Raw genomic sequence first — 55,902 nt, forward strand, 5'->3', positions numbered from 1 at the left:
TGCTCGAGACCGATAACTCCCGCGTGTATCCGGGCAGACCGCACCTCTACTCCTGAGAAACATCACGCAGCCCGCGGCCGGCGGCGCTGCAGCCAGTCGCACGGCGGCGCAGGCGCGTGTCGAGCGCGGGGCGGGGCTACGGTGGGCAGGCTTACCGGTGGTTCGAGGTGGCGGCCCCGGCTCGGCCGTGCGGCTGAGGCGGGGGATGCGCGAATCACTCCACAGGCTGAGGCGCGCCTCGCCACGCACCCCTAGCGTTGAGGCCATGACCGAGTCGACACTCGCCGCCCCCACTCCCCGCCTGAAGCGGGCCGCCGCTCCCGACGTCTCCCGCGGGCTCGTGCTCATCGGCATCGCGTTGGCGAATGTGCCGTTCTTCCTGTTCGGCACTGAGCTCGGCATTGCCCTGAAGCCGGTGTCGGATGACGCGACCGACCAGTGGACGAACGTCTTCGTCGCGATGCTGTTCGACAACCGCAGCTACCCGCTGTTCGCTCTGCTGTTCGGCTACGGCATGACGCAGCTGATGACCCGCGAGTACACACGTGGGGCGAGCTGGGAGGACACGCGTCGTCTGCTGATTCGCCGCAACCTGTGGTTGATCGCGTTCGGCGCCGCACACGGCGTGCTGCTGTTTTTCGGCGACTTTCTCGGCCCCTACGGTCTGCTCGGCCTCGCCCTGGTGCTGCTCATCCGGGCCTCGGGCAAGGTGCTCGCGATCGTCGGCTGGATCTGCTTCGGGATGCTCGTGCTGATTGGCGCGTTTGAGGGCCTGAGCGGGCTGTTCGGCACAGTCGACGGCGGCATGACGACCGGGGCCCCGTTCGGCTCGGCTGCGGCCGACTCGTTTGGAGTCGCTGTGCTGCTTCGCGCCGGCGAGTGGTTCGTGCAGATGATTGGCATGCCGTTCGGCGGTATCGGCCTGCTCGCGCCGATGATCCTCGGCATGTGGCTCGCCCGCCGCCGGGTGCTCGAAGACCCGACCCCGCACGTGCGTCGACTCGGGCTTGCCGCCAGCGTCGGCATCAGCGTCTCCCTGCTCGGCGCCGTGCCGCTCGCGCTCGCCCTACTCGGCGTCGTTGAGTACGGCATCTTCGTCGAACCTCTCGTGACCATGCTGCACGCGGGTACCGGAGCCGTGGGAGCGGTCGGCTACGTCGCCCTCATCGCGATCCTCGCCGGGCGCCGCGAAACCCCCGGCCCGATCAGCCGCATCTTCGCGACCCTCGGCCAGCGCTCGCTGAGCGGTTACCTCACCCAGTCGCTCGTGTTCCTCATCGTGTTCGCGCCGTACGCGCTCGGGCTCGGCGACCAGCTCGGTATCGCCGAGGCCAGCCAGATTGCTGTCATTACCTGGCTCGGCACGCTGATCGCGGCGAACGTGCTTGCGGCCGTCGACAAGCCCGGCCCGGCCGAGTGGGCGCTGCGGAAGCTCGTCTACCGTCCCCGGCGCCGAGCTACACCCAGCTCGGAAGCCAATAGCGCCAGCTGAGCTGGTCGAGCGGTAGCGGCAGGCCCATCCACACGGGCAGGAAGAACACGCTCACGACGACGACGAGCGCGCCGATGACGAGCAGCGCTACCCGCCCGCCTCGGCGCAGGATGCCGTCGGCCACCATGGCCAGTCCGATCACGAGAAACGGCACGAGCACGATCGTGTAGAAGAAGAACGTGGTGCGCTCGGGGTAGAGCAGCCACGGCAGCCAGCCGGCCGCGACCCCGGTGAGCACGACGGTGGCGGGGAGCGCGCCGCCCGAGAAAATGCGCAGACGCGACCACGCGCATCCCGCCGCAATGATCAGAAGCGCAGCCCACGCGAGCCACCAGATCAGCGGGTTCGGCAGTCCCGTGATGCCGACCGCGACGCCCTCCGTGACCTCGTCGTAGTGCATATAGGTGGGGCGCACGAGCAACGGCCAGAGGGCGGCGGGCGCCTCGTAGGCGTGCGGCGTCGACTCGCCGACGTGGTAGCCGTACACCTCCTGCTGGTAGCGCCACAGCGCGGCGAGAGCGTTCGTGCCGTGGTCGCGGCCCCAGCCGCCCGAGGTGGCGAACCAGCCGGTCCAGGTCGCGACGTAGGCGAGCAGAGCGGCCGGCACGGTGAGGAGGAACGACGCGGGCCCCTGCAGCAGTATCCCGCCCGAGAACCAGAACGGCACGCCCGCGCGTCGCCGATCGACCGCGTCGAGCACGACGCTCATGAGTGCGAACGCCGCGAACAGGTACAGGGCGCTCCACTTGATGGAGGCGGCGAGCCCGAACGTCGCCCCGAACGCGATGAGCCACGGGCGGCGCCACAGCACCGGCCCCCAATCGTCGCGGACGCGACGCGACGGGGGATGCTCGTCGCCCGGATGCGCATACGCCGCGATGCGGGGTGCGAGCCGCCGCCCGTACTGCCCGCGGTCGAGCGTCCAGAAGATGACGGCGCCCACGACGGTGAGTGCGAGGAAGCCGTCGAGCAGCGCGACGCGACTCATGACGATCGCGGAGCCGTCAATGGCGATCAGCCCACCCGCGATCATGCTGAGGGTGACGTTCTTCGTGAGCAGGTGGGCGAGCAGCATCACCAGCCCGACGAGCGCGATGCCGGCGATGGCGGCCGACAGGCGCCAGCCGACCGGGTTGCCGGTGCCGAACGCGGCGAGGCCGAGGGCGATCAGCCACTTGCCGAGCGGGGGATGCGCGACAAACGCGCCCTCCACGGCAGGGCGGGTGAGCTCGCCCGACTCGAAGCGCGGGTTCGGGTCGTCGGGCCAGCGACCCTCGTAGCCGTACGCGAGCAGCGACGCGGCATCTTTCACGTAATACGTCTCGTCGAAGACGAGGGTCTCGGGGGTGTCGAGTCCGATGAGCCGGGCGGCCGCGGCCACGCCGATGATCGCGGCGGGGACGCCGATGCGCACGGCCCGCGGCAGTCTCGTCGCCGACCGGGGGCCTGAAACGGTCGGCGTCTGCACGGTCACGCGCTCATGCTAGCCGCGGGTTTCGCGCTCCCCGCCGCACGTCGCGGCAGGCCCGCGTGCCAGAGTGGAGCCGTGATCGTGCTCGCCGCCACTCCCATCGGCAACCTCGGCGACGCCAGCCGCCGCCTCATCGAGGTGCTCGAGGCGGCGCCCGTGGTTGCCGCCGAAGACACACGCACCGCCGCGCACCTCCTGCGCGCCCTCGGGGTCGAGAACCGCCCGAAGCTCGTCGCGCTGCACGAGCATAACGAGCGCGCGGCATCCGCCGACCTCGTTGAGGCGGCGCGTGACGCCGACCTCGTGGTGCTGACCGACGCCGGGATGCCCGGCATCAGTGACCCCGGATACGTCCTCGTCGAGGCGGCCATCGCCGCGGGTGTCGACGTGACCGCGATCCCCGGACCGAGCGCGGTGCTCACCGCCCTCGTGCTGAGTGGGCTGCCCACCGACCGCTTCGCCTTCGACGGGTTCGTTCCCCGCAAGGGCCGGGTCGCGTGGGCGCGGGGGTTGGCGACCGAGCAGCGCACCATCGTGGTGTTCGAGGCGCCGCACCGCATCGGCGCCTCGCTCGCCGACCTCGCTCTGGGTTTCGGGTCGGAGCGCCGCGCCGCCGTCTGCCGCGAGCTGACGAAGAAGTTCGAGGAGGTCGCGCGCGGCACTCTCGGCGAGTTGGCCGAACGTTTTGCCGACGGCGCCCGGGGCGAGCTCGTCGTCGTCATCGAGGGAGCGCCCGCGCTCGCCGCCGACCTGCCGAGCGCGGTCGCCGAGGTGCTGGCCCGAGCCTCGGCGGGGGAGCGCCTGAAGGCTGCGGCCGCCGATGTCGGAGCCGCAACGGGCCTCGGCACCCGCGAGCTCTACGAGGCGGCGCTCGCCGCCCGGCGCGGGTAGGCCGCTACTCACAGCTGTCGGTGAGGCGCAGACGCACCGGCGCGCTGAGCACCTGTGTGTCGGTCGTGATGTCGACCACTTCGAGCAGGGCGTCTCCCCGGCCATCGCGCCGCACCGCGAGCGCGATGTAGCCCGCATCGCCCGGTTCGAGCACGGTGCCGCCAAGGTCGGAAACCGTCGCGCCCTCGGCCGCGCGGTCGGCGCGGCTGCCACCGAAGATGACCGGCTCGGGGTCGCCCTCGCCGTCGAACGGCTCGAACCAGCTGTCGACGACGGTGCCGCCCGAGAGTTCCTGGGCCGTCATTGACTCGATGACGACCGGGTCGTTGCTGTTGTTGACCAGCCCGAACGACGCGCTGCCGACCTGCCCCTCGGTGACGGGGCGGCACCCCTCGAGCCCGTCGGCGAGCACCGAGCCGGGGGCGCAGCTCGCGACGAGCGCGACGCTGGCGACGATCGAGAGGAGTGCGCGCATCCGCATGCTTTGAACCTACCGAACGGGGCTGTAACTTGCGGCTACGCACCCCAGCCGTGATCGGCGAGAAACGCCGCGCACTCGGACGTCCAGCGCTCGGCGTCGCCCGAGCCGGATGCGAGCCCCAACCCGTGCACGCCGGACGGGTAGACGTGCAGCGTGTGCGGCACCCCGTGCCGGGCGAGCGCCGCACCCAACAGGTAGGCGTGCTCAACCGGCACGAGCGCATCGTCGGCGGTGTGCCACACGAACGTCGGTGGCATCGCGGGCGTGACGAGGTGCTCGATCGACGTCGCGCGGCGGGCGCGCCGCCCCGGGCGCGGCCCGAGCAGGTTCTCGCGCGATCCCGCGTGGGTCGGGGTGAGCATCGACACCACGGGATAGCAGAGCACCGCGAGCTCGGCGAGGCCCGTCGCGGCCGCGTGACCCGCGAGGTGGCCGCCCGCGGAGAAGCCGAGCACGCCGACCCGCTGAGCCCCCGACGACCGCACCTGCGCGATGTGGGTGCGTACAGCATCCAGGGGGCCGGGGTGGCGGGTGGCGACCGGGTAGCGCAGCACGCTCGCGGCGACGCCGAGCGTGCGCAGCCAGTCGGCGACCGGCTCGGCCTCGTGGTCGGCGTGGCGGGCGTAGCCACCGCCCGGCAAGACGACGATGTGGTCGCGGGCGTTCGTGTCGGTCACTCGGGCAGTATGCCCCGCGCGCGCGTGCCCCGCGCGCGCCGGGCGCGCAGCCGCCGCCCGCCTAGAATGGGGCAATCATGGCCACAGCCCCCACCTTCTCGGTCACCACCCCGATCTTCTACGTCAACGACGCGCCGCACATCGGCCACGCGTACACGGAGGTCGCGGTCGACGTGCTCGCCCGCTGGAACCGGCAGTGCGGCGTCGAGACCTGGTCGCTGACGGGCACCGACGAGCACGGCCAGAAGATCTTGCGCACGGCGGTCGCGAACGACGTCACCCCGAAGGAGTGGGCCGACAAGCTCGTCGCCGACGCGTGGATTCCGCTGCTTGAGACGATCGACATCGCCAACGACGACTTCATTCGCACCACGGAGGAGCGGCACGAGAGCGTCGTGCAGGCGTTCCTGCAGAAGCTGTACGACGACGACTTCATCTACTTCGGCGAGTACGAGGGCTACTACTGCGTCGGCTGCGAAGAGTACAAGCAGCCCGACGACCTCGCGCAGGGCACGGGCGAATTCGAGGGTCAGTACGTCTGCCCGATTCACGGTCGCCCCGTCGAGGTGCTGAAGGAGGCCAACTACTTCTTCCGCATGAGCGCGTTCGGCGACCGCCTGCTCGAGCTGTATGAGACGCAGCCCGACTTCATCCAGCCCGACAGCCTGCGCAACGAGATCGTCTCGTTCGTGCGCCGCGGCCTCGACGACCTGTCGATCTCGCGCCAGAGCTTCGACTGGGGCGTGCGCGTTCCGTGGGATGAGAAGCACGTCTTCTACGTCTGGTTCGACGCGCTCATTAATTACATCTCTGCCCTCGGCTGGCGCGCCGATCAGCCCGGCGAACTGTTCCAGAAGTTCTGGCCCTCGAACCACATCGTCGGTAAAGACATCGCCCGCTTCCACGCCGTCATCTGGCCGGCCATGCTCATGGCCGCAGGCCTGCCGACCCCGCGCCGCGTGTTCGGGCACGGCTGGCTGCTCGTCGGCGGCGAGAAGATGTCGAAGTCGAAGCTCACCGGCATTGCTCCGGCGCAGATCACCGACGTGTTCGGCTCCGACGCGTTCCGCTACTACTTCCTGCGCGCCATCTCGTTCGGCCAAGACGGTTCCTTCTCGTGGGAGGACCTCGCCGCCCGCTACCAGGCCGAACTCGCCAACGGCTTCGGCAACCTCGCCTCCCGCGTCGTCGCGATGATCGGCCGCTACTGCGACGGGCGCGTACCCGCCGCGGGCGACCTCGATGAGGCGGATGCGCGCATCCGTTCGGTCGTTGAGTCGGCCGTCGAGCGCGCGAGCGCCGCGATGGACCGCTTCGCGATCCACGAGGCGATCACTGCGATCTGGACGATCGTCGACGAGCTGAACGGCTACCTGACCGAGCAGGAGCCGTGGAAGGTCGCGAAGGACGAGTCGAAGGTCGAGCGCCTGCACACGATCCTCGCGACCGCGGCGGAGGGGCTGCGCGCGCTGAGCGTGCTGCTCGCCCCCGTCATGCCGAAGTCGACCGCCCAGCTGTGGACGGCGCTCGGCGCCGAGGCCGCCATCGGTCCGCTCGCAGAGCAGCGTGTCGACGGTGTCGCCGCGTGGGGCCAGCTGCCCGCCGGTGCCGAGGTGTCGCCGCTGCCGCCGCTGTTCCCCCGCATCGAGGCCGACCAGCTCGGGTAGTCGGCGCTCCCGCGTCTGTCACGCGTGGCGGAGGCCGTCACACGCCCGGCCCAGCCTGTCGGCGCGGCGTGACTTTTCTCAGGAGTGCAGCGTGGCCGGGGCCGAAAACTGGCGGGGTCGATGAGCCGTACCTGCCTGAACTCCTGAGAACCGTCACGCCCGACCCGGCGGAGCGTCAACCCCCAGCGACCCCCGCGTGCCGGTCAGTAGACTCGCCTGCGCGGTCGGGGTGCCCGGCCCAGGAGGCGAGAACTGCATGACCGAGGCGATCGACCCGCACATCCGCAAGCGCGCGGCCATGGAGGACACCACCCGCGACCTCGCCTATCCGCCCGCTCCGGAGGCGCTCGTCGTGCCCGTGTACGACAACCACACGCACCTCGAGATTGCCGACGGTGAGAACCCGCTGCACTACCGCGACCACCTCGACAAGGCGAGTGCGGTCGGCGTGCGCGGGGTCGTGCAGGTCGGCACCGACGTAATCACGAGCCAGTGGTCGGCGGCGGTCGCCGAGCGCGAGCCGCGCGTGTTGGCCGCGGTCGCGATTCACCCGAACGAGGCCCCGAAACTGGATGCTGAGGGCACCCTCGACGACGCGCTGGCCGTCATCGACGGCCTCGCCCAGCAACCGCGTGTTGTCGCCATCGGCGAGACGGGGCTCGACTACTTCCGCACCGACGAGGGGGGACGCGAGGCGCAGTTGCGCGCGTTCGAGGCCCACATCGAGTTGGCGAAGCGGCACAACCTGGCCCTGCAGATCCACGACCGCGACGCGCACGACGACGTCGTGGCGACCCTGTTGCGGGTGGGCGCCCCCGACCGCGTGGTGTTCCACTGTTTCTCGGGCGACGTCGAGCTGGCGTCGATCTGCGCCGAGCGCGGCTGGTTCGCTTCGTTCGCCGGCACGGTGACGTTCAAGAACGCCCGCAACCTGCGCGACGCCCTCGAGGTGCTGCCGCGCGCCCTGCTGCTCGTCGAGTCGGACGCACCGTTCCTCACCCCGCACCCGCACCGCGGGCGACCGAACGGGCCCTACCTGCTGCCGTGGACGGTGCGCGCCATGGCCGACGCGATCGGCACCGACGCCTCGATGCTGGCGGCACAGCTGAGCTCGAACACCGAGAACGTCTACGGCCACTGGGACGACAACCCGGTGGTGGCCCCAGGCGACCCGTGGGCCGACCGGCCCGCCGATGATGCGGCCGACGCCACGCAGCACGACATTCCGGGCGACCCGCACGATTTCACCCCGTCGGCCCCGCATTCGGGCGACGCCGCGGGCGACGACTGACGTGGGAGCACTGCTCGGCCCGGCCGAGGTGCGCGACCTCGCCGAACTGCTGGGTGTCGCGCCGACGAAGAAGCTGGGCCAGAACTTCGTGCACGACGGCAACACGGTGCGCCGCATCGTGCAGGCCTCGAAGCTTCAGCCGGGTGAGACTGTGCTTGAGGTCGGCCCGGGCCTTGGCTCGCTGACCCTCGGCCTCCTCGACGCGGGCCACCCGGTCGTCGCGGTCGAGATCGACCCACGCCTCGCCGCCCAGTTGCCGACGACGGTGGCCGAGCTGCAACCGCACGCCGAACTCACGGTGGTGACGGCCGACGCGATGACGGTCGACGCGGCCGCGCTGTCTGCGCCGGGCGGTGCCCCGCGCATCCCGACCGCGCTGGTCGCGAACCTGCCGTACAACGTGAGCGTTCCGGTGCTGCTGCACTTGCTGGCCGCCCTGCCGTCGCTTGAGCGCGTGCTGGTCATGGTGCAGGCCGAGGTCGGGCACCGCATCGCCGCGGCGCCCGGGTCGAAGATCTATGGCAGCCCCAGCGTGAAGGCCGCCTGGTACGGCGACTGGCGCGTCGCGGGCACGATCAGCCGCCAGGTGTTTTGGCCGGTTCCGAACGTCGACAGCGTCATCGTCGGGATGCACGGACGTCGCGTCCCCGGCGACGACCTCCTGCGCCAGCGCACCTTCCAGCTGGTCGATGCCGCGTTCGGGCAACGGCGCAAAATGCTCAGGCAGGCGCTCGCCGAGGTGTTCGGGTCGTCCGCAGCGGCGACCGCGGCGCTCGAGGCGGCCGGGGTGGACCCGACGGCGCGCGGTGAGCAGCTCGACCTCGAGGCGTTTCTTTCTCTCGCGCGGCTCGAGTCGGCGTGAGCGCGCTCGCGCCGCAGGGCCCGGCTGCCGGGCGGTCCGGCGGCGCGCCCGGCAGCGGGCCGGGCGGCGGTGTGGGCGCGCCCGCGCGAGGCGCGCTTGGGTGGCTGGAGGCGCATCCCGCACCCCCGATCGTCGCGGCGATCGCGGCGGGCTTCTCGGTCGGAGCACTCGCGCCCGAGGTCGGCGCCGCGCCGGACGCGCTGCCGTTCGGGCTGATCGCGCTGGCGATCACGGTGACGCTCGCCGGGGTGCCGCTCGCGGCGGTCGGCCGCACCGTGCTCGAGAAGCGCTTCCTGTCGGCGCTCCTCCTGCTCTCGGTGGTCGTCGGCCCGCTGCTGACTCTCGTGCTCAGTCGCATCGTGTTCCGCGACCCCGACCTGCAGCTCGGCTTGCTGCTCATGCTGCTCGCGCCGGGGGTCGGCCTCATCGTCGGCCTGGTGCGCCGCGCGGGGGGCGACGCTGAGGCGCTGTTCGCCGCGGCCCCGATCATGCTGCTCGTGCAGGCCGTGACGGTTCCCGGCCTGCTGATTCTGTTTACGCTGTCTGACGGCTTTCTCACCCTCGACGTCTCGGGCCTGCCGCCCGTGATCCTCGCGTGCATCATCGGCCCCGCGCTCGCGATCACGGCCCTGCAATTCATCGGCGAGCGCGCCGCGCCGGTGCAGACGGGGCTGCGCGCGATCAACCGCTGGACGGTGCCCGCGACGGCCGTCGCCGCCGGCACCGTCGCCGCCGTGTTCGCGCCGCGCGCGGTCGAGCGCATCGACCTGCTCGTCGCCGTCGCGCCGCTGTTCGGGGTCTACCTGATCGTGATGACACCGCTCGGCATACTGATCGGCACCGCCTTCGGCCTGTCGATCGGCGGGGTGCGCTCGCTCACCTTCGCCGGCGCCGCCCGCAACGGCCTGCTCGTGCTGCCCATCGCGGCCGCCTTCGAGGAGGGTTTCGAGCTCGTACCGCTCGTCGTGGTGCTCGGCATGGCGATCGAGGTGATCGGCCTTGGCATCTACCGGCTGCTCGTGCCGAGCCTCACCTCGCAGAGCCGGGGCGCGTACTCGCGCGACTGAGCGGCGAGGCGACGCGCCTCAGGTGCGCTGCGCCTCAGTCGCGCTGGGTCTCAGCCGCGCTGGGCCTCAGGCGCGCTGGGCCTCAGGCCCGGCGCAGCAGCGTCAGCACCTCGACGTGCATCGTCTGCGGGAACATGTCGACCACCCGCGCCCGCTCGACCCGATAGTCAGGCATGGCGGCGAGGTCGCGGGCGAGCGTGTCGGGGTTGCAGCTCGAATAGATCACCGTCTCGGGCCCGCGCTCGGCGAGCAGCGTGGCGAGCGGCTGACCGAGCCCTCGCCGCGGCGGGTTGACGATCACGAGCTCGGGCAACGCCTGTTCGCGTCGGGCCCACTCGAGCGCGTCATCGGCCACAAAATGGATGCGCGCCCGGTCGCCGTCACGCCCGTACCGCGCGTCGCGCGCCAGTTCCGCACTCGCCACCGCGTCGCGCGACACTTCCACCCCGACCACATGACGTTCGGCACCCGCAGCACCCGCCGCGTGCAGCGCGAACCCGCCCACCCCGCAGTACAGGTCGGCGACGGACGCGGGCGCCACCTCGTCGACCCACGCCGCGGCCTGCCGGTAGAGCGCGCCCGCGACGTCCGTGTTCGTCTGCACGAATGACTGCGGCAGGGCCCGCAGCTCGACGTCACCCACGAGCAGGGGTAGCGCCTTCGCCTCGGTGAGCACGTGCTCCTCGACGCCCTCGAGCACGGCCTTGTGCTCGGGCAACAGGTTCACGGTCACGACGCGGGCGGCGGGCACGGCGGCCAGCAGGCTGGGCAGGTGGCGGCGCACCCGGGCGAGGCCGCCGGCGGTGCGCGTGATGAACCGCAGCATGAGCGAATCCTCGGCGCCGAGGGTGATGATCACGTTCTTCAGCTCACCGCGGCGGGCCGGCACGTCGTACGGGGTGAGCTGCGCGGTCGTGACGAATGTCGCGATGGCGGGCAGTGCATCCAGAATCGGGGGTGCGATCACGCCGCAGTGACGCAGGTCGACTCCGCGGCGTTGCTCGTCGAGAATTCCGAGCGTGGGGGAGCCGACCGTGCCGCCGACAACCATCTTCGCCTTCGCGCGAAAGCCACTCTCGACGCTCGCCACCGGCGGGCCCCACACCGATGCGGTCGGCCCGGCGAGGTGGGGCGCGAGCAGCGACTCGACGCGGGCCTGCTTCTCGGCCACCTGCGCGGCGTACGGCACACCCATGAGCGTGCACGAGCGGCAGACCCCCGCGTCGAAGTAGTCGCACTGCACGGCCTCGAGGCTACCGGCGCGCGGCCGACTGTGTTTCGATGCTCGTATGGGCGACGAGACACCGGTCAGGGCCGCCGCGGGTGGCGCGAGCGACGAGGCGGCGAGGAAGGCCACCGGGCGGCTGCCCGCCGACTGGTTCGGGATGCTCGATGCGGCCGGCGCGCGCGACTGGCCGCACAAGAAGATCGCCGATCACCTGGTCGCCGACCACGGGGTGGATGCCTGGTGGGCACAGTCGATCACGGTGGGCTTTGAGCAGGCGACGGGCCGGCGTCGCCCCGGCCAGCAGCAAGACGGAACATTCACTGCCTCCGTGAGCAGGCGCATCCCGGGCGACGGTCCGAGCGTGTACTCGCGCCTCATGCCCCACCTCGAAGCGGCGCTGGGCGAGCCGATGAGTGCGCGCCCCGACGCCGCCAACCCCGGCGCGACCTGGGTGCCCGACCCGGTGACGGAAGGCGCGCGCGAGCGGCTGCTGCTGAGCGTGCGGCCGGTCGCGGGGAAGCCCGCCACCGTCAGCCTCACGTGGTCGGGAATGGCCGACGACGACGCCCTGTCTACCGTCAAGGGACGGCTCGCAAAGTTGCTCGACACCCTGCCCTAGGGTGGAGGCATGAGCGTTGCCGCAGGCCCCCGCGTCGTGCACGCGAAGGCGCCCGGCAAGATCAACGTCTTCATGCGCGTAGGTGCTCTGCACGACGACGGCTACCACGATGTCGCCACCGCGTACCAGGCCGTGTCGCTCTACGAAGAGGTGTGGGCGACCGACGCTGACGACTTCTCGGTGCGCTTCACCGGCCCCATCGACACGAGCGCCTTGCCGACCGACGGATCGAACCTCGCAATTCGCGCCGCGCGGCTGCTGGCCCGCACCACCGACTACCGCGGGGGAGTGCACCTCGAGATCGCGAAGCACGTGCCCATCGCCGGAGGCATGGGCGGCGGCTCGGCCGACGCGGCCGCCACGCTCGTCGCCTGCGACCACCTCTGGGGTACGGGGCTCGGCCGCGACGAGCTCGGCGAGTTGGCCGCCGAACTGGGCGCGGATGTGCCCTTCGCCCTGATGGGCGGCACCGCGGTGGGCACTGGCCGCGGCGACCGACTGTCGCCCGCACTCGCGCAGGGCACGTTCCACTGGGTGCTCGTGCTCGCCGACGGCGGGCTATCGACCCCCGAGGTGTACGCCGAGCTCGACCGGCACCGCGAACGGCACGTCACCGACATCGCCCCCGCGCCCGAGCAGCCGACCGTCGACATCGAGGTGCTCCAGGCCTTGCGGGCAGGCGACGCGCACCAGCTGGCCGAGTACCTCTACAACGACCTGCAGGCTCCCGCGCTGCACCTGCAGCCCGAACTCGCGGCGACGCTCGAGGCGGGCGAGGTCGAGGGGGCGCTCGCCGCCCTCGTGTCGGGCTCAGGCCCGACGGTGGCGTTTCTTGTCGCCGACGCCGATGCGGCCCTCGAACTGCAGGTGAGCCTCAGCGCTGGGGGTCACCGGGTGCTGCGGGCGACGGGTCCGGTGCACGGCGCTCGGGTCGTCGCGGGCTGACGCCGATCAGGCTCAAGAGGATCATCCCGCCGGCTCCGACCACGAGTGCGATGTCGGCGATGTTGCCGACAAAGAAGCCGAAATAGTCGATGAAGTCGACGATTTCGCCGCGACCGAACGACGGGGGTCGGAACAGCCGGTCACCGAGGTGGCTGATCGCCCCACCAAACATGGCGCCGACGGCAACAGCCCAGCGTGCGCTCGAAATACGGGCGACAAAGATGGCGAGGCCGATGACCGCGAGCGCGGCGACGATCGCAAGGATCCACGTGTACTCGCGCCCGATGCCGAAGGCTGCACCCGGGTTGTACACGAGGCGCCACTGAATCCACTCGCCGATGACGGGCACGCCCTCGCGCAGCGTGAGCGTTGTCTCGGCCCAGAACTTCGTGGCCTGGTCGAGCAGGATGATGCCGGCCGCCCACACGAGCGTCCACGGCAAGACGCGGCGGATTCGCGCGGTCTCGCCCGGCGTCAGCGGGCCGGTGAGTTCTGTGGGGGCAGTGGCGTTCTCGGTGGCGTCGGGCGCTGCGCCCTCGGGGGCGGCGGGCGCGTGCTCGGCGTCAGACATGCCTCCCATTCTGCCGTGACGCGGCGATCGCCCGCTGCACGCTCACCCCTCGGGGTAGCGACTCTTCAGCACCTTCATCGAAAACCGTGACGACATGCGCGTGAGACCGGGAAGGGTGCGCAGCTTCTCGGTCGCGAAGCGCTCGTAGCCCTCGATGTCGGCGACGCGGATCGTCGCCACCACGTCGGGGCTGCCGAACATGCGATGCGCTTCGATGACCTCGGGGAATTCGATGAGCGCCGACTCGAATCGCTCGATCGTCTCCTGACGCTGATTGTCGAGCTCGAACTGCGCGAACACCTCGAAGCCCTGACCGATTGCCTTCGGGGCGATGCGCGCGTGGTAACCGAGAATCACGCCGTCCTGTTCGAGGCGGCGCACCCGCCGCAGGCACGGCGACGGCGACAAGCCCACTCGCTCGGCCAATTCCGTGTTCGAGATCTGCGCGTTGCGCGTCAGTTGGCTGACTATTGCGCGATCGATCGCATCCATGGTCATAGTGTGCTCTAGATCACCCGCCGGCGGCGCATATTGGCAATCGAAAACTCCTCCCTCCGCACTAGCGTTGCCTCGAACACGTGCCGAGAGGAGGGGCGGGCAGTCGATGGATCTTGCACTGTATGCGGCGTTTGCCGCCGCGATCTCGCTGCTGTGGTTCCTGCCGGGGCCCGACTGGGCGTTCGTCATCGGGCAGGCCTCCGCGAAGCACCCCTGGCAGGCGGGTGTGCTCGGAATCGCCCTCGGCTACGTCGTCATGTCGGGCGTCGTCGCGGGCGGACTCGGCATCCTCATCGCCGCCTCCCCGCTTGCGCTGTCGGTCATCACGATCGTCGGAGCCTCGTACCTGATCGCGCTCGGCACGCTTGCGGTGCGACGCATGGTCGTCGACCGGCGCCTCGCCGCGCAGCCGGTCACGAGCCCTCTCGAGGTCGTCACCGGTGCTCACCCGGTGACCGGCCCCATCGCCGTGGTCGGGCAGCCGCGTAGCGCGCGAGCGTCTCTCGTGGCCGGCTTCGCCGTCAGCGCGCTCAACCCGAAGGCGCTCATCTTCTTCGTCGCCCTGTTCCCGCAGTTCGTCTCACCCGGGGCCGTGTGGCCGCCCGCCGTGCAGTTGGCGGTGCTGGGCCTGACATGGGTCGCCGTCAGCTCGATGCTCTACATCGCCCTGTCGCTCGCCACCCGTCGCGTGTTCGAGCGTGCGCCGGGAGCGGCCGGGTGGGTCGCCACGGTCGCGGCGACCTCGATGGTGGTCATGGGTGTCGTCCTCATCGTCGAGCAGGTCATTCACGCGGTGACTGCCTGAGCGCGGGGCGCGGGCTGTCCTCGCCGACGGTCAGCGAGCATCCGGTGCCCGCCGTAGGCTCGACGTAATGGCCCACCTGCTGGGAGCCGAGCAGCTCCGCGTCGAATACCCCACCCGCGTCGTCCTCGACGGGGTGACCGTCGGCATCGGCGACGGCGACCGCATCGGCGTCGTCGGCCGCAACGGCGACGGCAAGTCGACCCTCCTGCGCATCCTCGCCGGCAAGCAAGAGCCCGACGCCGGCCGCGTCACCCGCCGTCGCGGCGTGACCCTCGGCATGCTCGACCAGGCCGACGCGCTCGCCACCGGCCAGAGCGTGCTCACCACGATCGTCGGCGACCGCGCCGAACACGAATGGGCGGGGGATGCTCGGGTGCGCGACGTTCTCGCCGGTCTCGTCCCCGACATCCCCGGCGACACCCTCGTCGACGATCTGTCGGGCGGGCAGCGGCGGCGCGTGGCGCTCGCCGCGCTGCTGAGTCGCGACTGGGACATCGTCATTCTCGATGAGCCCACCAACCACCTCGACATCGGCGGGGTCGCCTGGCTCGCCGAGCACCTGAAGCGTCGCTGGCCGCGCGGCCAGGGCGCCCTCGTCGTCGTCACCCACGACCGGTGGTTCCTCGACGAGGTCAGCGAGAACACGTGGGAGGTGCACGACCGCATCGTCGAGCCCTTCGAGGGTGGGTATGCGGCCTACGTGCTGCAGCGCATGGAGCGCGACCGGCAGGCCGCGACCATCGAGGCGAAGCGCCAGAACCTCATGAAGAAAGAGTTGGCGTGGCTGCGCCGCGGAGCTCCCGCCCGCACGGCGAAGCCGAAGTTCCGAATCGAGGCGGCCAACGCGCTCATCGCCGACGTGCCCGAAATGCGCAACCCGGTCGAGCTGACGCAGCTGGCGACGACGCGCCTCGGCAAAGACGTGATCGACCTGCTCGACGTGAGTGTCGCGTACGGCGAGACCACGATCATCCGCGATGTCGAGTGGCGCATCGCGCCGGGGGAGCGCACCGGCGTCCTCGGCGTCAACGGGGCCGGCAAGTCGACGCTGCTGAAACTCATCGACGGGTCGCTCGCGCCGACCACCGGGCGCGTCAAGCGCGGCAAGACGGTCGTCGTGGCAACCCTCGACCAGCAGCTCGCCGACCTGAGCGCCGTCGCCGACGAGCGGGTGTCGGCTGTCATCGCGTCGAAGCGCACGACCTACGTCGCCGGCGGCAAAGAGCTCACGCCCGGCCAGCTGCTCGAGCGGCTCGGCTTCACCTCGGCGCAGCTGTCGACGCCGGTGCGCGACCTGTCGGGCGGGCAGAAGCGGCGCCTGCAGCTGCTGCTGATCCTGCTCGACGAGCCGAACGTGCTCATCATGGATGAGCCCACGAACGACCTCGACACTGACATGCTCGCCGCCATCGAAGACCTGCTCGACACGTGGCCCGGCACCCTCATCGTCGTGTCGCACGACCGCTACCTGCTCGAGCGGGTGACCGACCAGCAGTACGCGATCCTGCCCGGGCCCGACGGCGCGGGGCGGCTGCGGCACCTGCCCGGAGGGGTCGACGAGTACCTGCGGCTGGCCGCGCGACTCGCGGCGCCGAGCGGCGGGCAGGATGCGGGGCGCGCGACCGTCGCGTCGGTGTCTGGCGCGCAGTCTGGCGCCGGCGCTGCAGGCGCAGCATCCGTCCCCGCGCTGAGCGGAGCCGAGCGCCGCGCCGCCGAGAAGGAGCTCGCGGCGATTGACCGCAAGCTCGCCAAACTGCAGGGCCGCGTCGACGAGTTGCACGTCGAGCTCGCCGAGCACGACGTCGCCGACTACGAGGGCCTGGGGCGGCTACACGAGTCGTTGCGCGCGGTCGAGTCCGAGCGCGATGCCCTCGAGACGCGCTGGCTCGAACTCGGCGAGCTCCTCGCCTGAGCCGCGCGGCTCTCTGGGCGCCGTGCGCCGGTTCGTTCTGCCGCTTTGCGCCCAGACCGCCGCATCTGCTCGGCGGGGCTCTCGCGGAGACCGTCCTACCGGGTCAGCCCGATGAGCAGGTTCACGCGGAACCCTGCCTTGGTGCGCACAAGCCCTGCGGGGATGCGCGGTTTGTCGCCACGATCATCCAGTCGGCGCACCGCGTCGTCGTAGACGCCTTCGAAGCCGCGCGGCACGCGCCCGACGACGCCGGTCACGCTGCGGCCCGAGAACAGGCGCACCTCGATCGGCGCGTCGACCCGCTCGAGGTCGAGGGTGCGCGCGGGCGTCGCGGTGACGAGCGAGTCAAGGTCGTCGCCGACCTCCGACCAGAGCGTCGAGAGCAGTTCCTGGTGCGGGTCGCTCGCTGCCAGCCGCATCGTCACATCACGCTTACGCGGGACCAGGTCGTAGTCATAGTCATCGAACTTCGCGGCGCCGCGATCGTTCTTCGGCAGCTCGCCGTCAGGGTGGGATGCTCGCCGCCAGAACGCCATCCCCTGATGCTAACGAGGCGGTGCCGCCCCCACGCCGGGCTCGACTACCGCCGGGGTGCTGGCCGACCCCGTGTTGCTTCCGGCCCCAGCTTCCGAGCGCGATTCTTCGACGATGTCGACCCGCCGGGGATACAGCAGCACGGCCAAGGTAAGCCCCAACGCTGCCCCCACGAGTTGCGCGATGACGAAGCCGGGGACGCTGGTGGGGGCGATTCCTGCGAAGGTGTCCGACAGCATCCGGCCGATCGTGATGGCGGGGTTCGCGAAGCTGGTGGATGCGGTGAAGAAGTAGGCCGAGCCGATGTAGGCGCCGACGGCGGGGGCGACGAGCGCGAGGCGCTGCGAGCGCACGAGGGCGAGGATGACGAGCACTAGGCCCGCGGCAGCGACGACTTCGGCGACGAGGGTGTTGGGGGCGACCCGGTCGGTGGTGCTGACGCTGATCGCGGGCTCGGCGAACATGAGGTTGGCGAGGACGGCTCCGGCTGAGCATCCCGCGATCTGGACGGTGATGTACGCGGGCGCATCACGCCAGGCGAGCCCGCGGGTCGCCGCGATGGCGAGGGTCACGGCGGGGTTGAAGTGTGCCCCGCCGACCGGTCCGAACACGAGGATCAGCACGGTGAGCCCGAATGCCGTGGCGACGGCGTTGATCAGCAGCTGCACGCCGACGTCGGGCGTGAGGGAGGTCGCCATGATTCCCGAGCCGACAACGATCGCGGCGAGGAGGGCGCTGCCGGTGAACTCGGCGACGAGGCGGCGGGGCAGGGGAGGTGCGGCCGTGGTGGCAGACACGTCGGAGCTCGGTGTGGTGGCGTGGAGTGGCCGGCTACACGGTCGCCAGCAGCGACGACACGGCGTCGAGCGAGCCCGGGGTCAGGCGGTAGTACGCCCAGGTGCCGCGCTTTTCGCGCTCGAGGTAGCCGGCGTCGACGAGCACCTTCAGGTGGTGTGACACGGTGGGCTGCGAGAGTCCGAGCGGCTCGGTCAGGTCGCACACGCACGCCTCGGCGCCTTCGCTCGCGGCCACGATCGAGATGAGCCGCAGGCGCGCCGGGTCGGCGAGCGCCTTGAGCGAGCGGGCGAGCAGTTCGGCGTTCTCGGCGCTGATGGTCTCGCGGGTGACGTTCGTGCAGCATGCCGAGACGTCGGTGATGGGAAGCATCGTGGCGCTCGGCATGGCGGGTCTCCTCTGATGGCGGTCGTGATCCGGTGCGGCGCTGTTCACTCGCCGTTCACCCTGACCGGCTGAGATTGACAGCGGTCGATGTTTCGACTGTACTCGACGTATCGATCCGCGTCGATGTTAACCCGGCAACGAACATCCAGGAGCCACCCCATGACCGAGACCGCCGCCCCCGACAAGCCCACCGTCCTCTTCGTGTGCGTGCACAACGCGGGCCGCTCGCAGATGGCCGCCGGCTACCTGAAGCACCTGGCGGGCGACCGCGTCGAGGTGCTGTCGGCCGGCTCCGAGCCGAAGGACCAGATCAACCCGGTCGCCGTCGAGGCGATGGCCGAAGAGGGCATCGACATCGCCAACAACACCCCGAAGGTGCTGACGACCGAGGCGGTCAAGGCCTCCGACGTCGTCATCACGATGGGCTGCGGCGACACGTGCCCGATCTTCCCGGGCAAGCGCTACGAAGACTGGGAGCTCGACGACCCGGCCGGGCAGGGCATCGAGTCGGTGCGGCCGATCCGCGATGACATCAGGCGCCGCGTCCAGACGCTCGTCGGCGAGCTGCTGCCGACGGCGTAGCGCACTCCGCGCATCCCGGCCGCCCCCTATCCTGAAGGCGTGACCGACCCGCTCGACGCCGCCAGCCTCATCGCCGAAGTGTTCGCGTGGGTGGCGCTGCCCACAGGCGTGCTGTTTCTCGCGATCGGCATCGCCCGGCGTGTGTGGGCGTCGCGCTACGAGCAGCAGAAGGCCGTCATCACGACGGTGCACGAGAGTGATGCCCGGCTGCGCTGGTTCGGCGAGGGGCGCGAGGTCATCGAGGCGATCGCGCCGCTCACCGGCTCGATCCCCGCCGTCGGGGATGCCCGCACCGTCTGGGTTCACCCGCTGCGGCCCGATTCGCCGCGCCTCGACGACCCCGCATCCGACGGCCGCGCGATGCTGATTGTCGGCGGCATCGCCTTAGCGGTCGGGATGCTCGGCCTCGTCGCCGGAATCGTCATCCCGTTCATCCAGGGCTGATTTTTCGAAACGGGCGGCGCGCTGCCGGCCCGGCCCCGTGCATCCCGTTCGCGCCTATGCCCCGCCCTGCATGCCGACGCCGAGGCGGCGCAGCAGTTCGGCGAGCCGCTCCTGGTCGGCCGGACTGAGCCCCGTGAGTAGAGCGCGCTCGCGTTCGACGAGTTCGCCGATGGCGCGGTCGACGCGGGCCTGCCCGAGGCGGGTCATGCGCACGATGATGCCGCGCCCGTCGTTCGGGTCGGTGCGGCGTTCGACGAGTCCGCGGGTGGTGAGCCGGTCGATGCGGTTCGTCATCGTGCCCGACGACACCATGGTCTGCTGCAGTAGCTGCTTGGGGCTCTGCTCGTAGGGGTCGCCACTGCGGCGCAGCGCGGCGAGTACGTCGAACTCCCACGGTTCTAGGTCGGAGGCCGCGAAGGCGTCTTTCCGCGCGCGGTCGAGTTGCCGGCCGATGCGGGTCAGCCGTGAGAGCACGTGCAGGGGAGTGAAGTCGAGGTCGGGCCGCTCGCGGCTCCACGCGTCGACGATGCGGTCGACGTCATCCGGGGCGGTCATGGGTTCATTATCGCGGGCGGGCGATGGGCGGATGCTCGGGCGCGCGTAGGGCGCGCGGGTCACGCTGGTACGAGCGCTGCGCCGGATGCTCGCCCCGCCTCTGGCAGACTGGTCACCGCGCGTTTTCGGCGCGCGTTCCGCCTTGGTGTAACGGCAGCACGACAGCCTTTGGAGCTGTTAGGTCCAGGTTCGAATCCTGGGGGCGGAGCTTCGAGGGTTCGGCGTCTCTCGCGGGGCGACGCGATCCCGGCTCTGCCCATGGCGCACGCGCTGCGCGCATCGCCGGCCTACGCTGCCCCGACACACGCCGAACGTTGCGGTACACCTGCAACGTTGCACGGGTGCTGCACCCATTGGCGTGTGTTGCGCACACGATGCTGACGCTGCGACCCTGTATGGGTGCCGCGCCCGTACGCCGCGACCAGGCAACGGACGCTGATCTCACCCGTTCGCCAGTCGGCCGATGTTGCTAGCATTGCTAGCAGGAGGTGTCATGGCCACTCTCACCATTCGTAACCTTCCCGAGCCGGTTCGGCGCGGCCTCAAGCAGCGTGCTGCCGCGCACAATCGATCGATGGAGGCCGAGGTGCGCGCGATCCTCGAGGAGGCAACCGTGCAGCGCCCCGATTTCGTCAACCAGTGGGTCGCCGCGACGGAAAGTCTGAGGGGCGAGTTCTCAGTGCCCGAGCGCACTGCTCCACGGCCGGTTGAGTTGCCGTGATCGTTGTTGACACGAACGTTTTCTCTGAGACGCTGAAGCCGTCCCCCGACGAGGGAGTGATGCGCTGGTTGGCGAGTCACGCCGATGAGGTTGCCACCACAGCAATCACGGTGGCCGAACTCAGGTTTGGCGCTTTTCGTCTGCCAGAGGGTCAACGCAGGTCGGCGATTCTCGGTGCTGTTGACGCATTGGTTGACGCAGCTGGCGAGCGGGTTCTGGCATTCGACGTCACGGCGGCACACCACTTCGCGGTGCTCCGAGCACAGCGAGAGGCTGCCGGTCGGGTCGTCAGTGTCGAGGACACGATGATCGCCGCGATCTGCCGGGCAGGTTCTCACCGCCTAGCGACCCGGAACGTGAGGGACTTCGACGATGCGGGGGTCGATTTCGTCAATCCGTGGGAGGCATCCACCCCGTGATTCTCCGCTCGCTTACGACGGACGACATGTCGCTCGCGCCGGACTGGCTGCGTGGGCGCCGCATGCTGCCCGACCGCTGGCGTGATGAGCACACCCGCACTCTCATCGCACAAGACGGGGCGGGGGAGCCGATCGGTGCGGGGACTATGTGGACGTCTCCGGTGCATCCCGATCGGTACAGTGTCGACCTCGTCGTCGCGCCCGACCATCGGCGTGCAGGCATCGCAACCGCGCTACTCAAGGCGCTCGCCGACTTGGAGCCCGCGGCCAAATCCTTCATTTGGGGGGGCCGCCGAGACTGATCCCGCGCACGGCTTCGCCGCGACCGTTGGCGCACGCACGATCAAGCGCGCCCCGCTCGACACGTTTCACACCTCGCGCGCTGTGCGTCTGCGATCCCACGACGACGTGGCACCGGCGGCCGCGGTACCGCGAGACGCTCTCGAGCAGGCGTGGGCCGACATGTACGAGTGGACCCACGCTGACTGGCGCCCGGTCGGGCCCGATGCACGGGGAGCATTAGTCGAGGACCTTTGGAGCGAGATCGACCCCCACCTCTCGTCGATCGCTCTTCCGGCAACCGGCGCAATCGATGCCGTACTGCTCGTCTTCATCGATGGCGGTCGGCCGGTCGTCGCGGGCGAGACGGTCTCGCGTGACACCTCGGCCGGCAAGCGTCTGCTCGAGGGTTGCCTGCGTCGAACGTTCGACCTGTTGGCCAGCGCGGGGTTCGCCGAAACCCTGCTCGACGCCCACGAGACCGATCCCCACTTTGCGTCACTGTTCGATGCTCTGGGGCCGGTCACCCATTGGCACCGCATCGTCGAGTTCCGCCCCGGACGTCGCTCACCCCCGAATCGTGCGCCCACGAACGACCTACGGCAGAATGACTCCAGCGGTTCGACGGCGCCCGCACAACGGGGCCGCGCGCACCGCTGAGCCCGTCCGGGCCCTGCGCGCCCCACCCGTGGCGCCGCATCCCGGCTAGCCCCAGGAGCCGCCGTGAGCATCCCCGTCGCCCTCGCCACCCCGCTGGCTGAGCGCACCTATATCTCGGTCCTCGACCTGTTTCGGGTCGGCATCGGACCCTCCAGCTCGCACACGGTCGGCCCGCTGCGCGCCGCCCGCGCCTTCGTCGACGAACTCGCCGCCAGCGGCCAACTCGACACTGTCGCCCGCGTCGCGTGCGTGCTGTTCGGCTCGCTCGGCTCGACAGGCGTCGGCCACGGAACCCCCGGAGCCGTGCTCGCCGGCCTCGCCGGCTGCGACGTCGAGACGGTCACCCGCGACGACGTCGCGCGCGTGACCGCCGACGCCGACAGCGGGATGCTCGCCCTGCGCGCCACCCACCCCGTCGCCTTCTCAGACGGCTGGCTCCGCTTCGCGCCACGCGAGCTGAAGCCGCGCCACCCCAACGCCTTGACCCTCACCGCGTTCGATGCGGATGGCGTTCCCCTCCGCGTCGACACCTACTACTCGGTGGGCGGCGGCTTCGTCGAGCACGACGGGGATGACCCGGCCGCGCTCGCGCGCGCCGCAAGCCCGCGCGTTCCCTACCCGTTCGCGACGATGGTCGAACTGCTCGCGCTCTGCCGCCAGCACGCGCTGAGCATTGCTGGGCTGGCGCGCGCCAACGAGGCGGCGATCCGTGGGGAGGCCGAGACGAGCATCCGGTTGGCGGCGATCTCGGAGGCGATGAACGCCTGCATCGACGCCGGCCTCACCGAGTCGGGCACGCTGCCCGGCAGCCTCCACGTGACGCGTCGAGCCGCCGCCATGGCGGCGCGGCTGCGCGAGCTTGATGCCGCGCCGACCCGCGACACGAGCCTCGAGTGGCTCCAGGCGTACGCGATCGCGGTCAACGAAGAGAACGCCGCCGGCGGCCGAGTCGTGACGGCGCCGACGAACGGGGCGGCGGGCATCATCCCGGCGGTGATGCGGCACGCGCTTGACGTGATTGACACGGCCGCCGCCGGCCCGGCCCGGGCCCAGGAGGAGTTCCTGCTCGTCGCCGGCGCGATCGGCGCGCTCATCAAATCGAACGCCTCCATTTCGGGCGCCGAAGCGGGCTGCCAGGGCGAGGTGGGATCGGCCGCGTCGATGGCCGCCGCTGGCTTCGCGCACCTGCTCGGGGGCAGCAACGAGCAGGTCGAGAACGCCGCCGAGATCGCCATGGAACACTCGCTCGGCCTGACCTGCGACCCCGTGGCGGGCCTCGTGCAGCTGCCCTGCATCGAGCGCAACGCGATCGGCGCGGGCAAAGCGGTCGCCGCCGCGCGCCTCGCGATGAACGGCGACGGCACGCACCTGATTAGCTTCGACACGGTCGTCGAGACGATGCGGCAGACCGGCCTCGACATGTCGAGCAAGTACAAGGAGACGAGCGAGGGCGGGCTCGCCGTCAACGTCGTCGAGTGCTGAGCGCCCGCAGGCTGCGAGGGTTCGCGACCCGCGGTCAGCACGCCCGGCGGCCGATTCTGGGCGTGATTCTGAGCCATCACATCTTTCCTGCGAAAACGGATGCTCTTCGCATTTTTCCCTGATCAGGGGCAAGAAAGGTGCGCCACGGTCTGGCTATGGTGGGCAAACACGCCAGCTGACGAAGGGACGCGTGAATCGCCATGTCAGGAAAATCGCCCCGATCATCCTCCGCCAAAAAAGAGCCCAAGCTCACGATCAAGGAAAAGCGTGAGCTTAAGCGAGAAAAGGCGCGGGCCACGGTCGTGAAGCCGCGCAAGTCTCGCTAGCCCGGCATCGCCGTCTGGGCGTCACCGTCCGGGCCGTAGTGTCCGCGCAGAACGCAGCCCCCTCCGCCACGCGGCGCAGGGGGCTGCGTCATGTCATCACCCGAACGGCTTGGTGGCGACGATGCTGATGCGCTGCTCGCCGGAGGGCGCGACGAAGGTGACGGCGTCGCCCACGTAGTGGCCGTTGATGGCGGTACCGAGCGGCGACGTCGGCGAATACACGTCGATGTCGAGACTCGAGTCGAGTTCGCTCAGGGTGCGGCTGCCGAGGAGGAATGTCGTCTCGCTTCCGTCCGAGTCGAAGCGGATCGTCACGATCATGCCCGGCTCGACGAGCCCGTCGTCGGGCATCTGGCCGACGACGGCGTTGCGCAGTAGCTCGCGAAGCTCGCGCGCCCGCACCACTGCGGCGTTGCTCGGCTGGCTGGCGGCCTCAAGCTGAACCAATTCAGCCTCGAGTCGCTGACGCGCAGCCAGCGTCAACCAGATCTTTTCCGACGTCATGCCGTCACTTCTCCTTGCACGGACCCACCCTCATCACCGTGGATGAGGCAAAATGGTCATGATATCCCGAAGGGTGACGCAGCAACGAATCCGGGGAGGACGAGCGCGCGCTGACAGAATGGTCGGCATGACCGACCAGCGCCTCGCCGTCATCGTGCTCGCCGCGGGAGCCGGAACCCGCATGAAGTCGCGCACCCCGAAGGTGCTGCACCGCATCGCCGGAACCCCGCTCATCGGCCACGTTCTTGCCACCGCCCAGTCGCTCGAGCCTGCGCACATCATCGCCGTCGTGCGGCACGAGCGCGAGCAGGTGGCCGCCGCAATCACCGAGCTGGCGCCCGAGGCGCACATCGTCGACCAAGACGAGATTCCGGGCACGGGGCGCGCCGCCGAGGTCGCCCTCGACGCGCTTCCCGACGGGTTCGACGGCGACGTGCTCATCGTGTCGGGCGACGTTCCGCTGCTCGACGCCGACACCCTCGCCGAGCTGCTCGCCGCCCACCGCGCGGCCGACGCCGCCGCGACCGTCTTGAGCGCGCACCTCGACGACGCGACGGGGTACGGGCGCGTGATCCGTGCATCCGACGGCGCCCTCGACCGCATTGTCGAGCACAAAGACGCGACCGACGCAGAACGCGCCGTCACCGAAATCAACTCGGGCACGTACGTGGTGAACGCGGATGCTCTGCGCCGCTCGCTCGCGCACGTCACCACCGACAACGCACAGGCCGAGAAGTACCTCACCGACGTCATCGGCGTGCTGCGCGGTGAGGACGCGACGGTCGCGGCGATTCCCGTCGCGGAGGCGTGGCTCGTCGGCGGCGTCAACGACCGTGTGCAGCTGGCGGAAGCCGCCGCCCGCCTCAACGCGCTCATCGTGCGCGGCTGGCAGATGGCCGGCGTCACCATTCACGACCCTGCCACCACCTGGATCGAGCGGGGCGTCACCATTGAGGCAGACAGCGAGGTGCTGCCCAACGTGCAGCTGCGCGGCGCGACCCTCGTGCGGTCCGGCGCCGTCGTCGGACCCGACTCGACCCTCACCGACGTCGAGGTCGGGGCGGATGCGAAGGTCGTGCGCACCGACGCAACCAGCGCGGTGATCGGAGCGCGCGCATCCATTGGGCCATTCTCGTATCTACGACCGGGCACGGTCGTCGGCGAGGACGGCAAGATTGGCACCTTCGTCGAGACGAAGAACGCCGTGCTCGGGGCGGGCTCGAAAGTGCCGCACCTGTCGTACATCGGCGACACCACGGTCGGCGAGGGCTCGAACATCGGCGCCGGCACGATCACCGCCAACTACGACGGGGTCAACAAGCACAAAACGGTCGTCGGCTCACACGTGCGCACCGGCTCGCACAACGTGTTCGTGGCCCCCGTTAGGATTGGCGACGGAGCGTACACGGGCGCCGGAACGGTCGTTCGCAAAGACGTGCCGGCCGGGGCGCTCGCCGTGACGGCCGCCTCGCAGCGGATCGTCGAACGGTGGGTCGCGGCCAACCGGCCCGGCACGGCGGCGGCCGACGCCGCGGCAGCGGCGCAGGCCACGGCCGAGCAGAACGACAACAGCTAAGCCACCCGAGTAACGCACCAAGACCGGCGAGAAGTACCAATGCCGCAGCGGCGGCAGAAGGCGAGCACGACGTGGCCAGCATCAAGATCACCGGTCAGAAGCGGCTTGTCCTCGTGACCGGTCGCGCGCATCCGCAGCTCGCGCACGACATCGCCGAGTACCTGCAGACCGACGTCGTGCCAACCGACGCGCGCACCTTCGCCAACGGCGAGATCTACGCCCGCTACGACGAGAGCGTGCGCGGCTGTGACGCCTTCGTCATTCAGTCGCACGCCAACCCCATCAACGAGGCGCTCATGGAGCAGCTCATCATGGTGGATGCGCTCAAGCGCGCGTCAGCGAAGCGCATCACCGTCGTCGCCCCCTTCTACCCGTACTCGCGGCAAGACAAGAAGGGCCGCGGTCGCGAGCCCATCTCGGCCCGCCTCGTCGCCGACCTGTTCAAGGCCGCCGGCGCCGACCGCATCATGAGCGTCGACCTGCACGCCGCCCAGATTCAGGGCTTCTTCGACGGGCCCGTCGACCACCTGTTCGCGATCCCCGTGCTGCTCGGGCACTTCCGCGAGCAGCTCGACGCCTCGACCCTCACCGTCGTATCGCCTGACATGGGGCGCGTGCGCGTCGCCGACATCTGGAGCGACAAGCTCGGGGCGCCGCTCGCGATCATCCACAAGCGCCGCGACCCGCTCGTGCCGAACCAGGTCTCCGTGCACGAGATCGTCGGTGACGTCGAGGGGCGGGTCTGCCTGCTCGTCGACGACATGATCGACACGGGGCGCACCATCGTGAAGGCGGCGGAGGCTCTGAAGAAGAACGGCGCCATCGGCGTCGTCGTCGCCGCCACGCACGCGATCTTCTCGCCGCCCGCCTTCGACATCCTCCAGAGCGAGTTCATCGACAGCGTCGTCGTCACCGACACCCTGCCGGTGCCGGAAGACAAGCGCTGGGACCGCCTCACCGTGCTGCCGATCGCACCGCTCATCGCGCGGGCGATCCACGAGGTGTTCGACGACGGCTCGGTTACCTCGATGTTCGACGGCGCTGCGTAGGCGCGGCGAGGCGACCGCCCGGGTCGACGAACGACGACCGCCCCGGTCAGGGGTTACAGGCGTCGCAATATTGCGGGTCTGCCGTCGTTCTGCCCGGGATGTCGTGCACCTCGCGGTGCTCGCAGCGCGGGCAGCCGTGCACGTGAGCGCGTGCCATGGCAGTGGGCAGCCAGCACACCGCGCACGGGAGCCCGCGCACGGTCTCGACCCGCCCGAATCCCGGGCATCCACACACCGGACAGAGCACTGCTGCGCGCTGCGCTAGGTCGCGAGCGGCCTCGGCGATGCGCTCCATCCGTCGAGGGTTGGCGTGGGCGCGCAGGTCGGATTCGACGGCGACCGCCCCGTCGTCAGAGAGCTCGCGCGCCCAGTCGAAAGCGAGCCGCAACTCGTCACGGTCGCGAACGCCCTTCCAGAAGCGCGGGTCATCGAGCGCGTTCGGGCGAACCACGAGCCAGTGGGTGGGAAACCCGGCGCGCTCGGCGATGCCGTCCAGCTCTTCCCCCGTGCGGGCGACCCCGTGGACGTGCGGTGAGGGCCCATCGGCGATCCCGACGATTTCAATGTCGCGATCGCGATCGACCAGCATGATGAGCTCGCGGTTGTGGCTGACGAACCCGAGCAGCGGGTGGCGGTCAAATGAACCTTCGCTGCCGAGCCCGATCGGATGCCCCGACAGCTCAATGGCCGTCAAGGCCTTGGTCCGCGCTGCCTCCCATTGGGTTCCTGCGCGATCGACGTCGCGGGTGAATGTGCCCAGTTGATCGGTGTCGAAGCCCTGGACACGGGCGACGGTGCAACCGAGTTCCGCCTCGAGTGCCGCGGCGACGACCGTTTCTTTCCCGTGCTGCGTGAGGAAGCCGACTGTCAACCGGTGGTAGGGGTGAGGCATGGGAGGCCTTAGGTTCCGGTGCGAGGTTCCAGGCTGGGGCGGCCCGGTATAAGCCCGAGCACAGCGATGCGCACTTCGCCGGCGGGCGACAGGGCGTAACAGTTCCAGCCGAGTAGCCGCGGGTCGGTGAGATCGAAGGCGATGCGAGAGGGCACTCCGGGTGCTGCATAGAAGTCGACCGCCATTCGGCAGGCCTGCGCGGCGGTGTTTCGCGCGACCGACCACGTACCGAGCGCTCCCGGAATCACGAGCGCCAGCATCGCCACAATGCTCACCCAGCGGAGGACACGTCGGCGCCGCTCCCACGGTGACAGGCCCGCGCTGGAGTCGCGGTCGGGGTCGTCGGGCCACTCGCGCAGCTCGATCGGGTCGTCGTTCATCGCGCCCAGTCTGGCACGCGCTCCCTGCTCGCCCCTGCGCCGGGTAGGGTTCAGCCCATGCCCGCGGAACCCGAAACCGCAGACGAGAGTACGCCACACCCCACCGCCGTACCCGCGGCCCACGGTGCCCTGGCGCGCCGTGTTCGCCTGCCCGGCGCGATCGGCATCGGCCTGGCCTCCATGATCGGTGCAGGCGTGTTCGCCGTGTGGGGTCCGGCGACCGACGCCGCGCGGGGCGGACTGATCATCGCGCTCGTGCTGGCGGCGCTCATCGCCACCCTCAACGCGTTCAGTTCCGCGCAGCTGGCAATGGCGCACCCCGTCGCGGGCGGAGCCTACGCATTCGGCCGCCGCTACGTGGGGCCCTGGACGGGCTTCAGCGCCGGCTGGTTGTTCGTCACCGGCAAGACAGCTTCGGCCGCCGCGATCGCGTCGATCGCCGCCGCCTACCTGTACCCGACGGAGCCGACTCCCGTCGCGGTGGGCCTCATTGTTCTGTTTGCCGCGCTCAACATGGCCGGCGTGCGCACGACGGCGCGGGTGGCGATGGTGATCGTGGCGACGGTGCTGACCGGCCTCGCCGTCGTGCTCATCGCGACGGTGTCGGGCGGCGCCGCAACCGACCTCGAACCCGTGACGAGCATCCTGCATTCCACGAGCCCCTACGGGGTGCTGCAGGGGGCAGCCCTGCTCTTCTTCGCGTTCGCCGGCTACGCGCGCATGGCGACCCTGGGTGAGGAGGTGGTCGAGCCGCGCCGCACTCTGCCGCGCGCCATCTTTATCGCCCTCGGTATCGTCCTCGTTCTGTACGCGAGCGTCGCCGTGCTTCTCATCTCGACGCTGGGGGTGAACCGGCTCGCCCTCAGCACCACCCCGCTCGCCGACGTGCTCGCGCCCGCGTGGACCCCGCTCGTCGTCATCATCGCCGGTATCGCCTGTCTCGGCTCTCTGGTCGGAATCCTCGCCGGCCTCAGCCGCACGAGCCTCGCCATGGCGCGCGAGCGCGACCTGCCGGGTCTTCTCGCGCGCGTCTCGCCGCGCACGTCCGCTCCGATCGTTGCCGAGGGCCTCATCGCCACGCTCGCGGTCGTCATCGTCGTGCTGCTGGAACCGGCGCACCTGGTCGCCGCCTCCAGCGCGGCGGTGCTGCTCTACTACGCCGTCGCCCACTTGTCGGCCCTGCGTCAGCCCCCGGCTGAGCGGTGGCAACCACGTGCCGTCGCGATCGCGGGGCTGGTCGGCTGTGTCGTGCTGGTTGCCGCGCTCCCGCCCCTGTCGATCCTCGGCACCGCGTGCCTGCTCGCCGTCGGCCTCGTGCTGCGGATGCTCGCGGTGCGCCTCCGCGCCCGCTCCGCCCCCGAGGCGGTCGCCCGGTGACGGCCGGAGCGGTGCGTCCGGATGCCGCGCCCGCTGCGGTCGCGCCGGCGATGCCGACCGACCTGTGCGAGCCGCACGGCGCCGCGATCATCGGCCACGGACCCTACGATGCGCGCTTCCCCGTGTCGGCGTTCGCGTCCGCGTCGGTGGCGACCTTCGCGACGGCGGTGGCCGAGCTGGTGGGCGGCGAAGCGACCCCGCTCGTCGACGCGCGCCTCGCCTCCGCCTGGTTCGACCGGGCGGTGCGGCCGCGCGAGGCGCAGCCGTCGCCCTGGCACCCGCTGAGCGGCGACTATCGCGCCGCCGACCGGTGGGTGCGCCTGCACATGAACGTGCCGGCTCATCGGGCGGCGGCGTTGGAGGCCCTCGGCGTGTCTCGCGTCGTCCCCGAGGGGGAACCCCCGCACGAGCCCGACCGCAACGAGGTCGCCGCAGCGGTCGAGGGCTGGTCGGCGCTCGAGCTGGAGGAGGCCGTCGTGGCGGCGGGCGGGTGCGCGGCGGCGTTGCGGTCCGCGAACGAGTGGGCCGAGCATCCGCAGGGCCGCGCGGTCGCCGAGCAGCCGCTCGTCACCGTGGAGCGCGGGGAGCGCAGTGAGCGTGAATGGCCGGCGGGGTCACCCGAGCGGCCGCTGGCGGGCGTGCGCGTGCTCGACCTGACTCGCGTGATTGCCGGCCCCGTCGCAACGCGTGCGCTTGCGCTGCTCGGCGCCGACGTGCTGCGCCTCGACCCGCCCGACTGGGAGGAGCCGGCGCTCGAACCCGACATAACTCTCGGCAAGCGCTGCGCCCGGCTCGACGCTCACGAGGTGGAGGGCGCCGCGACGCTGGCCGCGCTCATCGCCGAGAGTCACGTGCTCGTGCACGGCCTCCGCCCGGGAGCGCTCGACGCGCTCGGCCTCGACGCCGCTACTCGTGCCAGCCTGCGCCCCGGGCTTGTCGAGGTTCAGGTCAGCGCGTACGGCCCCACCGGCCCGTGGGCCGAGCGTCGGGGCTTCGACAGCCTGGTGCAACTGGTCACGGGCATCGCGGACGCGCGTGGCGAAACCGCCCCCGACGCCGCGCCGGTTGCCCTGCCCGTGCAGGCGCTCGATCACGCGACCGGCTGGCTGGCCGCGACCGCCGTCGTGCGGGGTATCTCGCACGCGCGCGCGACGGGGGAGGGCAGTGCCAGCCACGTGTCGCTCGCGCGCACCGCGCACGAATTGCAGCGCATGGCGGGGGAGCGTGCCGACAGCGAGACCGCGCCCCCGCCCGCGCCCGTGTCCGCGCGTGACGCTGACGACGCGGAGTTTCCCGCGCATCCCGTCGACACCGCCTGGGGCGTTGTTGACGTGCTGGCCGCGCCCTTCTCGATCGCCGGCGTGCGCGTCGAGGCGCTGCAGCCGCCGCGTCCGCTCGGCAGCGACGACCCCGACTGGGCGCCGCTCGACGCGCCCGCCCGACGCGAGCGCACGGCCAGTGCCGTGTCCGTGCCGCGGCGCCGCGTTCCCGTCTGGGCGGCGCTCAGCGGCCTGCTCGTGTGGGCCGGGCAGGGCGTGCCGCTGACGCTGGGAGGCGCGATGCTCGGCACCGCCGTGCCGAACCCCGGCTGGTGGACGTCGCCCGTGTGGGCGGCCGGCGCCGCCGCTCAGGCCGTTGCTCTGCTGCTGACCTGGTTCGCCCTCTCACGCGTCACGAACGTGGTGGGCGTGCTCGCCGCGACCATTCCTCTCGGGATGCTCGCGCACGTCTCCGCCGCGACCGCCGTCGCGCTCGCTACCGGCGCCGCATCCCCGCCCGCGCTCGACGCGGGGCTGAACCTGCTCGCGCTGCACTGGGCGAGCGGGGCGGCGCTGATCGCGGCGAGCATCCCGATTCTGTTGATGCTCACGCCTCTGGGCGCGGGGGCCGGCGCGCTGAATCGCCGCGCGTTCGCGCCGCGGTACGCGCGCCGGGGCCGCGGCCGGCGCGCCGCCTGAGCGACGCCGCGCGTCGCGGCCGGCGCGTCCTGCCTAGTGCAGGTCGTCCGCTTCGATCTCGGTGCGGTCGCCCGACCACAGGGTGTGGAAGGTGCCGTCCTTGTCGACTCGCTTATAGGTGTGCGCGCCGAAGAAGTCGCGCTGGCCCTGCACGAGCGCGGCGGGCAGGCGCTCGGCGCGCAGGCCGTCGTAGTACGACAGCGACGAGGCGAACGCGGGCGTCGGGATACCCGCAAGCGCGGCGCCGGCGACGATGCGACGCCACGACGGCAGCGCGGTCGACACGGCGTCGGCGAAGTAGGGGGCGGTGACGAGGGCGACGAGGCCCGGGTCGTCGGCGTAGGCCTCGGTGATGCGGTTCAGGAATTGGGCGCGGATGATGCAGCCGGCGCGCCAGATCTTCGCGATCTCGCCCTTTTTGATGTTCCAGTCGTACTCGGCGGCGCCGGCGACGATCGCGTCGAAGCCCTGGCTGTAGGCGATGATCTTCGACGCGTAGAGCGCCCGGCGGACGTCCTCGACGAATGCGGCACGATCATCCACCGACCAGGTTTCGGTGGCCGAGGGAAGCGACTGTGCGGCGGCGCGCTGGGCGGGCGCCGACGAGAGCGAGCGGGCGAACACGGCCTCGGCGATGCCGGAGACCGGAACCCCGAGGTCGAGTGCGGTCTGCACGGTCCAGGCGCCGGTGCCCTTCGCGCCGGCCTGGTCGAGGATCACGTCGACGAGCGGCTTTCCCGTCGCGGCGTCGACCTGGCGCAGTACCTCGGCGGTGATCTCGATCAGGTAGCTCTCGAGCTCTCCGGTGTTCCACTCCGCGAAGATGTCGGCGATCTCGGCCGGCTCGAGCCCGCCCACGCGGCGCAGCAGGTCGTAGGCCTCGGCGATCAGCTGCATGTCGGCATACTCGATGCCGTTGTGGATCATCTTGACGAAATGGCCGGCGCCGTCAGTGCCCACGTGCGTCACGCAGGGCTCGCCGTCGGCGACCGCCGCGATTGACGTCAAGATGGGGCCGAGCGTCTGCCACGCCTCCTCCGAGCCGCCGGGCATGATCGAGGGGCCGTTCAGGGCACCCTCTTCGCCGCCCGAGATGCCGGCGCCAACGAAGTTGATGCCCGTCTCGCGCACGGCCTTCTCGCGCCGCACCGTGTCGGTGAACAGGGCGTTGCCGCCGTCGACGATGATGTCGCCCGGCTCGAAGACCTGCACGAGCTCGTCGATGACCGCATCCGTGGGGCGGCCCGCCTTCACCATGATGATCGCGGTGCGCGGCTTCGTCAGCGCCGCGGCGAACTCGGTGTAGTCCTTCGCGGCGACGAAGCCTGCCTCGGGGTGCTCGGTGACGAGCGTCTCGGTCTTCTCCCACGAGCGGTTGTAGACGGCGACCGTGTTGCCCTCGCGGCTCGCAAGGTTGCGGGCCAGATTCGACCCCATGACGGCGAGTCCGACGACTCCGATGTTGGCGGTGGGCTGGGTCACGGGCGACTCCTCTAGGGGGTGTGGTGGCGAGGCCGTATTCCAGCCTAGAGCCTCGGGTGCGTGCCATCCTCCGCGTCCCGGCTAGCGTGGAGCACATGCCCGCCCCCATTAGCGTGATCGTCGCCGGGGTCTCTGGCTCGGGCAAGTCAACGGTGGGGCGTGCGGCCGCGGCGCTCGCCGGCGTGCCGTTCATCGACGGTGACGACCTGCACCCCGACGAGAACATCGCCCTCATGTTCGCGGGCACCGCCCTCACCGACGCCGACCGCGAACCCTGGCTGGATGCTGTGGCCGCCGCCGCGCGCGACCACGCTCCCTGCGTGGTCGCCTGCTCGGCGCTTGCGCGTCGCTATCGCGACCGGCTTCGCGATGGGGGTCCGAGCATCCAGATTGTGATTCTGGATGTGCGGGCAGAGGAACTGCGTCGACGGCTCGAGTCGCGCACCGGGCATTTCATGCGCGCGACGATGCTCGACTCGCAACTGCTCGCTCGCGAGCATCCGGAGGACGAGCCCGGTGTCACCGTCGTCGATGGCACGCAGAGCGTCGAGACGCTCGCGCGCACGGTCGCGGCGCTCCTGGGCCGTGCCGTAGACTGACCCACTGAACTTCGGCGAGGGCGCGCCCGCAAGGGTGTGCCGTGATCGACGCGGTGGGTGCGGCATGCGGTCGTTCCTCACGCGCACACGCGTTCGAGTTGACACAGACGATCGGGCCCAGGCCCCCCAATCATGAAATGAGTACAGCCATGGCTGACCAGAACAAGCTGAGCGCCGACGAGCGCACGTCCTTCGGCAAGGGCGCGGCGCGCAAGTTGCGCGCCACCCACAAGATCCCCGCCGTGCTGTACGGCCACGGAACCGACCCCCGCCACATCACGCTGCCCGGCCACGAGACGTCGCTGCTGCTGCGTAAGTCGAACGTGCTCGTCACGCTCGACATCGCTGGCGATGAGCAGCTCGCCCTCGTGAAGGACGTGCAGAAGGACCCGGTGCGTCAGCTGATCGAGCACATTGACCTCATCGTCGTCCGCAAGGGCGAGAAGGTCACCGTCGATGTGCCCGTGCACGTCGAGGGCGAGTCGGCCCCCGGCACGATCCACGTCGTTGACCACAACACGCTGACCGTTGAAACCGAGGCGACCCACATCCCCGAGGCGTTCACCGTCTCGATCGAGGGCCTCGAAGAGGGCACCCAGATCCTCGCCGGCCAGGTCGAGCTGCCGAAGGGCACCACGCTCGTCACCGACGCCGAGGCGCTCGTCGTCAACGTCACCGTTCCGGCCGCGCCGAAGGATGAGGACGAGTCGGCCGAGGCCGAGACCGAGAGTGGCGACGCCTCCGAGTCGGGCGACTCCGAGTAATCGGCACCCCCGCGATCACGCCGCATGTTTGGACTCGGAAGGCAGAAGCCTCCGGCCGCCGCTGATCGCGACACCTGGCTGGTAGTCGGGCTCGGGAACCCCGGGCCCGGCTATGCCGGGAACCGTCACAACGTCGGGCAGATGGTGCTCGACACTCTCGCGGAGCGCGTCGAGGCGAGACTGTCGCGCCACCGCTCAACGACCATGCTCGCCGAGGCGCGCCTTCGCCCCGGCGGGCCGAAGCTGATTCTGGCGAAGCCGCTCAGCTACATGAACACCTCCGGCGGCCCCGTTTCCGCCGCCGCGAAGTACTTCGGCATCCAGCCCGACCGCGTGATCGTGGTGCACGACGACCTCGACCTGCCCTTCGAGACGCTGCGCCTGAAGTCGGGCGGCGGGCACGGTGGCCAAAACGGTGTGCGCGACATCATCAAGGCCCTCGGCACCCCCGACTTCCTGCGCGTGCGGGTGGGCATTGGCCGCCCGCCCGGTCAGCAGAGCGCGGCCGACTACGTACTGCGCGACTTCCCCTCCTCCGAGCGCGCACAGTTGCCGTTCCTTCTCGACGAGGCGGCTGACGCGATCGAGCGCATCATCGACGACGGCCTCGTCGCCGCGCAGCAGCGCCACCACGCGCCCAAGGCGTAGGTGCAGGAGTCGCGCGTACACTTGCGCGACGTGACTCTCGAGCGGTTAATTCCGGCGCTTCAGCGCGCCCAGACATTTTCTGACGCCCTCGAGTACGCGGGGCGTTCGGCCGAGTTCTCCACCGTCGAGGGGCTTCGCCTTCCGCTCATCGCGGGGCTGCTCGAGCGGCGCGACGGCCCGCAGTGCCTCCTCGCCATCACCGCGACCGGCCGCGAGGCGGAGGCGGTGCGCGAGGCGTGGGAGTGCCTCGACCCCGACGCCACCGTGCTCGACCTGCCCGCGTGGGAGACCCTGCCGCACGAGCGCCTCAGCCCCAGCGCCGAGACCGTCGGCCGACGCATCCGCACGCTGCGCGCGCTCGCCGACTGGGCGGATGCTCCCACCGGCACAATCGTGGTCGTCGCCTCTGTGCGCGCCGCTCTGCAGCCCCTTCCCGCGGGTCTCACCGACATCGAGCCGGTGCTGCTCGAGCTGAACGGCAGGGGTTCGGAGCTCTCCGACGTCACCCGCCGACTCATCGACCTCGCGTATTCCCGCGTCGACATGGTGACGCGCCGCGGCGAGTTCGCGGTGCGCGGCGGAATCCTGGACGTATTTCCGGCCGTCGCCGAGCATCCCGTTCGCGTCGAGTTCTTCGGCGACGAGGTTGATCAGATTCGCGAATTCTCGGTCGCCGACCAGCGGTCGCTGCCCGACACGGGCATCACGCGCGTCGAGTTGCCGCCGACCCGCGAGCTGCTGCTCACCGACGGCGTTCGGCAACGCGCGCGCGAGATGCTGCACGAGTTTCCGAGCCTGTCGTCGATCCTCGAGAAGGTGGCCGAAGGCATTCCGGTCGAGGGCATGGAGAGCCTCGCGCCGGCGCTCGTCGACCGGCTCGTGCCGCTGACGACCTACCTGCCCGAGAACGCGGCCGTTGTGGTGCTCGGCCCCGAACGTGTGGCGACCCGCGCCGCGAATCTGGTCGAAACGAACCGCGAGTTTCTGAGCGCCGCGTGGCATGCCGCCACGGCCGGTGCCGAGTCGCCGATCGACCTCGACGCCGGCGACTTCCTGACCGTGCAGGCCCTGCGCGAGTCGGCCGGGGATCGCGCCTGGTGGACGGTCAGCCAGTTCGACGCCGACGAGCCCGGTGTCGTGCGCGTCGCCGCCGACCCGCCGCCGTCGTTCGCGGGCAAGAGCGGGGGAGCGGTCGACCACGTCGTCGACCGCCTGGCTGACGGCTGGAGCATGATCGTCGCGGCGGTCGGCCCCGGACTCGTCGAACGCGCCCGCGACGTGCTCTCGGACGCGGGCGCCGCCGCGCGTCCCGTCGACGCGCTGCCCGAGACGCTCGAGCCGGGCGTCGCGTACCTCGTGCGCGGCAGCGTCGAGCAGGGCTTCGAGCTACCCGACGTGAAGCTCGGGCTCTTCGGCGAGACCGAGTTCTATGGCCGCAGCGTCGGCTACGACTCGCGCCAGCCGAAGAAGCTCGCGAGCCGCCGCAAGAACGTCGTCGACCCGCTGCAACTGAAGGCGGGCGACTTCGTCGTGCACAACACCCACGGCATCGGCAAGTTCATCGAACTGGTGCAGCGCGAGGTGTCCACTGGCGGCGGCCGCAACGCCCAGAAGTCGACCCGCGAGTTCCTCGTCATCGAGTACGCGCCGTCGAAGCGCGGCTACCCCGGCGACAAGCTGTACGTACCCACCGACCAGCTCGACCTGCTCACCCGCTATGTCGGCGGCGAGGCACCGGCGCTCAGCAAGATGGGCGGCAGCGACTGGGCGGCCGCGAAGGGTCGCGCGCGCAAGGCCGTGCGCGACATCGCCGTCGAACTCGTGAAGCTGTACTCGGCGCGCATGTCGAGCAAGGGATTCGCGTTCCCTCCCGACACCCCGTGGCAGCGTGAGCTGGAGGAGGCGTTCCCGTACGCCGAGACACCCGACCAGTTGACGACGATCGACGAGGTCAAGCGCGACATGGAGTCGCCGATCCCCATGGACCGCCTGCTCGCCGGCGACGTCGGCTACGGCAAGACCGAGGTCGCCGTGCGCGCCGCATTCAAGGCGGTGCAGGGCGGAAAGCAGGTCGCCGTGATCGTGCCGACCACACTGCTCGTCAAGCAGCACATGGAGACGTTCGCCGACCGCTTCGCCGGCTTCCCCGTTCACCTGCGCGCGCTCAGTCGATTCCAGTCCGACCGGGAGGCGAAGGAAACGATCGACGGGCTCGCGCGCGGCACGGTCGACGTCGTGATCGGAACCCACCGCATTCTCAGCCAGGGCATCGCCTTCAAGGATCTGGGCCTCGTCATCATCGACGAGGAGCAGCGTTTCGGCGTCGAGCACAAGGACGCGCTCAAGAAGCTGAAGACGAACGTCGACGTGCTTGCGATGTCGGCCACGCCCATCCCGCGCACCCTCGAGATGGCGGTGACGGGCATCCGCGAAATGTCGACGCTCGCGACCCCGCCGGAGGATCGGCACCCGATCCTCACCTTCGTGGGGCCCTACAGCGACAAGCAGGTGGCGGCGGCGATCCACCGCGAGCTCTTGCGCGAGGGCCAGATCTTTTACGTGCACAACCGCGTGTCGAGCATCAACCGGGTCGCCGCGAACCTCGCCGAGCTGGTCCCGGATGCACGCATCGCGATCGCGCACGGACAGATGAGCGAGAGCGCCCTCGAGCAGGTCATGGTGGACTTCTGGGAGCGCAAGTTCGACGTGCTCGTCTCGACGACCATCATCGAAACCGGCCTGGACGTTGCCAACGCGAACACGCTCATCATCGACCGCGCCGACAAGTACGGGCTGTCGCAGCTGCACCAGCTGCGCGGACGCGTCGGCCGCGGGCGCGAGCGGGCCTACGCCTACTTCCTCTACGACGAGACGAAGCCGCTGACCGAGACCGCCCACGACCGGCTGCAGACTCTGGCGGCGAACAGCGACCTCGGCGGCGGCATGGCGATCGCGATGAAGGATCTCGAGATCCGCGGCGCGGGCAATCTGCTGGGTGCCGAGCAGGCGGGACACATCGCCGGCGTCGGCTTCGACCTGTACCTGCGCATGATCGGCGAAGCGGTCAGCGTCTTCCGCGGCGACGCGGCGGAAGAACAAACCGAGCTGCGCCTCGAATTGCCGGTGGATGCGCGCATCCCCGAAGAATTCATCGAGTCAGAGCGGCTGCGCCTCGAGGCGTACCAGAAGCTGTCGACGGCGGCGGCTCCGGCGAGCGACGACGAGGCGCTCGGCCAGGTGCGCGAGGAGCTCGCCGACCGCTACGGCGACCTGCCTGAGCCAGTGCTCGCCCTGCTACGGGTGTCGCAGTTGCGCCGCACCGCGCAGAAGGTGGGGCTGTCTGACGTCGTCGTGATGGGCTCGAACCTGCGCCTCGTTGGGCGCGAGCTTCCCGACTCAAAGCAGCTGCGCCTGCAGCGCATGTACCCGGGGTCGAAGTGGTGGGGTCAGACGCGGACCGCGCAGGTTCCGCTGCCGAAGGACGCCTCAGACGACGACCTGATCACGTGGGTCGGGTCGGTGCTCGAGAACCTTTACGACGCGGGGGCGTCGTCGGATGCTCGTGGTGCGTCGGACGCGTCGGCGTCGGCGTCGCCGTCGGCGGGCTGAGCGCCGTCGGTGGGCTCGTCGATCGCGCGCGGCGCGAGCGGCAGGGGCTTCGGAAACCGCACCGAGCCGGGCACCGTGTGCACGCGGTATACGGCGGCGGGAATGATGACGAGCGTGCGCAGGTCGAAGAGGGCGTGTAGCGCCATGACGAGCAGGATGCTGCCGCTCAGCACGTAGACGACGGTGAAAGCGAGCCCGATGAGTGTCGTGACGGCGACACCGACGGGCCCCTGGTACGCGTGCAGCAAACCAAAGACGAGGGCGGCGAGCCCGAAGGCGCTGAGCGGTTCGCCGGTGACGATGACGAGAAGGGCCGGCAGGGCGAGGCGGAACAGCAGTTCTTCGCTGACGCCGGCGTTGACCGACAGGGCGGCGCCCCAGCCGAGTTCGGGCCGGTTGCGGGGGAGGAGTGCGGCGATGTCGCCGACGACGATGACGCCTCCCTCTTTGCGGGCGGAGCGGACGCCGACGACGGTGAGGATCGCGATGGCCGTCAGGGTGGCGATGATGAGCGCGATGCCGATTCCGCCGCTGAGCCAGCCGCGCGCCGCGGCGATGGGGGCGAGCTGCTGGGTGGCGACGAGCAGTGGCTCCACGTAGTCGCGCGTGGCGATGAGGATCGCGGCGCCCGTCAGGCCGAAGAGGACGAGTGACTCGATGAGCCAGCGCCGCATCATCTGCTGGCGTTTGGCGGTGGAGCGGTAGCGGCGGAAGCGCCGAAACTGCCGTCGGTCTTTCTGTCGGGCGCGCACGATGAACGCCGCGATGAGCGCCGCCGCCGCGACGGCGGCGATAACGCGGGTGAGCGGTTCTGCCTCGAGCACGCCCCCACCCTGCCACGCCCGCCCTGCCGCCCGGTGTGTGCGCCCGCCGCTCGTCGCGCCCGCCTAGCCCTGCCGCGCCCCCTCGCCCGCCCGCCTAGTGCGCCCTGGCCTGCCCCTCGCCCGCGGACACACATCGCCCCCAAAACTCCTTCCACAACAGCGGAAGGCTGAATCTCGTTCGCCCGTTCCGCTGTTCTGGAAGGCGTCGCGGAATAGGTTGCTTCACTTCTCCGCTGTTCTGGAAGGCGTCAGACCAAAGGGCTTTCACTTTTCCGCTGTTCTGGAAGTCGCGGGGAGGGGTGAGGGCGTTCCGCGGCGGGCCGGTTGTCGGGGCAGCGACGGCAGGGGAGGGTGATCGCGCCCCTCCTGGCAGGATGGCCGCATGGCGATGTCCGACCCGGCCCCTGAGTCGAGCCCCCACCCCAGCCCCCATCCGAGCCCTGACCGGCGCGCACAACTCACTCCTGAGCCCCATCCCGAACTCGACCGTCTCATCGCCGTGATGGCCCACCTTCGGGCGCCGGGTGGATGCGCGTGGGACGCCGAGCAGACCCACACCAGCCTCGCGAAATACCTCATCGAGGAGAGCCATGAGCTGGTGGAGGCGATCGAGCACGGCACCCGCGACGACATCCTCGAAGAACTCGGAGACGTGCTCTACCAGGTGCTCTTCCACGCCGACATCGCGGCCGCCGACCCGGATGCGCCCTTCACGATCGACGACGTCGCCCGCGTCAGCGCCGAGAAGATGATCGGCCGCCACCCGCACGTGTTCGGCGACGTCACCGCCGATACCGCCGAGGAAGTTTCCGCGAACTGGGAGCAGTGGAAGCGGCAGGAGAAGCCCGCCCGAACCTCCTCGCTTGACGGCCTGCCCGTCGCGCTCCCGACTCTGGTCCGCGCCGAGAAGGTGCTGGGCCGCGCTGAGCGCATCGGTATCACCCCCACTGACGCCCCCACGACGGGATCCCCCGAAACGCTCGCCGACGAGACGGCGCTCGGCCACTACCTCCTCGCCCTCGTCGCGGACGCTCGTGCCCGCGGCCTCGACGCCGACCGCGCTCTCCGCGCCGCCGTGCGCGAGGTGGAAGACCGCATCCGCGCGTCGGAAACACAAAGTGCCCCCGCGCATCCTGAATGATGCTTGACTGTGCGGCATGACCATCGCTCCCGCGATCAGTGCCGCCGGTGTCGCCCGCTCATTCGGCGACGTGCACGCGGTTCGTGACGCCAGCTTCACGGCCCACTTCGGCCAGGTGACCGCGCTCATCGGGCCGAACGGCAGCGGCAAGACCACGCTGCTTCTCATGCTTGCCACCCTGCTCAAGCCGGACGCTGGCGAGATCCGCATCGACGGCCACGACCCCGTCACTGACGCGCGCGCCGTGCGGCAGGTCACCGGGTGGATGCCCGACGTGCTCGGCTCGTGGGGAAGCCTCACCGTGCGGCAGTCCATCGAGACGACGGCGCGGCTCTACGAGCTCAGCCCCGCCGACGCCCGCGCCCGCGCCACCGAGCTGATCGACCGCATCGGCCTCGGCCCGCTCGCCGACCAGCCAAGCCGCGTGCTCAGCCGCGGCCAAAAGCAGAAGCTCAGTCTCGCCCGCGCGCTCGTGCACCGCCCGCGGGTGCTGCTGCTCGACGAGCCAGCGTCCGGCCTCGACCCGGCCGCCCGCGTCGAACTGCGAGTCCTCGTGCGTGAGCTCGCCGCCGATGGTGCCGCCGTGCTGCTCTCGAGCCACGTGCTCGCTGAACTCGACGAGATGAGCGACGCGGCCGTCTACCTCGACCGGGGCGCGACCGCGAGCGCCGAAAGCGTCGACCGGGCACGAGCATCCGCCCGCCGCTGGCGCATCCGCGCCCTCGACGCGGCCGCCCTGACCGCGGCGCTCGCCGACGCCGGCCGCCCGGCCGTCGGCGCCGACCATCTCGGCGCCCTCGTCGAGGTGACCGGCGAGGCCGACGCCGCCGCTCTGCTCACCCACCTGGTGAGCGCCGGTGTCGGCATCGCCGCCTACGGCCCCGCCGTCGGCGACCTCGAACAGACCTTCCTCGACCTCGCGAAGGGAGGCGAGCGATGAGCCCGCGCCTCGCCGTTCTCGGCACCATCGTTCAGCTCGAACTGCGCCAGCGCATCCGCTCCGTGTCGTGGCTCGTGCTCGTCAGCGTCGTCTTCGTGCTCGTCGGCATCGTCACCGTGTTGCTGTGGTTCGCCCTGCCCGCCTTCGGCAGTGATGACCTCGCGAGCGCCGGCATCTACTCGACCCTGATCTTCTTCGTGCTGCTCATCGGCTCGCTCGTCACTCCCGCCACGAGCGGCGCGGCCATCAACGGCGACCGGGATGCCGGAACCCTCGCCACCACGCAGGTCACCCTCGTGACGACGACGCAGCTCGTGCTCGGCAAGTTTCTCGCCGCGTGGACGGTGGCGCTGACGTTCCTCGCCGCATCCGTGCCGGCGATGCTGTTCACGGTCATCGTGGGGGAGGTGCGCCCCGACACGCTCGTCGCCTCGCTCGGGGTGCTCGTACTGCTGCTTGGTGTCGTCGCGGCTGTCGGCGTCGGGGCATCGGCGCTCATCACGCGCCCGCTGTTCTCGGTCGTCACGACCTACCTTGTCGTCGCGGCGCTGAGCGTCGGAACCCTCATCGCCTTTGGGCTCGGATCGTTGGCGGCCCAAACCACGGTCAGTTCGACGTACACGCCCCTGAACTACGACGAGAGCGTTTTCGACGGAGAGGAGGGTCGCTGGACGACCATCGTCTGCGGCGAGCCGCAGCTCAACAGCTACGAGGTGCCGCGCACGGACACAGTGTGGGGTTTCCTGGCGGCGAACCCCTACGTCGTCCTCGCCGACGCGTCGCCCCCCGTGTGGGATGAATGGGGCAACCCGCGCGATCTGTTCGGCGGCATCGCCTTCGCCGTTCGCGCCGCGCAGCAGCCACCCGAGCCTCCGCTCGACTACGACGAGTGCGCTGACGCGCGTGGCGAGGGTGGCCAGCAGTGGCAGCAGGGCCCCACACCCCGCGAGATTTACGACGCGAGCGTGCCGAGCTGGTTCGTGGGCCTCGCGATACACCTCGCCCTCGGCGGCGGGATGCTCGCGGCGGCGATCGCGCGCACGCGCACGCCGGCCGCATCCCTGCCCCGCGGCAGCCGGGTCGCGTAGCGCTGACCAGCTCGCGGTCGTGAGGTTCGCGCATGCGCGCGCCGAGCATCCACTAACGGGTGCGTCAACGAAAATGGCGCCCCGTCAACCCGAATGACGAGGCGCCTTCGGCGCGCGGAGACCGGTGTCTCACTCTCGCGCCGCCGGTGGCGCGTCCCCCGACGCGACCACCTGGTGGTGATCCCGCGTCAGTGCGGGCGTGAATCAGCAGCAGCTGAGCACGCTCTCACCCTCCCCAGGGCGGTCTTTGCTGTGCTCGTGACCGATTATACATAACAGTTGTAATCATAACAACCGTTTGTTATTCTTTTTTTATGGCGCGACGCTCCGACCCCACCCGCAAGCCCGAACTGCTCGCGCAGATCATCGAGTACTTGCGCGACCAACCGCTCAGCGCGGTCACCTTTCGCACGCTTGCCGACGCCCTCGGGGTGAGTCCGTTCACGCTCGTATACCACTTCGGCACGCGCGCCGAACTCATCGCCGACATCATTCGTGCGGTGGGGCAACGCCAGCAGTCCGTCATCGACGCCGAGCTCGCGCTCGAGCCGTCGCTTGACGTGCACATCCAGGCGATCCGTGACTCGTGGGGAGGATTCCTGCACCCCGCGACTCGTGCGCTCTTGCGACTTGAGTTCGAGGCGGCCCTGCTGCAGGTCACCGACAGCGACCTCGAGGTCGGGGGCCGCGACGTGCACGATCGCTGGGTCGAGTGGGGTGCCGAGGCGCTCGAGCGCCTGGGCGTTCAGCGCGAGGCCGCCCTCGTCGAGTCTCGCGCCCTCGTCGACCAGCTGTACGGCGTGCAGTTCGACCTGGTCGTCACTGGCGATGAAGAGGCCGCGACCGCCGCCTGCGACGTCATGATCGACAGCTACCGCCGCCGCATCGAAGCGCTGCTGCCTGCCGCTGTCGCGTAGCGGTTGCGGGGCCATCTCGCGCGCGACGCCGTGAGAGAATCGCCCTCATGCCTTCGCCCGTGACGCCGCCCCGCGGCATGCGCGACATCCTGCCCGCCGACAAGGCCCGCCGTGAGGTGCTGCTCGCCACGATCCGCGACACCTACCGGCGCCACGGTTTCGACGAGATCGAGACTCCCGTCATGGAGGACTCGTCGCGCCTGCACGCGGGCCTCGGCGGCGACAACGAGAAGCTCGCCTTCGCCGTCATGAAGCGCGGCCTGACCCCCGATGACCTGCGCTCTGCGACCGCCCCGCTCGACCTCGCCGACCTCGGCCTGCGCTTCGACCTGACCGTGCCCCTTGCCCGCTTCTATGCGAGCAACCGGGCCGAACTTCCGAACGTGTTTCGGGCCATCCAAATTGCGCCCGTCTGGCGGGCCGAGCGACCCCAGAAGGGCCGCTACCGCCAGTTCGTTCAGTGCGACATCGACATCATCGGCGAGCCCGGCGTCATCGCCGAGATCGAGCTCATCGCGGCGACGGTCGACGCGCTCGACGCTCTCGGAGTTCCCGGCTGCACGATCCGCATCAACGACCGCCGCCTGCTGACCAGCATGCTTGCGGCCCTCCGCTTCCCGGCCAATCAGGCCGACGCCGTGCTCATCACGCTCGACAAACTCGACAAGATCGGTGTCGACGGGGTGCTCGCCGAGCTCCGCGACCGCGGGCTGCCCGAGGCCGCGGTGGCGGCCCTCGCGGAGGTGCCCGCGCTGCGCGCAGCGGCCGCCGGGGAGAGCGCGGTGAGCGCCGTCACGGCCGACGCGATCCGCGCATCCCTGCCCGCCGGAATCGACGAGACGGCCGTCGCCGACCTGGCCGCGATCGCCGACGCCGTCGGCGCCGACGTACCGCTCGCCTTCGACCCCTTCCTCGTGCGCGGCATGGGCTACTACACCGGCCCCATCTTCGAAGTCGCGAACCCCGAGCTCGGTTACTCGCTCGGTGGTGGCGGCCGCTACGACGGCATGATCGGCCGATTTGCCGGCACCGACGTGGCCGCGTGTGGCTTCTCGCTCGGCTTCGAACGCCTCGTCGACCTCGTGACGAGTAGCCAGGATGCCCGCGGCGGCTCCGCGCTCGTCGTCGACAAGGACGTCGCCGCATCCGACACGATCGCCCTCAAACGGATGCTCGTGGCCAGCGGCGAGCGCGTTCGCATCGTTGCGCGCACCAACAACATGCGCGCCCTGCTCGAGAGGCTCGAGGTCGACGGGTACACGCGCTTCGCCAGCGTCCGTGCCGGGGAGCGCGACGTCGCCGCCCTCCAGTGGCGCGCCCTCGGCGAGTAGGCTGGTTCTCGGCCCCGCTCGTGTCAGGGCCGAAACCCACCACCACCGTTAGGAGACCTTCCGTGGCTGCAATCGAGGCCGTAGGCGCTCGCGAGATTCTCGACTCCCGTGGCAACCCGACCGTCGAGGTGGAGGTGCTGCTCGACGACGGAACCGTGTCGCGCGCCGCCGTTCCCTCCGGCGCATCGACCGGCGCCTTCGAGGCGTACGAACTGCGTGACGGCGACAAGGGCCGTTACCTCGGCAAGGGCGTGCTGAAGGCCGTCGACGCCGTCCTCGACGTGCTCGGCCCCGCCATCGAGGGCCTCGAGGCGAGCGACCAGCGCCTCATCGACGCCGAGCTGAAGGTCGCCGACGGCAGCGACAACAAGTCGAAGCTCGGCGCGAACGCGATCCTCGGCGTCTCGCTCGCCGTCGCGAAGGCGGCCGCCGACTCGGCCGACCTGCCGCTGTTCCGCTACGTGGGCGGCCCGAACGCGCACCTGCTTCCCGTGCCGATGATGAACGTCATCAACGGAGGCGCGCACGCCGACACGGGCGTTGACGTGCAGGAGTTCATGATCCTCCCCGTCGGCGCCGAGAGCTTCACCGAGGCGCTGCGGTGGGGGGCCGAGACCTACCACGCCCTCAAGGGCGAGCTGAAGGCCGGCGGATACGCCACGGGGCTCGGCGACGAGGGCGGCTTCGCCCCTGACCTTGCTGGCACGAAGGCGGCGCTCGACTTCCTCGTTGCCGCGATCGAAAAGGCCGGATTCCGCGCCGGAACCGACATCGCGCTCGGCCTCGACGTGGCAGCCACCGAGTTCTTCGAGAACGGGTCGTACCGCTTCGAGGGCAACGAGCGCACCGCCGAGCAGATGGCCGCCTTCTACGGCGAGCTGCTCGACGCCTACCCGCTCGTCACGATCGAAGACCCGCTGTCGGAAGACGACTGGGACGGCTGGGCCGCGCTCACCGCGTCGATCGGCTCGCGCACACAGATCGTCGGCGACGATCTGTTTGTCACGAACCCCGCCCGCCTCGGCGACGGCATCGCCCGCGGCACCGCCAACTCGCTGCTCGTGAAGGTCAACCAGATCGGCACGCTCACCGAGACGCTCGACGCGGTCGCCCTCGCCCAGCGCAGCGGCTACACGGCCGTGCTGTCGCACCGCTCGGGCGAGACCGAAGACACGACGATCGCCGACCTCGCCGTTGCGACCAACTGCGGTCAGATCAAGACCGGCGCTCCCGCCCGCAGCGAGCGCGTCGCCAAGTACAACCAGCTGCTGCGCATCGAGGAAGAGCTGGGCGAGGCGGCTGTTTACGCTGCGCGGAGTGCATTCCCGCGCTTCACGGCGTAGCCGAGAAACGCAGGCCCGGGGCCATTTCTGGCCCCGGGGCACCCGCGCCGGCGGCCGTCTCGGTCGCCGGGTGTCGGCCCCGGCTGCTCCTGGGGGTGCGTCGTAAGCTGGCTTCATGGCGCGACGTACCCCGAGCATCCCCGTCGTCCTGCCCGACGATGCGCCCGCGCAGACCCCGTGGTTTCGCAACCTTCACGTCTCGGGCCTCACCGTCACGGTGCTGATCCTCATCATCGGAGCACTCGTCGTGCTCGCCCCGAGCCTGCGCGTGCTCGTCGAACAGAGGCAAGAGCTCGCAGCGCTCGAACAGCGGGTGGCCGAACAGCAGGCTCTCGTCGACGGCCTCGCGACCGAGATCGACCGCTGGCAAGACCCGGCCTTCATCGAAGCGCAGGCGCGAGATCGCCTGCTCTACGTGTACCCGGGCGACATCAGCTATCTGGTCATCGATGACGGGCAGACCATCGAAATCGATCCGCTGCAGCCGATCAGCGACGAAATTCAGACCACCAGGGTCGACTGGAGTCGGGCAGTGCTGCTCAGCGTCATGACCGCTGCCCTCACCGACCGCGAGGCCGACGACCTCGTCGCCCCCATCGTGCAAGGAACCCCGTGAGCCGACCCCCGTTCGAGCCCTTCACCGAGCGCGACGTCGAGCTGGTTTCGGCGCAGCTCGGCCGACCGGCGCGCGACGTCATTGGCATCCCGGCGCGCTGCGCATGTGGGGCGCCGACCGTGGTGGCGACCCGTCCGCGGCTCGGCAACGGCACGCCGTTTCCGACGCTCTACTACCTGACGCACCCGGCCGCGACGGCGGCCGCCTCGACGCTCGAGGCAAGCGGCATCATGGCCGAATATTCACAGCGCCTCATCGACGAGCCCGACTTGGCCGATGCCTACCGCGCCGCGCACGAGCAGTACCTCGCCGATCGCGAGAGCCTGCTTCACGTCGAGGAGGTCGACGGCTACTCGGCGGGCGGCATGCCCACGCGCGTCAAGTGCCTGCACGCCCTCATCGGGCATTCCCTCGCGGTCGGCCCTGGCGTCAACCCCATCGGCGATCTCGCCCTCGCCGCCTGCACGTGGAGCCCCGAGGTGTGTCAGTGCGCGCCCGATCAGCGCGGCGCGTAGCCGCCACCGCCGCCCTCGCCCTCCTGGGCGGGGCGCTCAGTGCGGGCGCCGGCGCAATCGCGACCGACGAGCCGGTCGCGGCCACGAGCATCCGTGACCGTGAGTATTGGCTCGACGAGTACGGCATCCGGGGTGCGTGGGCCGCGACCCGGGGCGCCGGTGTGACGATCGCCATCATCGACTCGGGCGTTGACGCCTCGCACCCCGACCTCGCGGGCGTCGTGGTCGGCGGCACCGACGTCAGCGGCATCGGCTCGCCTGATGGCACCCAGCCGGTCGGCATCGGCAGCGACCACGGAACGCGCGTCGCGAGCCTCGCCGCTGGTCGAGGCCTCGGCCCCGGCGGGGGAGTGCTGGGTGCCGCGCCGGACGCGAGAATCCTCACCGTGTCGCTCGCGTTCGGCGTGGAGGCCGCCCGCAGCGGCGACGATCAGATCGCCGAGGCCGTGCGGTGGAGCGTCGATCAGGGCGCCGACATCATCTCGCTGTCCCTCACCCGCAACACCGTCGAATGGCCGGAAAGCTGGGACGACGCCTTCGGTTACGCGGAGGCCAACGACGTCGTCGTGATCGCCGCCGCCGGCAACCGCGGTAGCGGGACCGAGCAGGTCGGGGCGCCCGCCACCATGCCCGGAGTGCTCGTCGTCGGCGGGGTCAACAGGCAGGGCGTCGCCAGCGACCGAGCCTCGTCACAGGGCATCACGATCGGCGTCATGGCACCCAGCGAGCAACTCGTCGGAGCCGTGCCGGGCGGCGGCTACGTCATCTGGCAGGGCACGAGCGGCGCGACCCCGATCGTCGCCGGCATCGCGGCGCTTGTGCGCGCCGCCTACCCCGAGCTCGACGCACCCAACGTGATCCAGCGCATCCTCGCCACGGCACGCCCCGTCACCGACCGCGTTCCCGACCCCATTTACGGATTCGGGCTCGTGGATGCGCGGGGTGCCGTCTTCGCGGATGTCCCGCGTGTCGACGCGAACCCCCTCGGAACGATCGCCGAGTGGGTCGTCGTCAACCGTCGCGCCGACGGCTCGCTGCCGAGCCTCACCGGCCGGGATGCTCGTGCCCCGATTGCACGCACGGTGCCCGTCGACGTCACGGTCGCCGCCCTCGAAGGGGCGTGGCGGCTGAGTGCGCCGCGCCTCCCGGTGCTGCTGCTCGCCGGTATCGTCGGCCTCACCGGCATCGCCGCGCTCGCCCTGCTGACCGCCGGGTTCGTCAGTCGCGCGCGAAGGCAGTAGATTAGGCGGGTTCCCTCACCATCCAAGGAGACGTCAGTCGTGCCCAGAATCGTGATCGTCGGTGGAGGCTACGCCGGTTTCTACACCGCCCTGAAGCTTGAGAAGCACCTCAGCAAGGGCGAGGCAGAAGTCGTCGTCATCGACCCGCTTCCCTACATGACGTATCAGCCGTTCCTGCCCGAGGTTGCTGCTGGCCAGATTGAGCCGCGCCACTCGGTCGTGTCGCACCGTCGTCACCTGAAGAAGACCCGCGTCATCACCGCGTCGGTGACCGCCGTCAACCACGCGTCGCGCACCGTCACGGTCGAGCCCGAGGTGGGCGACTCGTACGAGCTCGAGTACGACCAGGTGGTCGTCACCGCGGGCTCCGTTTCGCGTACCTTCCCGATTCCGGGCGTCGCCGACGTTGCGATCGGCATGAAGTCGATCGAAGAAGCCGTCGCCGTGCGCGACCGCCTGATCGACAACTTCCACCGCGCCGCGAACCTCCCCGCTGGGCCCGAACGCGAGCGCCTGCTCACCGTCGTCGTGGTTGGCGGTGGCTTCGCCGGAATCGAGACGTTCGCCGAGCTGCGTGCACTCGCGAGCGCACTGCTCAAGGATTACCCGCAGCTCACCATCGACGACACCCGTTTCCACCTCATCGAGGCGATGGGTCGCATCATGCCCGAGGTGTCGCTCGAGACCAGCAAGTGGGTTCTGAAGAACCTCGCCCAGCGCGCCGCGACCGTGCACCTCGACACGCAGCTCACGAGCGCGGTCGACGGCGTCGTCGAGCTGTCGACCGGCGAAAGCTTCGAAAGCGACCTCATCATCTGGACGGCCGGCGTCATGGCGAACCCGGTCGTGCGCGGCACCGACCTGCCGCTCGAAGAGCGCGGCCGCATCCGCGCCCAGGCTGACCTGCGCGTGATCGATGAGAACGGCGAGGTCGTCGAGGGTGCCTGGACGGCCGGCGACGTGTCGGCCGTGCCCGACCTCACCGGCGGCGGCGTCGGCGGCTATTGCGTGCCGAACGCCCAGCACGCTGTGCGCCAGGGCAAGCGCCTGGCGAAGAACCTCGTCGCCGTCCTGCGCGGCGAAGAGCCGAAAAACTACGTGCACAAGAACCTCGGCGCGGTCGCCGGCCTCGGCCTCGGCTACGGCGTCTTCCAGTCGGGCAAGATCGCGATCAAAGGCTTCCCAGCATGGGTCGCACACCGCGGCTACCACGGCCTCGCGATCCCCATGTGGGAGCGCAAGATCCGCGTCGTCAACGGCTGGCTCTGGAACCTCTTGCTCGGCCGCGACAACGTCACGCTTGCCGCGCGCGAAGAACCGCAGAAGTACTTCCAGGCCTTCGCTTCGCGACCGAAGGTCTAAGGCGCCTCTCTATGCTGGGGGGATGCCCCGGTAGCCCAATGGCAGAGGCAGGCGACTTAAAATCGCCACAGTGTGGGTTCGACCCCCACCCGGGGTACTTTCTGCACGGCGCGGGCCTGGTTCGGCCCGCGGGGTTCGACCCCCACCCGGGGTACTCTCTGCACGGCGCGGCGCTCCGTCGCGCCGCGGGGTTCGACCCCCACCCTGGGTACTAGCGCAGACTCGGCTCGACCCAGCGCGTCCACGCCACCACCGCGAGGCATACAGCGCCGAACGCGGCGGCGACGCCCGCGAGCGGCACGATCGGGAAGCTCGGCCCCGACACGGCAACCGCTGCTCCGACCGCAGCCGTAATGATCGTGACGACCGCCCAGCCGAGCCGCGAGATCGTGTACAGCGTGCGCCCGGGGAATGGCCCCACCGGCAGCAGCAGCAAGACGATCGACCCGAAGCCGCCGAGCGCGAGCGCGGCCGCGCCTTCAGCCGCGAGGTTGGCCCAGAACCCCACCGCGGGCGTGAGCACGTCGTGGATGGCCCAGCCGGCGAGAGCCACGACGGCGACCCCGGTTGTTTGCGCGATCGCGACGCCCGCGCGTGCCGACCTCGGCACGACGCCGACGATGGTCGTCGCGACCAGTACCCCCACGAGGATGGGCGGCTGCAGATCCCAGAGGCGCGACAGCAGCGCCGTGATGGTGGCCGCGATGAGCATCGAGGGAAGCAGTCGCTCGGTCACCGCGGACGAGGTGAGTCGCCCCGCCACTCGCGCGGGGATGACGACGGCCACCAGGTTGAGGACGAGCAGCGCCGCCCCGATCGCGGCCATGAGGCGTAGGTACCGCACCTCCAGATCGATGCCGCCCGAGAGCGCGGCGACGAGCGTCGCACCGCCGAGCACTCCGGCGGCGACAAACCAGCCGGGGAGGACGGGGTTGTCGTCATCGGCGACGGCGCGGTTACGTCCGGTCAGCCGGAAGCCCGGGGGCAGCAGCCGCGGCAGTGACCCCTGTGTCACCAGCCGCATTGGCCAGGCCACGAGCACCAGGTACCCGATCCCGACGAGCAGACCGATGAGCCAGCCACCGCGCTCCCACACCTGTGCCGCGGTGGGCAGCGACGCCCCGAACGTCGTCGGCGTTCCCCAGTTGGTGTCGGTGACGTTCGGCGCGGGCCCGTCCGGACGCACCGGAGCTGGCGGCGCCGAGCCGTTCGGGCCGGGCGGAGGAGACGGCGTCGCGCTGCCATCGTTCGAGTCAGGGTCGCCTCCCGCCTCACCATTGCCGTCCGTCGCATCGGGCTCGTCGGGCGTGCCCGGCGCGGAGGGGGTCGTCGGTCCCGGTGCTGCGGACGGAGAGCTTGGCGACGGCGTGGGTGTTTCGCTTTCCTGGCCGACAACGGTGACCTGGATCCGTTGTGTCGGCGCACTGAAATTCCCGGCTGCGTCACGTTGAAGCGCTTGGATATGTCGATTGCCGGTCCCGGTTATGCGAATGATGCAGTCCCACTCGCCTGAGTCAGTCGCATCAACGATGCGACGTTGTTCGGCATTGACGAAGACCTGAACGTTGGCGTTCGCTTCCGCGGTGCCGCGGACGCGAATGTCGGAGCCACTTACCGACGTTCCATTGCTCGGCTCGAAGATGCGGGGCGGCTCCGGCGGTTCGCGGTCGATGGTGAAGGGAACGGCCGTGCCGAAGATCGAGAACTCGGTCGACGGTGCGGGCGGCCCTTGCCGTGCACTCACCGAATACTCGCCGCTGGGTGCGTTGGAACGTGACAGGGCGCAAGACCAGAATCCGTCGGGCAGCACATCTGGGCACGCGTGGACGACCGCGCCGTTGTCTCCGACTGTCTGAACCTGCAGGCGTGCGCCGGGTTGCCCCTGGCCGACGACGCGACCAGCAGAGATGGGGGATCCGGAGCCAGCCGAGACGGTGGGAGGACCTAGTACTCGGAGGCGAAGCGGCGTAAGGGTGGTCGTCGACCCGTCACCGAACTCCACCACCCCGCCAAAATCGTTGATCCCATTCGGCACGCTGAGCGGCCCGCACGTGAATGTTTCGGTGCCGGCTTCGATGACGCAGACCACGTCGCCGGAGCCGTCAGCTCCCCGGGTGATGCGCAGCTCGCTGCCCTCGTCCTTCGTGCCCGAGAGTTCGACGACGTTCTGTCCGATGAACGCGTTGTTCGAGAGGTCCCACGCCGCCGCGGCCTGGGCGGGCGCGGCGGGTACGGCGGCCAGCAGCGCCGCGAGCGCGACCGTCGCGACAAGAACGGCGAGTATCCGCGACCGTCGCCGGGGCGCGCCACGTAGGTGCCGGGCAGGCCGCATGAATATCCCCCCTCTCGCCTCAACTCGGGAGACTGTCAATTCTTCCAGCATCGCCGGGTCTCCCGGGCATGCGGCGCGCTGTGCACAGCCCGCGTATAGCGGTCACCCTGTCGCCGCGCGGCACCGCGGCCTATGCTGAGACCATGGAATTCCTCATCGTCGTTGGCGTGATCCTCGTTCTCGCGATCATCGCGGGCATTTACCTCTGGGCGACGTACAACGCTCTCGTGACGCTGAACGTGCGCGTTGATGAGGCCTGGAGCGACATCACGGTGCAGTTGAAGCGCCGCGCCGACCTTCTGCCGAACCTGATTGAGGCAGTCAAGGGCTATGCCGCGCACGAGAAGCAGGTCTTCGAGAACGTGACGAAGGCGCGTGCCGAAACGCTGAGCGCTCAGGGCCCCGCCGAGGCGAGCGCGGCCGAGAACCACATGCAGCAGGCACTCAAGAGCATCTTCGCCGTCGCCGAGGCGTACCCGCAGCTGCAGGCGAGCCAGAACTTCCTTCAGCTGCAGGGCGAGCTCGTCGATACGGAAGACAAGATTCAGGCGTCGCGCCGCTTCTACAACGGCGGGGTGCGCGAGCTCAACGTCAAGATCAAGCAGTTTCCAAATACGCTCTTCGTGCGCAGCCTCGGCTTCACCGAGCGCGACTTCTTCGAGGTCGCCGACGCGGCCGCCATCGCCGAGCCGCCCCGGGTCCAGTTCTGACCAGCCTGATCGACTCTCTTCCGGCCTTCCAGGAGGGCTGACACGTGTATCGCGCCATTGCGGCGAACAAGCGCAAGACGGTGGTCATCATCGTGCTGTTCGTTATCTTCATCGGGCTCATCGCCCTCGTGTTCGACTACGCCTACGGCAGCGGGCTGACAATTACGATCGGCACGCTGATCGGCGCGACCATCTACGTACTGATTCAGTATTTCTCGGCCGGATCGCAGGCGCTGGCCATGGCGGGTGCACGCCAGATCCAAAAGGCCGACAACCCGCGCCTGTACCGCATCGTCGAAAACCTGGCGATCACCGAGGGCATGCCGATGCCCAAGGTCTACATCGTTGACGACCCGGCGCCCAACGCCTTCGCGACCGGCCGCGACCCGCAGCACGCGTCGGTCGCCGCGACGACCGGCCTGCTCGAGATCATGACCGACCGCGAACTGAACGGGGTGATGGCGCACGAGATCGGGCACGTGAAGAACTACGACATTCGCGTTTCCACGATCGTGTTCGGCCTCGTCGTCTTCGTCGGGTTCCTCACCGACATTCTCTTGCGCATGGCGTTCTTCGGGGGCAGTCGCAACAACGGCGGAAACCCCATCGTCTTGGTGCTGGGGCTCGCCGCGATGATCATCGCCCCGCTCACGGCCGCCGCCATCCAAGCCGCGGTGTCGCGCCAGCGCGAGTACCTCGCCGACGCGACGGGGGCGCTCGCCACGCGCGACCCCGAGGCCCTGGCAAGTGCGCTGCAGAAGCTCGGCGACTACGCCCGGCCGATGAAGCGTCAGAACTCGACGATGGCGCACCTGTGGATCAGCGACCCGATGAAGCCGGGCGTCATCGACCGCATGTTCGCCAGCCACCCGCCGATCCCCGATCGCGTGAAGCGCCTCATCGAGAACTCGACGCGCTTCTAGCCCTCTCGGGCGACGGATGCGCGAATCGCCTCGATCGCGTTTCCCCAGTCGGCGACTACCACACCATTCAGGCCCTGCCACTGCGCGGCCCGCGCGAGCACGGGCGCAACCCGCTCGGCCATTGAGTCGGGGTCGACCCCCTCCTCGGCCCAGGCCGACTGGACGCGGAGCACCCCGGCCTGACGGTCGCTCTTCAGATCGATGCGGCCGACGAGCGTCTCGTCAATGAGCACGGGCAGCGAGTAGTAGCCGAACTGCCGCTTCGGCGCGGGCGTGTAGATCTCGATGCGGTAGTGAAAGTCGAAGAGTCGCTCGGTGCGCGGCCGGAACCACACCACGGGGTCGAAGGGCGATAGCAGCGCGGCCGTCTCGATCCGGCGGGGCACGCGCGTGCTCGCCCAGCGGTAGGCGGGTTCGGGACGCGAGCCGCGCATCCAGCCGTCGACCGTGACGGGCTCGACGAGACCGTCGTCGACGAGCGAACGCAGCGCGGCCTGCGTGGGCGCGATCTTCAGGCGGTGGTAGTCGGCGATGTCGGCCACCGTGCCGACGCCGAGGGCGCGCACGCTGCGGGCGACGAGCTCGCGCTCGGCCTCGGCACGTGGAACCGCGAGCTCGTGCAGCTCGGTGAGGCCGATATGCTCGGGCAGCGCGTACACCCGTGAGAAGCCGCGCCGACCGGCGCTCACCACGTCGCCGAAGGCGAAGAGGTACTCGAGGCCGAGCTTCACGTCGCTCCAACCCCACCACGGGCCGCGGCGCACCGCGGTGTCGTGCTCGACGTCACTGACCGTCATCGGCCCGTTCGCCGCGAGCTCGTCGAGCAGCCAGCGCATCATCCGAGGGTTCTTGCTCACCCACCCGTCCCGCGCGTGGTACTTCTGGCGGAGCGCCTCGCGCTTCCACTGCCACAGCGGCCAGTCGTCGCGGCGAATGAGCGCCGCTTCGTGCGCCCAGTACTCGAGGTAGCGGCCGCGGCGTGAGAACACCAGACGATCGAGCGCGCTCGTGTCGTAGGCGCCGAGGCGGGCGAACAACGGGAGGTAGTGCGAGCGCGCGAAGACGTTCACGCTGTCGAGCTGCAGCACCTGCACACGGTCGACGGCGGAATTCAGCGTGCGCGCCGACACGGCCGACGGCTGGGCTCGATCGAACCCCTGGGCTGCGAGCGCGAGGCGGCGCGCCTCGGCGCGGCTGAGCTGGTCCACACGGCAACGCTAGTGCCGACCCCGGACGAGCGCGCATGCCCGGCAGGGCATGTGCGCGGCCACGAGCATCCCGAGCCTGCTCGTAGACTGGCCGAATGTTCCGTCGGTTGCGAAGCCCTGAGACACCGGCGTTCAGCGCCGAGTCCACGGTCTCGCCGGGCATGCGCGTTGCGGCCGCGTGGTCGTGGCGCTTCCTCGTGGTCGCGGGTGCGATTGCGATCCTGATCTTCTTGGTGATCCAGCTGCGCCTGCTCATCATCCCGTTGCTGATCGGTGTGCTGCTCGCCGCGCTGCTGCAGCCATTCTCGAGCCTGTTGCAGCGCCGGCTGCGCTTTCCCAAGTGGCTCGCGGTCATCACCGCCATGCTCACGCTGCTCGGCACGGTCACCGGGTTGGTGTGGCTCGTCGTGTCCGAGATTCGAGCAGGGTATGCCTCGATCGAGGCGCGCGCGATCGAGCGCTACGACGAACTCATCGTGTGGGCAACCGACACCTTCGGCCTCAGCGAAAACACCATCAGCGACTGGATCGCGAACGCGATCGACGAACTCGAGATCGACCCCGACTTCCTGCTCTCCGGCGCCCTGTCGGTCGGATCGACCGCCGCCGAGGTGGCGACCGGCGCGATCCTCGCGCTCTTCGCCCTGCTGTTCTTCCTCATCGATGGCCCCCGCATTTGGCGGTTCATCGTGCGACTATTCCCGAAGCCGGCGCGGGTGCCGGTCGACGGTGCCGGTAAGGCGGGCTGGCTGACGCTCAGCAACTTCGCGAAGGTGCAGATCTTCGTCGCCTTCGTGGACGCGGTCGGTATCGGCCTCGGCGCCCTGATTCTGCAGTTGCCGCTTGCCCTGCCGATCGCGGTCGCCGTCTTCCTCGGAAGCTTTGTGCCGATCGTCGGCGCCGTCGTCACCG

General features: G+C 70.2%; 55 protein-coding genes and 2 tRNA genes (1 of these 57 cut by a window edge). 40 read left to right on the plus strand and 17 right to left on the minus strand.

The features are described from left to right. Positions 1-265: 265 nt before the first annotated feature. On the plus strand, positions 266-1,492 hold the full coding sequence (locus EV140_RS03855; RefSeq protein WP_157985598.1) for a DUF418 domain-containing protein: 1,227 nt from the start codon (positions 266-268) through the stop codon (positions 1,490-1,492). Here EV140_RS03855 and EV140_RS03860 read toward each other — a convergent pair. After that, the gene (locus EV140_RS03860) at positions 1,458-2,966 is read right to left on the minus strand and encodes a dolichyl-phosphate-mannose--protein mannosyltransferase (protein ID WP_130281273.1); all 1,509 of its coding nucleotides are present in this window, start codon (positions 2,964-2,966) and stop codon (positions 1,458-1,460) included. The genes EV140_RS03855 and EV140_RS03860 overlap by 35 nt on opposite strands. Positions 2,967-3,038: 72 nt before the next feature. Between EV140_RS03860 and rsmI the strand changes: the two genes are divergently transcribed. Then, positions 3,039-3,854: a 16S rRNA (cytidine(1402)-2'-O)-methyltransferase gene (gene rsmI, locus EV140_RS03865; protein WP_130281275.1), complete on the plus strand. Its 816-nt coding sequence runs from the start codon at positions 3,039-3,041 to the stop codon at positions 3,852-3,854. A gap of 4 nt (positions 3,855-3,858) precedes the next feature. On the opposite strand, the gene EV140_RS03870 is transcribed toward rsmI, so the two are convergent. Together EV140_RS03870 and EV140_RS03875 are read right to left on the minus strand one after the other, a co-directional pair. Further along, positions 3,859-4,329: a hypothetical protein gene (locus EV140_RS03870; protein ID WP_130281277.1), complete on the minus strand. Its 471-nt coding sequence runs from the start codon at positions 4,327-4,329 to the stop codon at positions 3,859-3,861. Positions 4,330-4,370: 41 nt separating this feature from the next. After that, complete coding sequence (locus tag EV140_RS03875; protein WP_130281279.1) at positions 4,371-5,012, minus strand: alpha/beta hydrolase; 642 nt, start codon at positions 5,010-5,012, stop codon at positions 4,371-4,373. 77 nt (positions 5,013-5,089) lie between these two features. Between EV140_RS03875 and metG the strand changes: the two genes are divergently transcribed. The 4 genes from metG (at position 5,090) to EV140_RS03895 (ending at position 9,899) form a co-directional block, all read left to right on the plus strand. Continuing rightward, complete coding sequence (gene metG, locus EV140_RS03880; RefSeq protein WP_130281281.1) at positions 5,090-6,679, plus strand: methionine--tRNA ligase; 1,590 nt, start codon at positions 5,090-5,092, stop codon at positions 6,677-6,679. A 256-nt stretch (positions 6,680-6,935) separates the two neighbouring features. Next, positions 6,936-7,970: a TatD family hydrolase gene (locus EV140_RS03885; RefSeq protein WP_130281283.1), complete on the plus strand. Its 1,035-nt coding sequence runs from the start codon at positions 6,936-6,938 to the stop codon at positions 7,968-7,970. Position 7,971: 1 nt separating this feature from the next. Beyond that, positions 7,972-8,832 carry a 16S rRNA (adenine(1518)-N(6)/adenine(1519)-N(6))-dimethyltransferase RsmA gene (gene rsmA / locus EV140_RS03890; protein ID WP_130281285.1) on the plus strand — a complete coding sequence of 287 codons (861 nt, stop codon included), beginning with the start codon at positions 7,972-7,974 and terminating at the stop codon, positions 8,830-8,832. Beyond that, complete coding sequence (locus EV140_RS03895; RefSeq protein ID WP_130281287.1) at positions 8,829-9,899, plus strand: hypothetical protein; 1,071 nt, start codon at positions 8,829-8,831, stop codon at positions 9,897-9,899. The genes rsmA and EV140_RS03895 overlap by 4 nt, the downstream gene beginning before the upstream one ends. Positions 9,900-9,981: 82 nt before the next feature. Here EV140_RS03895 and EV140_RS03900 read toward each other — a convergent pair whose 3' ends face one another. Then, complete coding sequence (locus EV140_RS03900; RefSeq protein ID WP_130281289.1) at positions 9,982-11,142, minus strand: methyltransferase; 1,161 nt, start codon at positions 11,140-11,142, stop codon at positions 9,982-9,984. 46 nt (positions 11,143-11,188) lie between these two features. Here EV140_RS03900 and EV140_RS03905 point away from each other — a divergent pair, with 46 nt between their 5' ends. Beyond that, on the plus strand, positions 11,189-11,746 hold the full coding sequence (locus EV140_RS03905; protein ID WP_130281291.1) for a hypothetical protein: 558 nt from the start codon (positions 11,189-11,191) through the stop codon (positions 11,744-11,746). A gap of 9 nt (positions 11,747-11,755) precedes the next feature. After that, the gene (locus tag EV140_RS03910; RefSeq protein WP_130281293.1) at positions 11,756-12,691 is read left to right on the plus strand and encodes a 4-(cytidine 5'-diphospho)-2-C-methyl-D-erythritol kinase; all 936 of its coding nucleotides are present in this window, start codon (positions 11,756-11,758) and stop codon (positions 12,689-12,691) included. Here EV140_RS03910 and EV140_RS03915 read toward each other — a convergent pair. Both EV140_RS03915 and EV140_RS03920 read right to left on the minus strand, forming a co-directional pair. Further along, entirely contained in the window at positions 12,621-13,262 is a 642-nt protein-coding gene (locus EV140_RS03915; protein WP_130281295.1) for a signal peptidase II, read from the minus strand. The two genes, EV140_RS03910 and EV140_RS03915, sit on opposite strands and share 71 nt — an antisense overlap. A gap of 42 nt (positions 13,263-13,304) precedes the next feature. After that, positions 13,305-13,754: an Lrp/AsnC family transcriptional regulator gene (locus EV140_RS03920; RefSeq protein WP_130281297.1), complete on the minus strand. Its 450-nt coding sequence runs from the start codon at positions 13,752-13,754 to the stop codon at positions 13,305-13,307. A gap of 112 nt (positions 13,755-13,866) precedes the next feature. Between EV140_RS03920 and EV140_RS03925 the strand changes: the two genes are divergently transcribed. Together EV140_RS03925 and EV140_RS03930 are read left to right on the plus strand one after the other, a co-directional pair. Continuing rightward, on the plus strand, positions 13,867-14,565 hold the full coding sequence (locus EV140_RS03925; protein ID WP_157985599.1) for a LysE family translocator: 699 nt from the start codon (positions 13,867-13,869) through the stop codon (positions 14,563-14,565). Between the two features lie 67 nt (positions 14,566-14,632). Then, positions 14,633-16,477: an ABC-F family ATP-binding cassette domain-containing protein gene (locus tag EV140_RS03930; RefSeq protein ID WP_130281301.1), complete on the plus strand. Its 1,845-nt coding sequence runs from the start codon at positions 14,633-14,635 to the stop codon at positions 16,475-16,477. A 95-nt stretch (positions 16,478-16,572) separates the two neighbouring features. Here the strand turns inward: EV140_RS03930 and EV140_RS03935 are convergent, their stop codons facing one another. Genes EV140_RS03935 through EV140_RS03945 form a run of 3 tightly spaced genes read right to left on the minus strand, consistent with a single transcriptional unit; the run spans position 16,573 to position 18,193 of the window. Next, positions 16,573-17,013 (minus strand): hypothetical protein, encoded by a 441-nt coding sequence (locus tag EV140_RS03935; protein ID WP_130281303.1) that lies wholly within the window; start codon positions 17,011-17,013, stop codon positions 16,573-16,575. 9 nt (positions 17,014-17,022) lie between these two features. Beyond that, complete coding sequence (locus tag EV140_RS03940; protein WP_130281305.1) at positions 17,023-17,808, minus strand: aquaporin; 786 nt, start codon at positions 17,806-17,808, stop codon at positions 17,023-17,025. 34 nt (positions 17,809-17,842) lie between these two features. Next, positions 17,843-18,193: an ArsR/SmtB family transcription factor gene (locus EV140_RS03945; protein WP_130281307.1), complete on the minus strand. Its 351-nt coding sequence runs from the start codon at positions 18,191-18,193 to the stop codon at positions 17,843-17,845. A 159-nt stretch (positions 18,194-18,352) separates the two neighbouring features. Between EV140_RS03945 and EV140_RS03950 the strand changes: the two genes are divergently transcribed. Together EV140_RS03950 and EV140_RS03955 are read left to right on the plus strand one after the other, a co-directional pair. Then, complete coding sequence (locus EV140_RS03950) at positions 18,353-18,775, plus strand: arsenate reductase ArsC (RefSeq protein WP_130281309.1); 423 nt, start codon at positions 18,353-18,355, stop codon at positions 18,773-18,775. 39 nt (positions 18,776-18,814) lie between these two features. Then, entirely contained in the window at positions 18,815-19,219 is a 405-nt protein-coding gene (locus tag EV140_RS03955; RefSeq protein ID WP_130281311.1) for a hypothetical protein, read from the plus strand. A gap of 54 nt (positions 19,220-19,273) precedes the next feature. Here the strand turns inward: EV140_RS03955 and EV140_RS03960 are convergent, their stop codons facing one another. Next, positions 19,274-19,774 (minus strand): MarR family winged helix-turn-helix transcriptional regulator, encoded by a 501-nt coding sequence (locus EV140_RS03960; RefSeq protein ID WP_130281314.1) that lies wholly within the window; start codon positions 19,772-19,774, stop codon positions 19,274-19,276. 136 nt (positions 19,775-19,910) lie between these two features. Here EV140_RS03960 and EV140_RS03965 point away from each other — a divergent pair. From EV140_RS03965 to EV140_RS03990, 6 genes are all read left to right on the plus strand, one after another. Beyond that, positions 19,911-19,982: transfer RNA gene (locus EV140_RS03965), tRNA-Gln, on the plus strand. Positions 19,983-20,267: 285 nt separating this feature from the next. Further along, complete coding sequence (locus EV140_RS03970; RefSeq protein ID WP_130281316.1) at positions 20,268-20,495, plus strand: FitA-like ribbon-helix-helix domain-containing protein; 228 nt, start codon at positions 20,268-20,270, stop codon at positions 20,493-20,495. Then, complete coding sequence (locus tag EV140_RS03975; protein WP_130281318.1) at positions 20,492-20,914, plus strand: type II toxin-antitoxin system VapC family toxin; 423 nt, start codon at positions 20,492-20,494, stop codon at positions 20,912-20,914. The genes EV140_RS03970 and EV140_RS03975 overlap by 4 nt, the downstream gene beginning before the upstream one ends. Positions 20,915-20,940: 26 nt before the next feature. Next, positions 20,941-21,216 (plus strand): GNAT family N-acetyltransferase, encoded by a 276-nt coding sequence (locus EV140_RS03980; RefSeq protein WP_130281320.1) that lies wholly within the window; start codon positions 20,941-20,943, stop codon positions 21,214-21,216. A gap of 82 nt (positions 21,217-21,298) precedes the next feature. Then, positions 21,299-21,853, plus strand: a complete 555-nt coding sequence (locus EV140_RS03985; RefSeq protein WP_130281322.1) for a hypothetical protein — start codon at positions 21,299-21,301, stop codon at positions 21,851-21,853. A 63-nt stretch (positions 21,854-21,916) separates the two neighbouring features. After that, entirely contained in the window at positions 21,917-23,335 is a 1,419-nt protein-coding gene (locus EV140_RS03990; RefSeq protein WP_241971283.1) for an L-serine ammonia-lyase, read from the plus strand. 422 nt (positions 23,336-23,757) lie between these two features. On the opposite strand, the gene EV140_RS03995 is transcribed toward EV140_RS03990, so the two are convergent. Beyond that, positions 23,758-24,165: a GreA/GreB family elongation factor gene (locus EV140_RS03995; protein ID WP_130281324.1), complete on the minus strand. Its 408-nt coding sequence runs from the start codon at positions 24,163-24,165 to the stop codon at positions 23,758-23,760. A 127-nt stretch (positions 24,166-24,292) separates the two neighbouring features. Here EV140_RS03995 and glmU point away from each other — a divergent pair, with 127 nt between their 5' ends. Further along, positions 24,293-25,741, plus strand: coding sequence for a bifunctional UDP-N-acetylglucosamine diphosphorylase/glucosamine-1-phosphate N-acetyltransferase GlmU (glmU, locus tag EV140_RS04000; protein WP_130281326.1), 1,449 nt, complete (start codon positions 24,293-24,295; stop codon positions 25,739-25,741). 71 nt (positions 25,742-25,812) lie between these two features. Continuing rightward, the gene (locus EV140_RS04005; protein WP_130281328.1) at positions 25,813-26,790 is read left to right on the plus strand and encodes a ribose-phosphate diphosphokinase; all 978 of its coding nucleotides are present in this window, start codon (positions 25,813-25,815) and stop codon (positions 26,788-26,790) included. Between the two features lie 46 nt (positions 26,791-26,836). Here EV140_RS04005 and EV140_RS04010 read toward each other — a convergent pair whose 3' ends face one another. Both EV140_RS04010 and EV140_RS04015 read right to left on the minus strand, forming a co-directional pair. Then, positions 26,837-27,682 (minus strand): DUF6671 family protein, encoded by an 846-nt coding sequence (locus EV140_RS04010; protein ID WP_130281330.1) that lies wholly within the window; start codon positions 27,680-27,682, stop codon positions 26,837-26,839. A gap of 8 nt (positions 27,683-27,690) precedes the next feature. Continuing rightward, positions 27,691-28,062, minus strand: a complete 372-nt coding sequence (locus EV140_RS04015; RefSeq protein ID WP_130281332.1) for a hypothetical protein — start codon at positions 28,060-28,062, stop codon at positions 27,691-27,693. Between the two features lie 57 nt (positions 28,063-28,119). Here EV140_RS04015 and EV140_RS04020 point away from each other — a divergent pair, with 57 nt between their 5' ends. Beyond that, complete coding sequence (locus tag EV140_RS04020; protein WP_130281334.1) at positions 28,120-29,439, plus strand: APC family permease; 1,320 nt, start codon at positions 28,120-28,122, stop codon at positions 29,437-29,439. Then, a complete protein-coding gene (locus EV140_RS04025) occupies positions 29,436-31,397 on the plus strand; it encodes a CoA transferase (protein ID WP_130281336.1) in 1,962 nt (653 codons plus the stop codon). The genes EV140_RS04020 and EV140_RS04025 overlap by 4 nt, the downstream gene beginning before the upstream one ends. Positions 31,398-31,430: 33 nt before the next feature. Here EV140_RS04025 and gndA read toward each other — a convergent pair whose 3' ends face one another. Continuing rightward, positions 31,431-32,879 (minus strand): NADP-dependent phosphogluconate dehydrogenase, encoded by a 1,449-nt coding sequence (gene gndA / locus EV140_RS04030; RefSeq protein WP_130281338.1) that lies wholly within the window; start codon positions 32,877-32,879, stop codon positions 31,431-31,433. Between the two features lie 95 nt (positions 32,880-32,974). On the opposite strand from gndA, the gene EV140_RS04035 reads away from it, so the two are divergent. The 4 genes from EV140_RS04035 to mfd all read left to right on the plus strand — a co-directional run bounded on the left by EV140_RS04035 (position 32,975) and on the right by mfd (position 38,499). Next, a complete protein-coding gene (locus EV140_RS04035) occupies positions 32,975-33,478 on the plus strand; it encodes a gluconokinase (RefSeq protein WP_130281340.1) in 504 nt (167 codons plus the stop codon). Positions 33,479-33,627: 149 nt separating this feature from the next. Next, positions 33,628-34,242 carry a 50S ribosomal protein L25/general stress protein Ctc gene (locus tag EV140_RS04040; protein ID WP_130281342.1) on the plus strand — a complete coding sequence of 205 codons (615 nt, stop codon included), beginning with the start codon at positions 33,628-33,630 and terminating at the stop codon, positions 34,240-34,242. 24 nt (positions 34,243-34,266) lie between these two features. Further along, positions 34,267-34,890 carry an aminoacyl-tRNA hydrolase gene (gene pth / locus EV140_RS04045; RefSeq protein WP_130281344.1) on the plus strand — a complete coding sequence of 208 codons (624 nt, stop codon included), beginning with the start codon at positions 34,267-34,269 and terminating at the stop codon, positions 34,888-34,890. Positions 34,891-34,920: 30 nt separating this feature from the next. Then, entirely contained in the window at positions 34,921-38,499 is a 3,579-nt protein-coding gene (gene mfd, locus EV140_RS04050) for a transcription-repair coupling factor (RefSeq protein ID WP_130281346.1), read from the plus strand. Here the strand turns inward: mfd and EV140_RS04055 are convergent. After that, entirely contained in the window at positions 38,424-39,323 is a 900-nt protein-coding gene (locus EV140_RS04055; protein ID WP_130281348.1) for a CPBP family intramembrane glutamic endopeptidase, read from the minus strand. The two genes, mfd and EV140_RS04055, sit on opposite strands and share 76 nt — an antisense overlap. Positions 39,324-39,705: 382 nt before the next feature. On the opposite strand from EV140_RS04055, the gene EV140_RS04060 reads away from it, so the two are divergent. The 11 genes from EV140_RS04060 (at position 39,706) to EV140_RS04110 (ending at position 49,914) form a co-directional block, all read left to right on the plus strand. After that, positions 39,706-40,464: a nucleoside triphosphate pyrophosphohydrolase gene (locus EV140_RS04060; RefSeq protein ID WP_241971284.1), complete on the plus strand. Its 759-nt coding sequence runs from the start codon at positions 39,706-39,708 to the stop codon at positions 40,462-40,464. A gap of 16 nt (positions 40,465-40,480) precedes the next feature. Further along, a complete protein-coding gene (locus tag EV140_RS04065; RefSeq protein WP_130281350.1) occupies positions 40,481-41,404 on the plus strand; it encodes an ABC transporter ATP-binding protein in 924 nt (307 codons plus the stop codon). Next, entirely contained in the window at positions 41,401-42,492 is a 1,092-nt protein-coding gene (locus EV140_RS04070; RefSeq protein ID WP_130281352.1) for an ABC transporter permease, read from the plus strand. Before EV140_RS04065 ends, EV140_RS04070 begins: the two co-directional genes overlap by 4 nt. Positions 42,493-42,806: 314 nt before the next feature. Then, the gene (locus EV140_RS04075; protein WP_130281354.1) at positions 42,807-43,409 is read left to right on the plus strand and encodes a TetR family transcriptional regulator; all 603 of its coding nucleotides are present in this window, start codon (positions 42,807-42,809) and stop codon (positions 43,407-43,409) included. 47 nt (positions 43,410-43,456) lie between these two features. Continuing rightward, complete coding sequence (hisS, locus tag EV140_RS04080) at positions 43,457-44,740, plus strand: histidine--tRNA ligase (RefSeq protein WP_130281356.1); 1,284 nt, start codon at positions 43,457-43,459, stop codon at positions 44,738-44,740. Positions 44,741-44,802: 62 nt separating this feature from the next. Next, positions 44,803-46,083: a phosphopyruvate hydratase gene (gene eno, locus EV140_RS04085; protein WP_130281358.1), complete on the plus strand. Its 1,281-nt coding sequence runs from the start codon at positions 44,803-44,805 to the stop codon at positions 46,081-46,083. A 115-nt stretch (positions 46,084-46,198) separates the two neighbouring features. Next, positions 46,199-46,699 (plus strand): FtsB family cell division protein, encoded by a 501-nt coding sequence (locus EV140_RS04090; RefSeq protein ID WP_130281360.1) that lies wholly within the window; start codon positions 46,199-46,201, stop codon positions 46,697-46,699. Beyond that, entirely contained in the window at positions 46,696-47,214 is a 519-nt protein-coding gene (locus EV140_RS04095; protein ID WP_130281362.1) for a DUF501 domain-containing protein, read from the plus strand. Before EV140_RS04090 ends, EV140_RS04095 begins: the two co-directional genes overlap by 4 nt. After that, positions 47,187-48,455, plus strand: coding sequence for a S8 family peptidase (locus tag EV140_RS04100; RefSeq protein ID WP_130281364.1), 1,269 nt, complete (start codon positions 47,187-47,189; stop codon positions 48,453-48,455). The genes EV140_RS04095 and EV140_RS04100 overlap by 28 nt, the downstream gene beginning before the upstream one ends. A 39-nt stretch (positions 48,456-48,494) precedes the next feature. Continuing rightward, the gene (locus tag EV140_RS04105) at positions 48,495-49,817 is read left to right on the plus strand and encodes an NAD(P)/FAD-dependent oxidoreductase (RefSeq protein WP_130281366.1); all 1,323 of its coding nucleotides are present in this window, start codon (positions 48,495-48,497) and stop codon (positions 49,815-49,817) included. Between the two features lie 24 nt (positions 49,818-49,841). Further along, positions 49,842-49,914: transfer RNA gene (locus EV140_RS04110), tRNA-Leu, on the plus strand. A gap of 114 nt (positions 49,915-50,028) precedes the next feature. Here the strand turns inward: EV140_RS04110 and EV140_RS04115 are convergent. After that, positions 50,029-52,149, minus strand: a complete 2,121-nt coding sequence (locus tag EV140_RS04115; protein ID WP_130281368.1) for a hypothetical protein — start codon at positions 52,147-52,149, stop codon at positions 50,029-50,031. Between the two features lie 143 nt (positions 52,150-52,292). Between EV140_RS04115 and EV140_RS04120 the strand changes: the two genes are divergently transcribed. Both EV140_RS04120 and EV140_RS04125 read left to right on the plus strand, forming a co-directional pair. Beyond that, complete coding sequence (locus tag EV140_RS04120) at positions 52,293-52,859, plus strand: LemA family protein (RefSeq protein ID WP_130281370.1); 567 nt, start codon at positions 52,293-52,295, stop codon at positions 52,857-52,859. A 44-nt stretch (positions 52,860-52,903) separates the two neighbouring features. After that, a complete protein-coding gene (locus EV140_RS04125; RefSeq protein WP_130281372.1) occupies positions 52,904-53,782 on the plus strand; it encodes a M48 family metalloprotease in 879 nt (292 codons plus the stop codon). Here EV140_RS04125 and EV140_RS04130 read toward each other — a convergent pair. After that, entirely contained in the window at positions 53,779-54,990 is a 1,212-nt protein-coding gene (locus EV140_RS04130) for a winged helix-turn-helix domain-containing protein (RefSeq protein ID WP_130281374.1), read from the minus strand. The genes EV140_RS04125 and EV140_RS04130 overlap by 4 nt on opposite strands. A gap of 95 nt (positions 54,991-55,085) precedes the next feature. Here EV140_RS04130 and EV140_RS04135 point away from each other — a divergent pair, with 95 nt between their 5' ends. Next, positions 55,086-55,902, plus strand: the 5' portion of a protein-coding gene (locus tag EV140_RS04135; protein ID WP_130281376.1) for an AI-2E family transporter. 365 nt of this gene lie beyond the right edge of the window; only the first 817 of its 1,182 coding nucleotides appear in the window; the start codon lies at positions 55,086-55,088; the stop codon falls past the right edge of the window.

It is taken from the genome of Microcella alkaliphila (assembly GCF_004216855.1).
Taxonomy (GTDB): Bacteria; Actinomycetota; Actinomycetes; order Actinomycetales; family Microbacteriaceae; genus Microcella; species Microcella alkaliphila.

Excerpts from the sequence above, each read along its gene's own strand:
- EV140_RS03855 (WP_157985598.1), top strand. The coding sequence starts at position 266 with ATGACCGAGTCGACACTCGCCGCCCCCACTCCCCGCCTGAAGCGGGCC.
- EV140_RS03870 (WP_130281277.1), bottom strand. The coding sequence starts at position 4,329 with ATGCGCGCACTCCTCTCGATCGTCGCCAGCGTCGCGCTCGTCGCGAGC.
- metG (WP_130281281.1), top strand. The coding sequence starts at position 5,090 with ATGGCCACAGCCCCCACCTTCTCGGTCACCACCCCGATCTTCTACGTC.
- EV140_RS03885 (WP_130281283.1), top strand. The coding sequence starts at position 6,936 with ATGACCGAGGCGATCGACCCGCACATCCGCAAGCGCGCGGCCATGGAG.
- EV140_RS03905 (WP_130281291.1), top strand. The coding sequence starts at position 11,189 with ATGGGCGACGAGACACCGGTCAGGGCCGCCGCGGGTGGCGCGAGCGAC.
- EV140_RS03910 (WP_130281293.1), top strand. The coding sequence starts at position 11,756 with ATGAGCGTTGCCGCAGGCCCCCGCGTCGTGCACGCGAAGGCGCCCGGC.
- EV140_RS03915 (WP_130281295.1), bottom strand. The coding sequence starts at position 13,262 with ATGTCTGACGCCGAGCACGCGCCCGCCGCCCCCGAGGGCGCAGCGCCC.
- EV140_RS03920 (WP_130281297.1), bottom strand. The coding sequence starts at position 13,754 with ATGGATGCGATCGATCGCGCAATAGTCAGCCAACTGACGCGCAACGCG.
- EV140_RS03925 (WP_157985599.1), top strand. The coding sequence starts at position 13,867 with ATGGATCTTGCACTGTATGCGGCGTTTGCCGCCGCGATCTCGCTGCTG.
- EV140_RS03930 (WP_130281301.1), top strand. The coding sequence starts at position 14,633 with ATGGCCCACCTGCTGGGAGCCGAGCAGCTCCGCGTCGAATACCCCACC.
- EV140_RS03935 (WP_130281303.1), bottom strand. The coding sequence starts at position 17,013 with ATGGCGTTCTGGCGGCGAGCATCCCACCCTGACGGCGAGCTGCCGAAG.
- EV140_RS03945 (WP_130281307.1), bottom strand. The coding sequence starts at position 18,193 with ATGCCGAGCGCCACGATGCTTCCCATCACCGACGTCTCGGCATGCTGC.
- EV140_RS03950 (WP_130281309.1), top strand. The coding sequence starts at position 18,353 with ATGACCGAGACCGCCGCCCCCGACAAGCCCACCGTCCTCTTCGTGTGC.
- EV140_RS03960 (WP_130281314.1), bottom strand. The coding sequence starts at position 19,774 with ATGACCGCCCCGGATGACGTCGACCGCATCGTCGACGCGTGGAGCCGC.
- EV140_RS03970 (WP_130281316.1), top strand. The coding sequence starts at position 20,268 with ATGGCCACTCTCACCATTCGTAACCTTCCCGAGCCGGTTCGGCGCGGC.
- EV140_RS03980 (WP_130281320.1), top strand. The coding sequence starts at position 20,941 with ATGTCGCTCGCGCCGGACTGGCTGCGTGGGCGCCGCATGCTGCCCGAC.
- EV140_RS03995 (WP_130281324.1), bottom strand. The coding sequence starts at position 24,165 with ATGACGTCGGAAAAGATCTGGTTGACGCTGGCTGCGCGTCAGCGACTC.
- glmU (WP_130281326.1), top strand. The coding sequence starts at position 24,293 with ATGACCGACCAGCGCCTCGCCGTCATCGTGCTCGCCGCGGGAGCCGGA.
- EV140_RS04010 (WP_130281330.1), bottom strand. The coding sequence starts at position 27,682 with ATGCCTCACCCCTACCACCGGTTGACAGTCGGCTTCCTCACGCAGCAC.
- EV140_RS04015 (WP_130281332.1), bottom strand. The coding sequence starts at position 28,062 with ATGAACGACGACCCGATCGAGCTGCGCGAGTGGCCCGACGACCCCGAC.
- EV140_RS04020 (WP_130281334.1), top strand. The coding sequence starts at position 28,120 with ATGCCCGCGGAACCCGAAACCGCAGACGAGAGTACGCCACACCCCACC.
- EV140_RS04035 (WP_130281340.1), top strand. The coding sequence starts at position 32,975 with ATGCCCGCCCCCATTAGCGTGATCGTCGCCGGGGTCTCTGGCTCGGGC.
- EV140_RS04040 (WP_130281342.1), top strand. The coding sequence starts at position 33,628 with ATGGCTGACCAGAACAAGCTGAGCGCCGACGAGCGCACGTCCTTCGGC.
- pth (WP_130281344.1), top strand. The coding sequence starts at position 34,267 with ATGTTTGGACTCGGAAGGCAGAAGCCTCCGGCCGCCGCTGATCGCGAC.
- EV140_RS04060 (WP_241971284.1), top strand. The coding sequence starts at position 39,706 with ATGGCGATGTCCGACCCGGCCCCTGAGTCGAGCCCCCACCCCAGCCCC.
- EV140_RS04065 (WP_130281350.1), top strand. The coding sequence starts at position 40,481 with ATGACCATCGCTCCCGCGATCAGTGCCGCCGGTGTCGCCCGCTCATTC.
- EV140_RS04070 (WP_130281352.1), top strand. The coding sequence starts at position 41,401 with ATGAGCCCGCGCCTCGCCGTTCTCGGCACCATCGTTCAGCTCGAACTG.
- EV140_RS04075 (WP_130281354.1), top strand. The coding sequence starts at position 42,807 with ATGGCGCGACGCTCCGACCCCACCCGCAAGCCCGAACTGCTCGCGCAG.
- hisS (WP_130281356.1), top strand. The coding sequence starts at position 43,457 with ATGCCTTCGCCCGTGACGCCGCCCCGCGGCATGCGCGACATCCTGCCC.
- EV140_RS04090 (WP_130281360.1), top strand. The coding sequence starts at position 46,199 with ATGGCGCGACGTACCCCGAGCATCCCCGTCGTCCTGCCCGACGATGCG.
- EV140_RS04115 (WP_130281368.1), bottom strand. The coding sequence starts at position 52,149 with ATGCGGCCTGCCCGGCACCTACGTGGCGCGCCCCGGCGACGGTCGCGG.
- EV140_RS04120 (WP_130281370.1), top strand. The coding sequence starts at position 52,293 with ATGGAATTCCTCATCGTCGTTGGCGTGATCCTCGTTCTCGCGATCATC.